Here is a 41,140-nt window from a genome sequence, read left to right on the forward strand (position 1 = left end):
TCACGGCTCATCATCAAGCACGAGAGCGAATGGGCCAACCCGGACAAGTGGAAGCAACTGACCGGCGCCATCGAGGAGAAAACCGGCCCGAAAGCCCAGCATAACGCCGAGCAGCAGCGGATTGAGAAGCTTGTGTGGTGGGAGGCGGTGAAGGCCAAGCTGCCCAGCCTGCCGGACTCGGATGTGTTTCATATTCAGCCGGGGGCGTTGGTGGGGAATTTTCTCAAACCGAATACTCATCCTGTCATTCTTATCAATGGAGAGAAAGTTGAACTTGAATTTCTGATCAGAAAAAACAAGGAAACTATTGATGAGAACGACTACATTGCAGCAGCGCAGGAACTCAACTGCGAAGTCGCTGCCATTAAAGCTGTAGCCGCCTCGGAAACCGGCTCATCTGGAAGCTACTATCATTTCCCTGAGTGGGACGACGTCCCAGCAATTCTGTACGAGCGGCACTATTTTCACCAATTGACTTCCGGAGCATATGACAACTCAAACCCAGACATTTCCAACGCCTCTTCTGGTGGTTACGGCATTTACTCCGCTCAGTACGGTAAATTGTTACGCGCCTATCGTTTAAATAAGAGCGCAGCCCTTAAATCTGCATCTTGGGGGAAATTTCAAATCATGGGCAGAAATCATGGCGCTGCCGGCTACGAAAGCGTTGAAAATTTCGTTGCGGCCATGAGTCAGTCAGAAAAGAACCATCTCATGGCATTCGTTAGCTTCATCAAAGCAGACCCTTTTTTATTAACGGCAATCAGAGCAAAGAACTGGCACAATTTTGCCGTAAGATACAACGGCTCGGCACAATCCGGCTACGACACAAAAATGTCTCAAAACTACAATGCCATCAGCAGCCAAAACTAATATCTTCCTGGCAATTATTACAATAATCGCCATCTCCACCACCAGCGCTCATGCGAGCAACTCCCTTTGCAAGGATGAAGATGAGGTATATTTTTCTTGCAGCACGAAATCAAAAAAACTCATATCACTCTGCAAATCAACATCACAACCTGACTCGACAGAGATCATATCCTATAAATTTGGAACAAAAAGAAGAGTCGAGCTTGAATTCAGCACAACTCAAGAACAATTAAAAGATAGATTTTCACGAAACCACTATTTCCGTTACCTAACGGAATATTTGCGAGTAAATTTCACAAACAATAACTACCAATACAGCTTATTCAAAGATTACGATCAATCTATAGACAAAGCACCTCGTTTCGGAGTTATCGTTTCGAACTTGTCCGATCCATCCGTTGAGCACGAAATATCATGCGCCTCTGTTACTGTTGACAAGCTGCAGGAGTTCGCCAAGCCCCTCCCCTGCAATCCTGACAGCGCCCTTGGTTGTGCGGCGCTCTGACCCGAGGCGTGAGAAGAAGTGGGGCTAAATCGTGGAGGCCAACGCCTTTCTTCAGCAAGGTCGCAATTGGATTCGCAACAACTGCGCCAACACCAATGCCTGGAAACAGCTTGGGCTGCCCAGCGATCCCACCATCCTGCGCGATGGCAAAGGCACCAAGCTCTATGTGGCGCCCTTTCAAGAGGGGCAGGATGCACCGTGCACCGATGTCACCCTGATCGAAACTTTCTCCGAACTGGCCAAACACCCGGAAAACTGCCACACCGAAACTGCACTAGGCGTCGACGGCCAAAAGCGGAACTGGTGGAAAGTGGACGGCGCCGACATGCCGCACACCGACATCAGCGGCTGGGTACGAGAACAGAACCTCGCCGGTGGCCGCGTCACTCGCGAGTTCGCCCAATCGTGGATCGACTTCGATACCGTGGAAGACGAACGCGGCCCCACGCACGCGATGTTCGCCACTACCGAGGCATACGTCGACTACCGAACGGGAGCGGACGTGCCCGAGCCCGCAGCGCTGGCCAAGATCTACCGCACCGCCTTCCCGACCGGCGATGGCCGCCAAGCCACCGATCAACTGCGTGACATCACCGGCGACCCGTGGCGCGCCTTTGCCCTATCACGCCAGATCATCCAGCACGAAAGCGAATGGGCCAACCCCGGGCAAGGGGACAAAGCTGATCCAAGCCATCGAAGAGAAAACCGGCGCAAAGGCCGAACACGAGGCCGAGCAGCAGCGGATTGAGAGGCTTGTGTGGTGGGAGGCGATGAAGGGGTTAAAAAAGTCACCCATCCAATAAATAGTGGATACAAAGGCCTCGCCGAGCGCCAGCAATTTAAAATAGAAATATCAACAATTTTCAATAAATATTTTTCATCCGGCTGCACAAATTATTAACAAAACCCTAGCCTTACTAGCCATTGCCGCCTATCACTCTGCGCAAGCTGAATTCGCTTGCAATGACATCCGCGGCGCACAAAGTCACCAACCACTATCAACGGCAGGAGGAATTATTTGCTTTGTAAAGCAGCACGTATTGGAAAAAAATAACGGCAACCCAGTCGGCACCGATGAGATCAGCTTGTATTTTATACAAAATGGACAAAAGCCAAGGAGAGCGGAAGGCAGAGGACTTCTCTATGAAGAATCCCCAGGCGAAATAGTTGATGCCTTTACTATTCATATCAACCAGGATAACGAAGATAAGATCATCATTATCCAATCCATAGAAATCCGTAACTCTCTTGTTGAGCCAAATTCCTCCGGAAAATTTTATTCCGTCTCTATATTCGATCAATCAGACTCTACCTTGCGCAGGAATGAGAAAATTTCCGAGTGGTTTGGGGATGACTACAGTTGGCTGATCGGTGGAAATAGAACTTACAAGCACCCCTACACAACGCGAAATCTAGTTCCAGAAGCAAAAAAATCACTATTTTCCCCACTAATGAATCAGGAGGCATCCATTCCCGTATCAGTTAAGTACAAAAGTTATTTATACAACAACCCCAACGCTCAAGAAATAACTAAAAAATATCTAGCAAATGAAGATCGCGCCACTGTCGACAAAGCCACTGGCGAGTGGTGCCGAATAAATTACAAAAGTGAGAAACGACCCTTAAAAATGTGGATGACATGTGATGCCATCGACGCAGAAAATCTCAACTAAAATCAGCCCCATCCTCAAAAAAACACTGACATCACCGCTAGCGCCCCAATGATCTCAAAAACTATTTAATTAAAAAATAATAATCAATAGCGTAACTTGACAACGAAAGGCATCATCAATCTACTGGCGATCACCATCCTAACAATCCTCAGCGCGCCGACCCTAGGCGCAGGCGACATCAAAGCATACAGAGGAGACCACGGGATAGCACTAATGATCGAATCCAATGATCATAGAACTTTCATTATCTTTGGCGGAGCGATACCAAACGGCAGCGCCACAGCCGCCGGCTGTCTTGCAAAAATAAAACTAACAAAACACGAAACACCGAATTATTTTGAAGGAAACCTATCCCCGACAAACAACAAAATATCCAACACAGATGAATCAGATATCAAAAACAAGTTAGGCGGACTATACATTCTCAAAAACAAAATCCAGGTCGGAGGCATCGATACATCAGGAATTTGCGCAGACGGCATTGATTTTCACGGAAACTACAACGAACTCAAGACAGAAGACAAGCAATACACCAATACATTTACTTATTTTCTCGATTTAATCAACCAAGACGCTATCAATTCAGCCAAAGAACAAAGAAAGAGCAAGGCAATTGAAGAACTCGAACCATTCATCTTGAACAAACCGAAAAATTGCGACGACGATGCGCAATGCAAAGAAATTTTTGGGTCGGCGAAGAGGAACTACATGGAATTGATCAATTCCCAGAAATAACGCGCCCCACCTCGAACCCAAAGCCCGGCACTCAGACGCGCGAGCTCCGCGAGTCAACGCGGCACAAACCCAATCGACCGACGCTCCCGCAACTCCGGCTTGATGGAATGCTCTTGCCGCAGCTGCGCGAGAAACGCCTCCGGCTCCAGCGCCTCGCCCAACAGTAGCGACTGCTGCTTGACCACCGCAAAATCCCCCGGCGTGAGCATATCGAGCGAGGCCAGAATCTCGCGCCACACCGGCTTGAGCGCATCCGCATTGCCACCCAGCGCCTCGGCAATGAACATCTGCTCGCGCTGTGCCCGCATCAGCGGCCTGAAGCGGATCTTGAACGCAAAGCGCCGCAGCGCCGCCTCATCCAGCCGATCAAACAGGTTGGTCGTGCAGATGAAGATGCCGTCAAAGCGCTCCATGCCCTGCAGCATCTCGTTGACTTCTGACACCTCGTAGTTGCGCACAGCAGCCTGGCGGCTCTGCATGAAGCTGTCGGCTTCGTCGAGCAACAGGAGCGCACGCTCTTCTTCGGCGCGCGAGAACATGGCGGCAATCTGCTGCTCTGTCTCGCCCACGTACTTGCTCATCAGGTCTGACGCACGACGGATCATCAGTGGCACGTCGAGCTGGCTAGCGATGTGCTCGGCCAGTACGGTCTTGCCCGTGCCCGGCGGCCCGAAGAAACACAGCGTGCCGCGCTTACGTGCGCGCAGCGCTTCGATCACGCGCTCCACGGGAAACCGTGTCTCCAGGTTCAGATAGTCGAGCTTGTATTCGGTCACGACACGGTGCGCCGGCACTTCGGGGCGCAAGCCCATGGCCTGATCCGCATGATCGAGCTGGCGCACGATCAACGATTCCGCCGACTCCTCCATCGTCGGCTGCGTCAGACGTGCGAAGCGCGCCGCGGAATCGATCTGCGCAGGCGTGAGTGTCTTGCGCGCGGCCAGCTTGGCCATGAAGGCATCCGACACCTCCAGCCCTTCCAGGTGCTTGCGGATGATGCTCTCGCGCACCGTGGGCGGCGGCACCTTCAGTTCCAGATGGAACTGGAAGCGGCGCAAGTACGCCGGGTCAATCTGCCGAATCGAGTTCGACACCCAGATCACTGGCACCGGGTTCTGCTCCAGTGTCTGGTTGACCCACGCCTTGCCGTTGACGGAGCCGCGCGGCTCTTCATGCCCGAACAGGCTCATCAGCTCGCGCGTCGGGCCGGGGAACACGTCTTCCACTTCGTCAAACAACAGCACAGCGCCAGGCCGCCCCCGCAGGAAGGCCTGCGAGACCTGCAACGAGCGGTAGCGGTCTTTGCCGGAGAGGCTGTTGCCATCTTTGTCGAGGCAATCCACCTCATACAACTCGCAGCCGGCATCGCGCGCCAGCACGCGCGCCAGTTCGGTCTTACCGGTGCCAGGCGCACCGTACAGCAAGATGTTCACGCCCACAGCACGCGTCTGCGAAGCGTTCTCCAGCAAGGCGCTCAGGTAACGGGCATCGGTCTCGACGTGTGGATAGTCGGTTTGCGCCAGCGTGGTCGGCGGCGCGGGGCGCGTGAAGACGGCCATCATCTCCGCCTCGCTCGCGTAATCACCCAGCAGCACATGCAGCAGACGATCGGAGATGCGCATCAAGTCGCCCAGATCGGTCACGCTGTTCTCGGGCAACGGCGGCTCGATCAGGCCAAGTGTTTCCAGCCGCGAACCAGGGCGCAGGGAGCCAGCCACTTCGGCGATGCTCGCGCCTGCCAAACCCGCCAGCAACTGGAAGGCCTCCTGGCTGTGAGCGACCTTGCAATCGACCATCACCGCCCGCAGGTCACGCTTGTACTTCACCAGCGACGCGAACAACAGCAACGCACGCTCATGCGGCGGCAGGCCCAGCACGCGCGCCAGCATGTCGATGTTGCCGACCAGCAGCACGCGCTCGCTGGATAGTCGTTCACCCAGTGCATCGCATGAAGCACCAAACACGGTGAACATGTCCTTGGCGTGATGCTTGACGTACTCGTCGAGGTAGTAGAACAGCGAGCTTTCATCAAAAGCGCTGCTCCACTGGCCATGGCGGTCCATGAAGGTAGGCAGATCCAGCTTGCCGACGGCGCGCCAGCCCGGCATATCAGCACAACGCGCTGCCAGGAAGCGCTGCAAGCGCTGGATGACCGTCACGGGCCAGATCAGCTCCGGGGCGCAGACCGTGAGGATGTCATTGATGTTGGTGCGCAGATTGAAGCGCAGACCCATCGCGCACACGGTACGCAGCGCAAATTGCGCGCACATGGAGTCCAGTGACGACAACAGCGACTGAGGCTGCCTGCCGCCCGTGGGGACGAACGTACCATCGTCGGCGTCGTCCAGGCTGAGGTTGGCTTCATCCATGGTCGCCCCCTATTCACCGCTTCCCCGTTCACGGTTGGCCGGCCGGTCACCGTGTTTGAATGCTTTTTATCCTAGCGTGTTTGCGCTCACTGCGTACCCGGGTCGACCCCCAATGGCCGCAAGTTGCGGGCCCGCAGAGCCCATGGGACCAAAGCGCCTGGGCAGGCAGTTCTCCGCTATCCGTCATCTGGATGTGCAGCCCACCCCACGAAAGACGCGGAAGGAAGTATGGGATTCCTCGCAAATAGGAATCATTATCGTTTATACTTTTTCCTATAGCTGCAATAGGCTGAAACAAAGTCGCACCCCGACTGTCGCAACACTGTTGCATGTTGCGGGCCTAAAATACCTGTCATGCCGTCGGCGACCCCGCCGGCACCAACGCTAGGCACCATGGAACTGCTCCTGAGTCTGCTCATCAGCATCGGGGTTTCGCTGATCGTCTTCGGCAAGCGCTGAAGCCGAGCCTTGTTGAACGGTTGCCCTCCCAACACCCATTGCCGCGCTCCGCCCTACTTTTTCCGCTCTCGATTCCCGGTCGTTGATGATTCACCCTCGTACTCTCAAGATTCTGGTGGTCGTGCTGTTGCTGCACGCGGGCGTGCTGATGCTGATTCAGCTTGGCCTGATCCAGTCGCCACTGAGCAAGGAGGAGCCGCCTGAGCTGCAGGTCAACCTCATCCCCGCCACGCCGCAACCCATCAAGCAGCCGGAGCCGCCCAAGCAGCAGCCGGTCAAGCAGGAGGCGCCCAAGCAGGTGAACATCGTCAAGCCGGTGGCGCAACCCAAGCCAACACCGATGCCGACGCCCAACCTGCCACCGTCAGACAACGCGCCCGTAGCACCAGCCACGCCGCCTGCGCCGCCGGCTCCACCCGCTGAACCTGCGCCCGCGCCTGCTGCCGCACCCAGCGGCCCGATCAGCGTCGGGATCAACGACATCCAGTGCAGCGATCCGCAGCCGGTGTATCCGTCGATGTCGCAAAAGATGGGCGAGGAAGGCCGTGCTATGGTCAAACTCTCCATCGGCACGGCGGGTGAAGTCACCAATGTGGCGCTCACGTCGTCTTCCGGTTCACCGCGTCTGGACCGCGCGGCCACCGAGGCTGCCCGCTCCATCAAGTGCACCCCGTACAAGCAAAACGGCCATGCCGTGCCCGTCGTGGCAAGCAAGCCGTATGTCTTCAAGCTCGATAATTAATCCATTCCGACTCTCGCTTCATCAGGACAACTCAGGAAACCCATCATGCAGGAACTCGGTCTTTCCCATCTCTGGACACAAGGCGATATCGTCGCGCGCGGCACGGCCATTCTGCTGCTGATCATGTCGCTCGCCTCGTGGATCGTCATCCTCACCAAGGCGTGGGACATCGTGCGCCTCAAGTCGATGGCGCAAGGCGCTGAAAAGCGCTTCTGGCACTCCGACGACTTCGATCACGCCATGCAGACGCTCGGCAGCCCCAAGGACAATCCGTTCTACGCACTCGCGCAAACCGGCCGTGAAGCCGCGCAGCACCACCGCGCCAGCCAGCCGCAACTGCATGATGTGATGGACATCTCCGACTGGCTCACGCGCTCGCTCAAGAGCGCGATCGACGAGTCGGTCGGCCAGATGCAATCGGGCCTGGCCGTGCTGGCCTCGGTGGGCTCGACGGCACCGTTCGTCGGCCTGTTCGGTACGGTATGGGGCATCTATCACGCCCTGCTGGGTATCGGCGCATCGGGCGTGCCGGCCATCGACAAGGTCGCCGGCCCCGTGGGCGAATCGCTCATCATGACGGCCTTCGGTCTGGCCGTGGCCATTCCGGCAGTGCTGGGCTACAACGCGCTTACGCGTGGCAACAAGTCCATCATCGCCAAGCTCAACCGCTTCGCGCATGACCTGCACGCCTACTTCGTGACCGGCGCGCGCCTGCGTCCGGGCACCTCGCGTGACGATGCCAGCGTCCGCCTGGCCGCGGTCAAGCAGCAATAATTCAGCCGAATCAGGGAGCCCCCATGGCCTTCGGTACCTTCGACAACGATGACGAGGTGATGAACGAGATCAACATGACGCCGCTGGTCGACGTCATGCTGGTGCTGCTCATCATCTTCATCATCACCATTCCCGTGATCAACCACGCGGTGAAGATCGATCTGCCACGCGCATCGAACAAACCCGACGACGCCAAGCCGCAAAGCGTGAATGTCGAGATTGACGCGCAGGGTCAGGCGTTCTGGAACAACCAGCCGGTGGATGAAGCCACGCTGCAAGCCAACATTGCCCAGGCCGCGCAACAGCAACCGCAGCCGGAGATGCACCTGCGTGCCGATCGCAACGTCCGCTACGAGCGCGTCGCTCAGGTGATGGCGGCCATCCAGCGCGGAGGCCTGGCGCGCATCGGCTTCGTGACAGAGCCTGAGCGCAACTAGGACAGTTGACGCAACATCCGCTACATCGCCTCGAACCCCCGTCCTTGCACGGGGGTTTGTCATTTCTGGCACCCTCCATTTGCATTGGAGCGGCGCTGGCGGTACTTTTGCGGCCATCCCCGCAATCAGAAGGATCCTACATGGCCAGTTCTCCCGCCCCTTCCGACATCGCGCCGCCGCGCACCACCCTCGTTCCACAGGTCGTTGTGCCATCGCTGGTCGTGCTGGTCCTGCTGCTCGTGCTGTGCACCGTACAGCCCGAGCTGGCTGACCGCGCCTTCGGCATCGCACAACGCTGGGTCACGGGGCACTTCGACTGGTTCTACATGCTGGCGGTCACGGGCTTCCTCGTGTTTCTGATCGTCGTGGCGGCCAGCCGCTTCGGCGACATCCGCCTGGGCCCCGATGAGGCCGAACCGGAATTCAGCTTCGTCTCCTGGACGGCGATGCTCTTCGCGGCCGGCATGGGCATCGGGCTGATGTACTTCGGCGTGGGCGAGCCGATGCAGCACTACCTGCAACCGCCGACCGTCGCACCGCAAACCGCCCTTGCCGCGCGCGAAGCGATGCTCTCCACCTTCTTCCACTGGGGCCTGCACGCATGGGCCATCTACGGTGTGATGGGCCTGGCGCTGGCGTACTTCGCTTTCCGCTACAACCTGCCGCTCACCATGCGCTCGGGCCTGTATCCGATCCTGCGTGAGCGCATCAACGGTGTGCTGGGCCACGGGGTGGATGCCTTCGCCCTGATCGGCACGATTGCCGGCATTGCAACCACGCTCGGCTACGGCGTGCTGCAACTCGGCGCGGGCCTGCATCAGGTAGCGGGCTGGCAAACCGATTCCGACACCTTCCGCGTGGGCCTCATTTGCGTGGTGGTGGTACTGGCCGGTGCGTCGGCCGCATCGGGGCTCGGCAACGGCGTGCGCCGGCTCTCGGAGCTGAACCTGACGCTGGCCTTCCTGCTGCTGGCCTTCGTCATCATCGCTGGCCCCACCATCTTCCTGCTGCGGGCCTTTAGCGAGAACGTCGGCAACTACCTGTCGAACCTGGTCAACCTGTCCTTCCGCACCTTTGCCTACACGCCTCCCAACTCGTCCGGCTGGTTCAGCGGCTGGACGATTCTCTACTGGGCATGGTGGGTATCGTGGTCGCCGTTCGTCGGCATGTTCATTGCGCGCATCTCGCGCGGGCGCACGGTGCGGCAATTCGTGATCGGCGTGCTGATCGTGCCGACCGCGTTCAACCTGCTGTGGATGACAGCCTTCGGCAACAGCGCCATCTGGCTCGACACACATCAGGCGGCCGGCGACCTCGCTCGCACCGCTGGCAATGTCGATGCCCTGCTCTTCCACTTCTTCGATTACTTTCCCGGCACTACGGCACTGTCGTGGTTGGCCATCGTGCTGATCGCCGTGTTCTTCGTGACCTCGGCCGATTCCGGCGCGTTCGTGATCGACACGATTGCTTCGCGCGGCGCAGAGCGCTCACCCGTATGGCAGCGACTGTTCTGGGCGGTGGTGCTCGGGGCGACCGCCGCCATCCTGATGTTGGCGGGCGGCCTCAAGGCCTTGCAAGCGATGACACTGGTCGCAGCCCTGCCGGTGGCGATCATCATGGCGCTGCTCTGTTACGGCCTGTGGCGCGGCATGTCGGCTGACCGCGCGCACTACTCGCGCGAACTGGCCCCCGCCACATCCTTCTGGAGCGGTCAGCGCTGGCGCCAGCGTCTTGCGCAGATGGTGAACCCATCCACCGACGCCGATGTGCGCACGTTCCTCGCCAAGCAAGTGCTGCCGGCCATGAACGATGTGGTGAAAGAACTGAGCCGGCGCGGCATCGAGGCGCACGTGCTTGAAGCCGAAGACAGCGTGCGCCTGGTCATTCCCGACCCGTCGGACCGCGATTTCGTCTACGGCGTGCGCAGCGCGAGCAAGGCGCTCCCCGTCGCGACACCAAGCCAGGCAGCGGCCCCCGACCACGCACTCACCCACGAGCCCGTCACCTTCTTCGAAGACGGTCGCGAGGGCTACGACATCGAGTACCTGCGCGGTGAAGAGATCATCGCCGACATCCTGCGCCACTACGAGCGCTACCGCGTCCAACGCACAGACGAGCGCACGACCCTCCTGCGCGAAGCGCCAGGACATACCTGATCCGACACACAACCGGGCCGTGCGCCCGGTTTCTTTTTTAAGGGCTGGCGGGCAGCCATCAGCACATCCTCAGATGCCACTTGTAATGATAACGATTCTCATTTAGACTGCCTGGCATTCGCTGGAACCCTTGCCAGCCAACGCTTTTCCGCCAGCCAGGACCTTCACCATGAATGCTGCCGAACACCAAGATGCAGGACGCACCGTGACCCGTCGTCGCCACGTCATCGTGGCCCGTCAGCGCCCGGCGAGCCTCAATGCCGCACCGGCCACCGCGCCTGCAGCAGCACCAGCCGTTGAAGCCCCCACCGCGACTATCGGTGATACGCGGATCATGACCTCCGAACAATTGTTTGCTGGCCAGGGCGCTGTCGCCATCCGCCACAACGGGGCGATCTACACGCTGCGCGTGACACGCTTCGGCAAGCTGATCCTGACCAAGTAACACGCAACACGTACCGACTTTTGTGGGGACGTCTCTCTCAGGAGACATTCGGCACTAGCCAGCCATCGTCATTTCGCGTTGGCAGACATCAGACCCGTCTGCCGGACGACCGCCAGCCAAGCCGTTCTTTCCCGCCGGCGCCCATCCGGGCGAGCACGCAAAGCAAAAGGGCGCGACCTGCGCCGCGCCCCTCTCCTTCGATTCGCGTCTTCGCGATCGGCAACTCAGCAGATCACGTGCACCGCGGCAATGCCCGCCTTGGCGATCTGCACGTCTTCCGACGACTTCACGCCCGACACACCGACTGCACCGGCGCATACGCCTTCCACCAGCACGGGCACACCGCCTTCGAGCATGCCTTGCAGATGCGGCGCCGACAGGAACGAGATGCGGCCGTTGTTGATGATGTCTTCGTAGACCTTCGATTCACGGCGGCCCAGTGCAGCCGTACGAGCCTTCTCCGGTGCGATGTACGACGAGATGGTCGCGCAGCCGTCCATACGGCGCAGGCCCATCAGGTGGCCGCCATCGTCAACCACGGCAATCGTCACGGCCCACTGGTGCGCGCGTGCTTCCTTCTCGGCGGCATCCAGGATCTTGGTGACATCGTCCTGGCACAGGCAGGGCTTGGTTTTCATGACTCGTTCTCCTTGGTTGTGTTGAAGCAAGTGCGCGAAGGCTGCGTCGAGCGCGCATAGGGCGAAAGTATGCCACTGGCCTGCGTCGCTGCTACAGCGCAATCCTGACTACCTGACGCAAATGAGCCGATACATCTAGTGCCTCCAGTATCGTCGCGTATGCGCCGCGCGCCAGTTCTTCGTGCCGACCTTAGCATGCGCTGCACACACGGAAGATGTGCAAAGAAAAAGCCAGGGAATAGCCCGGGCTTGATGTTGCGATGCGACAGAAGATCCCACCATCTCATTACGGTTCATGATTGCCATAGAGGCACGCGTGAACGGATCCATTGCGCATGCGCAAAGAAAAAGGCTCCCGAAGGAGCCTTCCTGTATCCCGCAGCCTCATTAACGCCAACGCCCCCAGTGACGGCCGTCATACCACCGATAACGCGGCCCCCAACGGTACCAACCTGACACACCGACCACAACTGCCGGAGGCGGGCCATAGTATGCGGGTGCAGGAGCGTAGTACACCGGCCCGGGAGGCGGCGCGTAGTAACCCGGCGGCGGAGGCGGCGGATAATAAACCGGAGCGGGTGCGACATACACCGGTGCCACCGGCACACCAATCCCAATGCCGACGCTTACGTGCGCCGACGCCATCTGCGGCACTGCCAGCACAGCCAGTGCGGCCGCACCTGCAATCAACAGCCCATTACGTCGATCCATTGTCTTCACCTGCTGCTTAAGGCACCGGGTAGAACCGCACCAGCGCCGATTACGGTATCTGTATTGTATTCAGGGCCTTAGACACAGGTGATACGGTGCTAACGATTTGGTAACAGAACGTAACGCCACATGGCTGCGGTAATCCGCGCGACTCAGTTCCACGCAGGGCTGCAGTCGAACTGCCCCGCGGCGATCATTGCTTCTGCATAGGCCCGCGCGGCTTCAAGTGCAGTGCCTGCATTCGAATAGGTATTGACCGACTCGCGCACAGTGGTACGCGGCAACAGGATTTCTCCGTCGCTCACGCGCAGGATGCTCACTTCTGCGCGCCAGGCGTTGGGGGAAATTTCATAGGCGGAGACTTCGATCTTGCAATCGCCTCGGAAGGTCATACGTCCTCCGGTTCGCGTTGAGTTATCGGGTCGCGCGCATCAATGCACGAACAACCACATCAGCAGCAACACGAACGCGGGAAGGCCCAGGAACCATGCAACCAGGTAGGGCACAACCACCTCCTTCATGTTGATGGACATGTAGGAAGTGTAGAGATCGGCGCTTGGCGCGCGTATCGAAGCCTGCCCGCAACGCCCTGTAGGACTGCGCCGAAATCCATGTCGGCCCACTGCCGACGAACCTCCCCCGTGTGGAGGAGCACTCAATGTGCGGTATCGCGCTTGTCGACAACGCCACTTGCTTCGGATACAGCCACCTCTGCCGCTTCTGCGGCAGCGACCTCCAGCCCGACAGATGCCTTGAGAAACTTCACGGCCGCCTCAGCGCCCGGCGGCGCAGCGTCGGCCAAGTTTTCTGCGACGAAGCCCCATTGACGACGCACCTCATCACCATGACGCTGCAGCGCGCGAGTGATGCCGTTCTGCGTCTGCACACCGATCTCGATGAAGTTGCGTGTGTAGCCGGAAACACGCTCTCCGGCGGGTTGCAGAAACCGCGCCTGCGCACCGAACCACTGCCCGGCATCCTGCGCACCTGCCGCCTCGTGCAGACACTGTTCCGTCTCTCCAAAGCCGGCCTTGAGCGCCTGGAGATTGAGCCCAATCAGGCGGTTGACGCCGTCAACCGCTTCTTCCGTAACGGCCAGCCACGCCTCGATTTGCGATCGATGCAGGATGCCGAGTTGCTCCAGAGTCATCATGTCGATTTCTCCCTTGGGGATCGTGAGAATGGTGGATGAATGGATCCGGCGCGTGCCGATATGGCCGGGCGTTTCAGTGTAGCCATCGTGCAAGCCTATTTCTGTGACATCCCCGTTTGTCCTACAGGTCTTTCGGACAACGTCACCTGGGCACGAAAACCACACGCTGTAAGCTGCAACGGTGGCATCGCGCCACTCGTCAATGCCGGTGGGCGACCCCCTGCACCGGCCGACCAACAGAGGGATCGACACCATGAATAAAGACCAAGTGAAGGGCCGTCTGCAAGAAGCGAAAGGCAAGATCAAGGAAGTGGCCGGCAAGGTGACCGGCGATGAAAAGACGCAGGTCAAGGGCAATATCGAAAAGAACATCGGCAAGGCACGCGCCACCATGGGCGATGTTCGTGAAGATGTGAAGAAGACGCTGGACCGTTAGCAACGCGCAAGAATGGGGCGGAACTTCCGCGCCAGCATCCGCGTTCAATGTGTGGGAATCGGCTGACACGGTTTTCAGGCATCGGCCCCTGCACATCATGGCCTGCACGGCCTTTAATGCAGGCATACGAACGATAAAAGGAGTGTGCTATGCGTGCCTTCGTATCCTTGTTACTGGCGGCCGCGTTGGCATCCGTCAGCGGATGCGCGGACATGACGCCCAAGCAGCGCAATACCGCGTTGGGCGCGGCCGCAGGTGGTGTCGCCGGGGCGGCCATCTGGGGCGGCCCGGGCGCAACGCTGGGTGGCGCGGCGCTGGGTGGCGTGATCGGTAACGCCGCCACCAGGTAATCCGCCACATTCGCAGCGGTCGTGCGCTGCAAGGCAGGGGCCAGACAGTGTTGTCTGGCCCTTTTTGCTGCCTGAGCGCAACCAGACCATCGCACATTCCCCTCATACGCATATGCCTACGCAAGCGCATAATCAGCGTTTTGCAACGGAGGCGATGTGCGATACGAGCAACAGGGCTTTGGCGTGAGCAGCACACCGATCCTGAGCGTCGAAGGCTTGCGCAAGCGCTATGGCGATCAAACCGTCGTCGACAACCTGAGCTTTTCCGTACGGCGCGGCCAGTGCTTTGGCTTGCTGGGGCCCAACGGTGCTGGCAAGACCACCACGCTGCGCATGCTGCTCGGCATGACGATGCCCGATGCGGGTGCGCTTCAACTGTGCGGTGAGGCGGTTCCCGAATTTGCGCACCGTGCACGCATGCGCGTGGGTGTGGTGCCGCAGTTCGACAACCTCGACCCCGATTTCACCGTCTCGGAAAACCTGCGCATCTTCGGGCGCTACTTCGGCTTGTCCTCCGCGGCCATCCGCGAGCGCATCCCTGCCCTGCTGGAATTCGCGCGGCTCGAACAGAAGGCCGATGCACCGGTACGCGCGCTTTCCGGCGGCATGAAGCGCCGGCTGACCGTGGCGCGCGCACTCATCAACGACCCAGACATCCTCGTGATGGATGAGCCCACGACCGGGCTCGATCCGCAAGCCCGCCACCTGATCTGGGAGCGCCTGCGTTCACTGCTGGCCGGTGGCAAGACCATCCTGCTGACCACGCACTTCATGGAAGAGGCCGAGCGCCTGTGCGATGAGCTGTGCGTGATCGACAACGGCCGCAAGATCGCGCAAGGCAAACCGCACGAACTCATCGCACGCGAGATCGGCTGCGATGTGGTGGAAGTCTACGGCGACGATCTCTCCGCCCTGCGCACGTTGCTCGAACCCCTTGCCGAGCGCGTGGAAACCAGCGGCGAGACCCTCTTCTGCTACGCACGCGATCCACAACCACTGGTAGCCGCCCTGCGCGCGCAGACCGAAACGCACACCATGCCCGGCCTGCGCTACCTGCACCGCCCCGCCAACCTTGAAGACGTGTTCCTGCGTCTGACGGGCCGCGAGATGCGTGATTGATGCGGCGTGACAAATGCGACGCGATTGAACGAGCCGACCCATGTCCAACGAAGCCACCCTGATCGCAGCCCCACGACAGGCGTATCCGCAATCGCTGCGGCCGCTCAATTTCCGGAACTGGCAGACCATCTGGCTGCGTAACTTCATGGTCTGGCGCAAGCTCGCCATCCCCTCGCTCGCCGGCAATCTGGCCGATCCGATGATCTACCTGTTCGGTCTCGGGCTCGGCCTGGGCCTGCTGGTCGGGCATATCGACGGAGTGTCGTACATCGCGTTCCTGGCCGCCGGCACGGTGGCTTCCAGCACGATGATGTCGGCGAGCTTCGAGGCGATGTACTCGGCGTTCTCGCGCATGCACGTGCAGCGTACGTGGGAGGCCATCCTTTATGCGCCGCTCACCCTGGGTGACGTGGTGCTCGGTGAGCTGATCTGGGCGGCCAGCAAGTCCGTGCTCTCGGGTCTGGCGATCATGCTGGTGGCGGGCGTTCTCGGCTATGCATCGATGCCGCAGGCGTTGCTCGCGTTGCCGGTCATCGTGCTCACGGGTTTTACGTTCGCCTGCCTGGCGATGAACATGACGGCGCTCGCGCCCAACTACGATTTCTTCATGTTCTACCAGACGCTGGTGATCACGCCGATGATGCTGCTCTCGGGCGTGTTCTTTCCGCTGTCGCAACTGCCGGCGCCCGTACGCGCGATCACGAACGTGCTGCCGCTGCCGCACGCGGTCGAGCTGATCCGCCCGCTGATGCTGGGCCGCACACCTGACAACGTTCTGCTGCACCTGGGTGTACTGCTGCTCTATGCCGCTGTCGCACTCGTGCTGTGCCTGTGGCTGCTGCGCCGTCGCATGCTCAAGTGACGCGGTCAACCAAGCGCCCAGCAAAAGAAAAGCCCGTCTCAAAGACGGGCTTTTCTTTTGCTGCGGGTGTTGCTGATCCGCTTACTCGTTCACTGCCGAACGCTGCAGATGCAATTGCGTGCGCGGATCGTCGTTCTGCGCATTCTCGCGATCCGCAATGGCGGCCGAACTGTTACGTGCGGTCTCAAGCCGATCGAGATACGCCTCGTCGATGTCGCCCGTCACGTACTTGCCGTCAAAGCACGACGCGTCGAAATCCTTGAGCGCCGGGTTGACGTCGCGCACGGCACGCTTCATGTCCTCCACGTCCTGGTACACGAGTTGGTCTGCACCGATGATCTTGGCGATCTCTTCGTGCGTGCGGCCGTAGGCCACCAATTCGCCGCGCGTCGGCATGTCGATGCCATACACGTTCGGGAACTTCACCGGCGGCGCAGCCGAAGCAAAGATCACCTTCTTCGCGCCCGCGTCACGTGCCATCTGCACGATCTCCGACGACGTCGTGCCGCGCACGATGGAGTCGTCGACGATCAGCACGTTCTTGCCCTTGAACTCGATCGCCATGGCGTTGAGCTTCTGGCGCACCGACTTCTTGCGCACCGCCTGACCCGGCATGATGAAGGTGCGGCCCACGTAGCGGTTCTTGAAAAAGCCCTCGCGGTACGGCACGCCCAGGTGGTTGGCGACCTGCATGGCGGCCGGGCGCGACGAATCCGGAATCGGCATCACCACGTCAATCTTGTCGGTCACTTCGCGCTTGATCTTCTCGGCCAGGTAGTCGCCCATGCGCAGGCGTGCGTCGTACACCGACACGCCATCCATGCGCGAGTCCGGACGCGCCAGATACACGTATTCGAAGATGCACGGCGAGAGCACCGGGTTCTCGGCACATTGCTTGGTGTGCAGCTTGCCTTCGAGGTCGATGAAGATGGCTTCGCCGGGCGCCACGTCGCGCTCGAACTTGAAGCCGATGCCTTCCAGCGCCACGGATTCGGAGGCGACCATGTATTCGATCTTGCCGTCCGGCGTTTCCTGGCTACCCAATGCCAGCGGGCGGATGCCGAACGGGTCTCGCACCGCCAGGACGCCATAGCCGGAGATCTCCGCGGCGATGGCGTACGAGCCGCGCACGCGGCGATGCAAGCCTTCCACGGCCGTAAAGATGGAATCGCGGTCCAGCGGAATGTCGTTGCTGGCGCGCTGCAGTTCATCAGCCAGTACGTTCAGCAGCACTTCGGAGTCGGACTGCGTGTTGATGTGACGGCGATCGCGCCGGAACATCTCTTCACGCAACTGATCGGAGTTCGTCAGGTTGCCGTTGTGTGCCAGCACGATGCCGAACGGCGCGTTGACGTAGAACGGCTGGGCCTCTTCCTCGCTGGACGAGCCAGCGGTCGGATAACGCACCTGGCCGATGCCGCTCGTGCCCGGCAGACCACGCATGTTGCGCGTGCGGAACACGTCACGCACCATGCCATTGGCCTTGTGCATATGGAAGGTGTTGCCAGCCGCAGTGGCAATGCCAGCCGCGTCCTGCCCCCGGTGTTGCAGAAGCAGCAGACTGTCATAGATCAGCTGATTGACGGGCGTGGAGGAAACCACGCCAACGATACCGCACATGTCGATCTCCAGCGAGAGCGTATTGGTGGCGCCTGCACCCGTTGCCGGCGCCGAAAAAGCTTCCCAGATCGTCTAGCTGGTGGCCAGACGCTCCGGATCAATAGTGAACATACTTCGCGACGTCAGGCGGCAACAGTGGCTTGGCTGCCCGCGCAGCTTCCTCCGCATACGGCCGGCTGATCGCGTCGCGCCAGAACGGTTGCTCAGGCAGGCTGGTAAAGCCTGCCACCGTCATCAGCACGAGGATGATCACGCCACCGCGTGCCAGCCCGAAGACCATCCCCAGGCCGCGATCCGCCGGCTTGAGCCCGGCGCTCGCCAGTGCCGCCGAGAGCAGCGCCCCCACCAACGACGTCGCAATCACCGTCACGATAAACAGTAGGACGAAACCGAGAATGGTGCGCGCCACCGGTCCACCCGGCAGCGACTCTGGCATCCAGCCTGCGGCCACACCCGAAAACGTATACGCCACCCACGCGGCAAACAGCCATCCAAGCAACGCCAGCACTTCGCGAATCAGCCCGCGAAACAACCCGATCAGCGCAGACGTGACGACGATAAACAGCACGCCATAGTCAAAGAAAGTCGGTTGCATCGGACAGCGGCTTGGATTGACTTGGACTACAGGTGGTGTGGCAGGTCAGTGAATCTGGCGAGTGCACGTAATCCAGCATCGTTATTGCTGAACGAGCTTGGGGGTCAGGCCGATCTGCTCGGCGCGCTTCTGCGCGGCTTCCGCTGCAGCACGATCGCTGAATGGGCCTGCACGCAGCAGCGCCAGATCCCCTTTTTCAGGCACCTTCTTGTGTTCGATGTAGCCGGGAATCTTCTCGGCCTTGAGCTTGCTCAGCCAATTGCGCGCGCGGTCTTCAGAGGCAAACGCACCAATCAGCAGGACGAACTTGTTGCCGCTGGCATCCGTGCTGGGCGCGGTGGCTTGTGGCACAGGCTGGGCCGGTTTGGCAGCCGGCTTGGAATCGGGGGGCGGCGTCAGGCTGGCGACCGTCTTGGGCGGTGTCGGCTTGGCCGACGGCGTGTTCTGCACAGGTGCCGGCGTGGGCGGGTTGACTGTCGGTGTATCAGCAGAAGCAACCACCTCTTCGCCCTGATCCAACGCTTGCGGTTGGTCTGCCGACGAGCCCGGTGCACGCGGTGCAGAACGACGGCTCGCTACCTTGGGTTCATCGGTAGACGCCTTGGCGCCCCGGTCGATCGGTTGATCCTGAATCTGCACAGCCACTGCATCGGTCACAGGGCGCGGCTTGGCGTCAAACACCAGCGGCAATACCACCACAGCGGCCCCCACCAGCACCACCGCGCCGATCAATCGGCGACGGGCGCGCTGCTTTTGCGGGAGTTCGGGGTCGAGACCATCGTCGTCATCGTCCATACGGCGAGAGGCGCGGCTACGGGAATTCGACGATGCGCGGGACGAGGTGCGCGATTCATGGACCGCATCGCGGGCCACATCGGCGGCACTGCCAGCGGCGCCGCGTGAGCGTTCGCCTTCAGCGTTCTTGCGGGAGGAGAAGATGGAAAACAGTCCCATGGATTGCGCTCGGTTTGGCTCTCAGACGATGCATGCGAGGGCAGCGCCGACGCCCGGGTCGTCCTGTGACCCGGCGCTGCCCAATGTTGGCAATGCGCTTGACTAGTGCGCGCGGTTCTTGCGCTCCGCAAGCACACCAGCAACGGTGAAGAACGATCCGAAGACCACGATTCTATCATCCTCAGTCGCACGCTCCATGGCGTTGCGATAGGCTGTGGCGGGATCGCTGAATGTGCTCACGCTCGACTCCTTGCCTGCTTGGAAGCCGGCATCCGTCAGTGCCTGCTCCAGGCGCGCGGCGCTGGCTGCACGCGGCGTCGGCAGATCGGTCAAGCACCAATGATCGACCTTATCGAGCATGTGGCCGAGTACCCCGGCGATGTCCTTGTCCTGCATGGCGCCGAACACCGCGTAGGTGTAGCGGAAGAAACCCATGTTTTCGAGGTTCTGGCCGAGCGCCGCCGCTGCGTGCGGGTTATGCGCCACATCCAGGATCACTGCTGGGCGACCAGCCATGACCTGGAAACGACCGGGCAATGCCACCTGCGACAGCCCCAAACGCACGTCCTGCGCGGAGATAGGCAACCGGTCGCGCACCGACTCCAGCGCAGCCAGCGCCGCCGAGGCATTCAGCAACTGATTCGCACCGCGCAGCGCCGGATAGCCCAGGCTCGGCCAGCGCCGCCCGCGCCCGCTGAAACCCCACTGCTGCTTGTCGCCCTGGAAGTTGAAATCGCGGCCAATCAGCCAGAGGTCTGTGCCAATGGCCTCGGCTTGCTTGACCAGGGAGATGGGCGGCACCGGATCGGAGCAGATCGCCGGCTTGCCCGGGCGGAAGATCCCGGCCTTCTCAAAGCCGATCGCCTCGCGCGTGTCACCCAGGTAGGCCATGTGGTCCAGGTCGACGCTGGTGATGATGGCGCAATCCGTGTCGATGATATTGACCGCGTCCAGCCGCCCACCCAGGCCAACTTCGAGAATGACCGCATCGAGCCCTGCGTTGGCAAACAAATGCATGATCGCCAGCGTGGTGAACTCGAAGTACGTCAGGCTGACCGGCTCGCCGCGGTCGTCACTCAGGCTGCAGCGCGCGCGCTCAACCGCTTCGAAATGCGGCAGCAGCATCGCGTCGGTGGCGATCTCGCCGTTCACGCGGGCACGTTCATTAAAGTCGATCAGGTGCGGCGACGTGTGGCAACCAACCTTGTAACCGGCGGCCAGTAGAATCGCCTCCAGCATCGAGCAGGTCGAGCCTTTGCCATTGGTCCCGCCAACCGTGAAGACGACGGATTTGAACTCCAGACCCAACGCGTCACGCACGCGGCTGACGCGGGCGAGGCCCATGTCGATGCCGACCGGGTGTGCAGTTTCCAGGTGGGCGAGCCAATCGGGAAGGTTGTCGAATGTAGGCATGCGAACGGTGTGTGGCACGGCTTTGTGGAAACCTGCCGCGCAAAAACAAGAAGCGCGGACTCTCGCCCGCGCCTCGGTTCAACAGATGTGGTGCATCAGGCCAGTGCGTCGACCGGTTGCTTTTGCAAGAGCGCCAAAAGTTCGGCGATCTCGCGGCGCATGTTGCGGCGGTCGACGATCATGTCGATGGCACCCTTCTGCAACAGGAACTCGGCACGCTGGAAGCCTTCCGGCAGCTTTTCGCGCACGGTCTGCTCGATCACGCGCGGGCCGGCAAAGCCAATCATCGCTTTGGGCTCGGCAATCACCACATCACCCATGAAGGCGAAGCTGGCGGACACACCACCCGTGGTCGGATCGGTCAGCACACTGATGAACGGCAGCTTGGCCTCGGCCAGCTTCTGGATCATCGCAGTGGTCTTGGCCATCTGCATCAGCGACAGCAGGCTCTCCTGCATGCGCGCGCCGCCCGAAGCCGTCACGCAAATGAACGGCACCTTCTGCTCCAGCGCCATCTGCGCACCACGCGCGAAGCGCTCACCCACTACCGAGCCCATCGAGCCGGTCATGAACTCGAACTCGAAGCAGGCCACCACCACCGGCAACGCATGAATGGCACCGCCCAGCACGACCATTGCATCGGTCTCGCCGGAGTTTTCCATGGCGGCCTTGATGCGGTCGGGGTATTTCTTGCTGTCCTTGAACTTGAGCGGATCGACCGGGAGGATCTCCTGGCCCAACTCAAAACGACCTTCGGCGTCCAGCAGTGCATCCAGGCGGGCACGTGCGCCGATGCGCATGTGGTGATCGCACTTCGGGCAGACGTGCAGATTGGCTTCGACGTCGGTACGGTACAGCACCGACTCGCAGGCCGGGCATTTGACCCACAGGCCTTCCGGAATGCCCTTGCGTTGCGACGGGTCGGTCTGTTGGATCTTGGGCGGAAGCAGTTTGTCCAGCCAGCTCATGCGTGCTCCTTGAATGCGCTCGCGCGAAGAATGTGACTCAGGCATCCAGCGCCTGGCGAATCTCCGCGATGAAATCAGTCAAGTATTGTACCGCTTGTTCGCGGGGTGCCTCTTCAAGCAATTGCACAATGCGGGATCCAATGACCACCGCGTCGGCCACACCGCTGATTGCACGTGCCGTTTCCGCATCACGGATGCCAAAACCGACCCCTACCGGCAGCCGCGCGTGCTGGCGAATCTGCGGGATGCGCGCCGCCACGGCGTCCAGATCGATGGTGGCCGCGCCGGTCACGCCCTTGAGAGAGACATAGTAGATGTAGCCGCTGGCCACGCGGGCGATTTGCGCAATGCGCGCCTCGGTGGACGTGGGTGCCAGCAGGAAGATCGGATCGATACCGGCTTGGCGCATGGTCTTGGCAAAACCCTCGCACTCCTCGGGCGGGTAATCGACCACCAGCACGCCATCCACACCGGCCTCGGATGCGGCCTTTGCGAAGGCGTCAACACCCATGCGCTCGATGGGGTTGGCGTAGCCCATCAGCACCACGGGCGTGGTCGTGTCGGTGGTGCGGAATGCACGCACGTACTCCAGCACGGTGCGCAGGCCGACCTTCTTCGCCAATGCGCGTTCAGAGGCGCGTTGGATGACCGGGCCATCGGCCATCGGGTCGGAAAACGGCACGCCGAGTTCGATGACGTTGGCGCCGCCCTTGACCAGGGCGTGCATCAGGTCGACGGTCATCTCGGGGTACGGATCGCCCGCCGTGATGAACGGAATCAGGCCCTTGCGGCCCTGCGCGGACAGTTGCGAAAAGGTTTGAGCGATGCGGGACATAGGGGGATCAGTGTGTCAGGCGACCTTGATGATGTCGGGCGCCTCGGATTCAGTCGATTGGGCAGAAGGCGCTGCCGCGTGCACGGCAGCCACGCGTTCGCGCGCGACGTGGCAATAGTCGGCATTGATCTCGAAGCCGGCAAAACGGCGGCCAAGTCTTGCACATGCCGCAGCTGTGGTGCCACTGCCCAGGAACGGGTCCAGCACGAGGCCGCCCGGCGGGCAGCTCGCCAGGATCATGCGCTCGACCAATTCCAGCGGCTTCTGCGTCGGGTGTTCGGCGCGCTCGGGGTCTTGCCGGTGCAGACGCGACACACTCCACACGTCCTTCGGGTTGTAGCCGACTTCCAGCCACTTCTTACCCTCGAAACGCTTGCGGCTGCGCGCTTTCTTGGTCTCCGCATCGTACGGAATGCGTACGGCGTCGACGTCGAAGTAGTAGTCGCGCGAAGCAGCAAAGAAGCCGATGTTGTCGTGCACCGACGAGAACTTGCGCGTGCTGCCGCCCATGCTGGGCACGCGGCGATCCCAGATGATCTCGTTGATCATCATGAGTCGCTGCTTGAGCATCACGAACAGTTCCGGCGCGTATTGCCACGTGCAGAACACGTACAGCGAACCGTTGCGCGCCAGCTTCGGCACCAGCGCGTCGATCCAGCGTTCCGACCAGGCCAGGTAGGCATCGCCCGACAGCTTGTCGGAGTCGTTGCCGTAGTCCTTGCCCAGCCCGTATGGCGGATCAGCGATGACGAGGTCCACGCTGCCGTCAGCCAGATGCCCGACCCCGGTGATGCAGTCCTCGTTGAAGATGCCGTCGATGGCGCGCTCGGTCATGCGGGTGCCAGTGCCTTTAGAGTTTGATGCCGGAGAATTCGGCGACGGTATGCATGTCCTTGTCGCCACGACCCGACAGGTTCACCAGCAGGATCTTGTCCTTGGGCAGCGTCGGTGCCAGCTTGCAGGCATACGCCAGCGCGTGGCTCGATTCCAGCGCCGGGATGATGCCCTCCATGCGGCACAGGTCGTGGAAGGACTGCAGCGCTTCCTTGTCGGTGATACCGACGTACTCCGCGCGGCCGGCGTCCTTCAGCCAGGAGTGCTCAGGTCCAACGCCCGGGTAATCCAAACCCGCCGAGATCGAATGCGTCTCGATGATCTGGCCGTCGTCATCCTGCAGCAGGTACGTGCGGTTACCGTGCAGCACACCCGGCGAACCACCCGTGAGCGACGCCGCATGGCGGCCCGTCTCGATGCCCTCACCCGCTGCTTCCACGCCGATCAGCTTCACGTCGGCATGGTCGATGTACGGATAGAAAATGCCCATGGCGTTGGAACCGCCGCCCACGCAGGCGATCACGGCGTCCGGCTGACGGCCGATCATCTCGGGCATCTGCACCTTGCATTCCTCGCCGATCACGGCCTGGAAGTCGCGCACCATCATCGGATAGGGGTGCGGGCCCGCCACCGTGCCGATGATGTAGAAGGTGTCGGCCACGTTGGTGACCCAGTCGCGCATCGCCTCGTTCAGCGCGTCCTTGAGCGTGCGGGAGCCGGACTCTACCGGCACCACCGTCGCGCCCAGCAGCTTCATGCGATAGACGTTGGCGGCTTGGCGGCGCACGTCTTCGCTGCCCATGTAGACGACGCACTCCATGCCGTAACGCGCAGCGATGGTGGCCGTGGCCACGCCATGCTGGCCAGCGCCTGTTTCGGCAATCACGCGCGGCTTGCCCATGCGGCGTGCCAGCAGCGCCTGGCCGATGACGTTATTCACCTTGTGCGCGCCGGTGTGGTTCAGGTCTTCACGCTTGAGGTAGATCTGCGCGCCGCCGCAGTGCTCGGTCAGGCGGCGGGCATGGTAGATGGGCGACGGACGGCCGACGAAGTGCTTCAGCTCGTACTCGTATTCCTTGATGAATTCGGGATCGTGCTGGTAGCGCGCATAGGCGTCGCGCAACTCATCCAGCGCGTGGGACAGCGTTTCCGCAACGAAGGTGCCGCCGTAAGGGCCGAAATGGCCGTGGGCGTCGGGCAGGTTGTACATGGCAATCTCTCGAGGCATCCGCCAGGTCGGTCGGGAGACCCATTGGCGGAGAAAGTCAGGAAGGTGCGAACCGCAAGGTAGCCAGCAAGCCCTACCGGCCAGATTGGCTCAGGCTTGCACCGATGCGCCCAGGGCAGCATCGGCCTCGCGGACCGCACGCACGAATGCGGTCATGCGGGCGTGATCTTTCACGCCCCGTGCGGCCTCGATCCCGCTGCTGACATCCACAGCGTAGGGCCGCACGCGCTCAATCGCGCCAGCGACGTTTTGCGCGCTCAACCCACCACTCAAAACGAGCCGAGGAGCGGCGCTTGTTGGCAGCACGGATGGCGATTGCGGGAGCCATTGTGGGGGAATCAGGGTCCAGTCGAAGACGTGGCCGCCACCGCCATATCCCTCAACAAATGCGTCGAGCAGCAGGCCTTGGGCAGCGGCAAACCGATCGGCGAATTCTACCAAATCGGCCCCCGGCTGAACACGCAGAGCGCGCAACCACGGCAGCCCTACCTTCCCGGCGATCTCGGCACATTGCTCGGGGGTTTCGTCACCATGGAACTGAAGTAGCGTAAGCGGCACCTGGTCGAGCACACGGGCAATGTCGTCCGCGCTGGCGTTGACGAACAGTCCCGTCACGGTGACAAAGGGACCGGCACGACGGGCCAACTCGGCGGCATGCTCCGTCGCAACGTAACGCGGGCTGGGCGGGTAGAACACCAGCCCGATGGCATCAGCCCCCAGCGCGACAGCATGATCAACGTCGGCCGACTGGGTCAGGCCACAGAGCTTGATGCGGGTTCGGTGCAGCGACATGGCAAGAATGGGATTCACAGGCCGGCGTGCTCGTCGAACACGCCTCGGAACAGGCTGGCCGTAGTGGGAGACGCCGGCAACGAGAAGGCGTCAGGATAGCCGACCTCAGCCAGATACAGGCCATCAGGCATGAACGTGGGCGCAGCTGCCAAGCGGCTACGGGCAGCCAGTACATCAGCCATCCACAATGCAGGCTGGCGGCCCCGGCCGATCGCCACCAGGCAGCCCATGATGTTACGCACCATGTGATGCAGGAAGGCGCTCCCTCGAATGCGCACGAACACCCACTCGCCCTCGCCGCGCACCTCCATCGAATACATCGTCTTGACCGGTGACTTGGCCTGGCATTCCGCGGCACGGAAGGAGGAAAAATCGTGCTCGCCGACCAGTACCTGCGCGGCTTCGTGCATGGCAGCGACATCAAGCGACTTGCCAGGCGGCAGCATGACGTAGCCAGCCTTGCTGTCGAGCAGCGGTGCCCGTGTCGGCCCGAAGGTCAACGCGTAGTAGTACGTGCGGCGATGAGCGGAAAAGCGGGCGTGGAAGTCTTCCGGCATCTCCTGCGCCCAGCGCACAGCCACGCTCGATGGCAGGAAGGCGTTGGTGCCACGCACCCACGAGAACGGATCGCGTACGAGGTCGGTGTCGAGGTGCACAACCTGCCCCAGCGCGTGCACGCCAGCGTCGGTGCGGCCAGCGACGGTTGTCTGCAGTGGCACGCCGGCAAACTGGCGCAATGCTGCCTCCAGCATGTCTTGCACAGTGTTGCCGTGTGGCTGCGATTGCCACCCCGAAAACGCGGCACCGTCGTACTGGATGCCGAGCGCGATACGCGTCATGCCTTGTGAATCCTCGTGCGGAAAGAAAAACGCCGGCAGGATACCACCCTGCCGGCGCTGATGAAGCTTGAGCTTGACTACGTTATGTCGACTGGCGATCAGCCGATCTGACGCATCAGGGCCTGTGCCTCGGCGTGGAACGAGGGATCGCCCAGGTCCAGCACCTCCTGCAGCAGCTCGCGCGCACCTTCCTTGTCGCCGATCTCGATGTAGGCCTTGGCCAGATCAAACTTGATCTGCAGATCGCGCACGCCATCGGCCCCATGCTCACCGGACAGCGTGTGCGGCAGGTTGGTGTCCAGGCGGATGGCCGATTGCGGCTCATCGTTGGCGACATGTTCGTGCTCGGCGTGATGCGGCTCGGCATCGAAGTGCATCGGCGCCTGCGACAGATCCGTCGGCTGGGCCCAGGCCGGCAGGCTTTCTTCAGCCATGGCAGCCGGAGCAACCGGTGCGGCCTCGGTTGCCGGCGGCGTCGGATTCAGATCCAGCGACAGGTCCGACAGGTCCATGTGCATCGGCGGCGCAGCCACCGGTTGGTAGGCCTCACCAGCATGTGCGTTGAACTGCGGCAGATCGGCCTCCGGCTCAGCGTGCGGCTTGAACACCTCAGCAGCCTCAGCCGATGCAGTGATCGGGTCACCAGCGGCCGGCGCCGGGAACGACTCCAGCGGCAAGTCCAGATCCGCCAGTTGCGGAGCCTTGGTCGACGGCGCGGAGGGGTCCAGATCCGGGGACAGCGTGGTCCAGTCGTCGCCGCGGCGCGTGGTTTCACCCGTCACGGTCGGCTTGAAGGCTTCCGCAGCAGCTACCGCACCCACGCCGGCCAGGGCGGCAGCTGCGGCACCTCCGTGGCTGTGTTCAGCGTGCACCTCAGCCGTCGGATGCGGCGTATCACCCTGCACCGTCAGGTATAGCGGATTAGCGGGATCAAACTTGCGGCCCATCGCAGCTGCCTCAGCCCATTCCGGCGAAGCAGCGCCGACTTGTGCCAGCATCTCTTCTGCAATGGTCTGAAAGCCGTGTGCGTCCTGACGATTTGCGTAAATTTCCATCAACTTCAAACGAATAGCTTGGCGATCCGGATGTTGTTCCAGCGCCTCGCGCAAAATTTCCTCGGCCTGCACATCGCGGCCGTAAGCGATATAGACATCCGCTTCAGCAATCGGATCGACTTCGTTGCTCTCGTTGCTGCCGCCAATGCGGAAATCCGCACCGAACACGCTGTGCTGCGAGGTATCAACGCTTTGGCCGCCGGCCGCACCGAACAGCGAGTTAGCGCCCGCCATCACGGTACTTTCCTGCGACAACAGGCTGTCCTGGAAGCCATGCGCCTGCTCAGGCTTCTGCTGGCGACGGCGATACACTGCCAAACCGCCCAGCAGAGCCACCACCACCGCACCCAGGCCCAGGGCCATCGGGTTGCCCAATACGGACGAGAGGAACGATTCTTCTGCGATCGGTGCCGGCGGTGCCACCACGACCGGTGCCTTTTTCGGTGCAGCAGCCGGAGCCGATGCAGCGGCAACCGGTGCGCTGGCCGCTGCCTGCGGACCCGAAGCCGCAGCCACCGGTGCAGACGCTGCCTCCGGAGCAGATGCGGCTGCGGCTGTTGCCGAGGCAGCCGGTGTTGCAGGTGCGGCCTCTGCTGGAGCGGCAGCAGCCGGTTGGGCGGCTTGTTGAGCCGGTGTCGGCGAGGACGCTGCCGCCGCCGGAGCCGGTGCGTTGGCAGCCGCTACAGCAGGTGCCGCCGTTGCCGGCGCAGCGCCCGCAGCCGGCTTGGCCGCACTGGCAGCCTTTGCCAGTTCGGCGTTCTTCAGTTCCACCAGGCGTTGCATGTCGGAGAGGTTCTTCTCCAGCTGGGCAACGCGCGATTCCATGTCCTTGAGCGCACGCTCCTTGGCGACGAGTTCTTCGTCACGCGCAGCAGCGTTGGCTTTGCCGGTGCGATCGGCCTTAGAAAGGCGCAGCTCATCACGACCGCCGGCAGCCGGCGTCGCCTGGTCCTGCACGCGTGCCGATACGCTGCCGCTTTGCTGGCGGGCGGAATCGGTATCAGTGGCGGCGTTGGCTTCAGCGGCGGTTGCCAGGCGATTGCGATAGCCGGCAAAACCGGAAGTCTGTGCGACTACCTCGCGACGGGCTTCACGCGGGGAAACCTTCTGTGCCTCCGCCTGCGACGGCACCTTCAGCACCGAACCGGTACGCAGACGGTTGATGTTGCCGCCGATGAACGCGTTGGGATTGTTGCGGTACATCGCCAACAGCATCTGGTCGAGCGACACAGCGTCTTGGCCTTGCGAGGCGGTTGAGGCAATGTCGTAGAGGCTGTCGCCACGCTGCACGGTATACGAACCGCCCGGCGTAGCATCCGGCGCCGAAGCGGCGGGCGCGGCCTGCTGCTGGCGCGCAGCCTGGCGAGTTGCGGTGCGCGGCTGACGCGCTGGGGCCGTTGACGCAGGCGCTGGGGCTGCAGCTTGCGGCTGAGCGGTGGACGCCGCCGCAGGCTCAACGGCGCCTGGCGTCGTGGCCTGCACCACCGGCGTCGGAGCAAAATTCTGTGCGGTATTGCTGGAGCCCACCGGGTCCAGCAGGAAAGTATAGGCGCGCGAAACGTGGCCGCTTGCCCAATTCAGGTCAACCAGCACATCAACAAACGGTTCGGCGACGGGCTGGGTGGAGCGCAGGCGCACCACATAGTTGCCATTCGACTGGCGCTCCAGCGATGCACGCAGGGAGGAGACAATCGGGTTGTAGCTCAGGCCGGCGCGCGAATAGGCATCCGGAGCAGCCAGCTTTGCAACCAGGTTTTGCGCCTCTTCGGGCGTCACACCGGTCAGATCGATATCGGCCTGCAGCGGCTGGCCAAGGCTCGAACGCACGTGCAGCGCACCGAAACCGGCTGCATGCGCCGCGGGCTGGATCAGCAGCAGGCTTGCCGCAGCAATAGCGACAGCCGACCAGCTAGGACTGCGATGGGACGATTCTCTCCGGCGGTATTGGCTCACCCTCACCTTCGACTCCGTTATCTTTTAATGTGCAAACGAACTTAACATCAACGAGTTAGCGCAGCAAGTTCACTCAAAAGGTGAAAAGCTGAGGTATCGAACCGCCGTCGATTTTTATCAAAACGACACAATTGACGAGATTCTGAAGCATTCGGCGTACCCCCCGGAATGCGAATGCTTCGACGTGGCACCAACCCTTCCCCGTGCCTGTCCACCCCACGAATGGGTGGCCGGCTTTCTTGCCGCAATTCTGGCCGCTATTGTGTACCAACGTTACAGCCCGTGGGCACCCAGATGGCACAACGCCGCGCAGGCTGCGCGGCGTTGGTGGAAAAAGCGCACTTTCTGTTGTCAGGCCGCAACGACAATCATCGCGGCCGACCCAACAACGAATGCAAAGCCGGCATCACTTGCCCAGCAGGATGCGCAGCGTGCGGCGCAGCGGTTCGGCAGCCCCCCACAAGAGCTGGTCGCCGATCACGAAGGCGCTGACGTATTCCGGCCCCATGTTCAACTTGCGCACTCGACCCACACCGATCTGCAGGCCGCCGGTGATAGACGCCGGGGTCAGTTCCTTTTCGGTGATACTGCGGTCGTTCGGGACCCACTTCACCCACGGGTTGCCCGAGCGGATGATCTGCTCGATCTCTTCGAGCGGCAGGTCGCGCTTGAGCTTGAGCGTCAGACCGAGGCTGTGGCAACGCATCGCGCCGATGCGCACGCACAGGCCATCCACAGGGACCGGCTGAGCATTGCCCAGGATCTTGTTGACCTCGGCCTGGCCCTTCCACTCTTCCTTCGACTGGCCATTGTCAAGCTGCTTGTCGATCCAGGGGATCAGGCCACCAGCCAGCGGCGCCGGGAAGAACTCGGTCGGCACGTCTTCGCGAATGGTCTTGGCAACCTTGCGATCGATATCCAGGATGGCAGACGCCGGGTTGGCCAGTTCGTCAGCCACGGCGTTGTGGATCACGCCCATGCCCTTGAGCAGTTCGCGCATGTGGTTGGCGCCACCGCCCGAAGCCGCTTGGTAGGTCATCGAACTGACCCACTCGACCAGTCCTTCGCGGAACAGACCGCCCACGCCCATCAGCAGGATGGAATTCGTGCAGTTGCCGCCGATGAAGTTCTTGGTGCCCGCAGCCACCGCGTTCTTGATGAGCGACAGGTTGACCGGGTCCAGCACGATCACGGCATCGTCTTCCATGCGCAGGGTCGACGCGGCGTCGATCCAGTAGCCGTTCCAGCCGGCAGCGCGCAGCTTCGGGAAAACTTCGGTGGTGTAGTCACCGCCCTGGCACGTGATGATCGTGTCGCAAGCCTTCAGCGCTTCGATGTCGTTGGCGTCGGCCAGGGGCGCATCCGTCTTGGCGAATGCGGGCGCGCGGCCGCCGGCGTTGCTGGTGCTGAAAAACACCGTATCGATCAGGTCGAAATCCTTTTCTTCCTGCATGCGCTGCATCAGCACACTGCCGACCATGCCGCGCCAACCGACGAGACCTACCTTCATGATGTGGAACCCTTAGTGATTTTCCCCGCCTCGTGCGCCCGGCGGTGACCGCGCGGGGAAGGCGAACGGACACGACCGGACGATCTACGAGATCGTTTTTTTGGTAATGGTTTTGGTGGTCGTGCGAATCTCGACAGTCGCAATGCGTGCGCGTGCGGCAGCGCCCGTGGCAGCGATTGCCAGGGTGCCCAGAATGCCAAAGAGAAGCGCGGTCGAGATCATTCGTAAAAATATACACGAATTAGCAGATACACAATGCACTGCAACATGTGTCCGCCGAAAAAAACACAGTTGCGGCGCGTCAAGTGACGACGCCGCAACGTACCTTGCGACTTACAGGGCAGCCAGCACGGCTTCACCCATCTCCACTGTGCCGACCTGCTTGCAGCCCGGCGTCAGAATATCGCCAGTGCGATAGCCCTGGGCCAGCACCTTCTTGACGGCGTTCTCGATGCGATCGGCCTGCTCGGCCTTGCCCAGCGAGTAGCGCAGCATCATCGCCGCCGACAGGATCGTCGCCAGCGGGTTGGCAATGCCCTTGCCCGCGATGTCCGGCGCCGAACCGTGCGACGGCTCGTACAGGCCCTTGTTGTTCGCATCCAGCGACGCCGACGGCAGCATGCCGATCGAACCCGTCAGCATGGCAGCCTCGTCCGAGAGGATGTCGCCGAACATGTTGCCGGTGACGATCACGTCGAAGTTCTTCGGTGCCTTGACGAGCTGCATGGCGGCGTTGTCGACGTACATGTGCGACAGCTCGACGTCCGGATACTCCTTGTGCACATCGGTGACGATGTCCTTCCAGAACTGGAAGGTCTCCAGCACGTTGGCCTTGTCGACGCTGCACAGCTTCTTGCCGCGCTTGGCAGCGGCCTGGAAAGCGACGTGCGCGATGCGGCGGATTTCCGGCTCGCTGTAGCGCATGGTGTCGAAGCCTTCACGCGCGCCGGCAAACAGGCCGTCCGGCGCTGCACGCACACCGCGCGGTTGACCAAAGTAGATGTCGCCCGTCAGTTCACGCACGATCAGGATGTCGAGGCCGCCTACGATCTCGGGCTTCAGGCTCGATGCGCCGGCCAGTTCCGAATAGCAGATCGCCGGGCGGAAATTGGCGAACAGCTGCAGATGCTTGCGCAGGCCGAGGATGGCCTGCTCGGGGCGCAGCTCGCGCGCCAGCGTGTCGTACTTCCAATCGCCCACGGCGCCGAACAGGATGGCGTCCGCCTCCTTGGCAAGCTTGAGCGTGTCTTCCGGCAGCGGATGGCCCTTGGCCTCATAGCCGGCGCCACCCACGGGCGCGAATTCCATCTCGAACGACTCGCCCAGCGCGTTCAGCACCTTGACGGCCTCGGCCACGATTTCCTTGCCAATGCCGTCACCCGGCAACACTGCGATCTTGGTCATGCGCTTTCCTTGTGTCCTTCCTTGATGTTCTGTGTCAGCTCAGCCGACGAGCTTGTGCGCGAGCCACGGCATCTTGGCCAGGCGCTGCGCTTCGTACGCCTTGATCTGATCGGCATAACGCAGGGTCAGGCCGATGTCGTCGAAGCCGTTGAGCAGGCAATACTTGCGGAAGGCCGTAATGTCGAACGGATACGCCGTGCCGCCCGGCGTGACGACGACCTGTTTGTCCAGATCCACCGTCAACTGATAGCCGGGGAATGCCAGCGTCTCATTGAACAGGTGATCGACTTGCGACTCCGTCAGCACGATCGGCAGCAGGCCGTTCTTGAAGCAGTTGTTGAAGAAGATGTCGGCAAAGCTCGGCGCGATGATGGCGCGGAAGCCATACTGCTGCAGCGCCCACGGTGCGTGCTCACGCGAGCTGCCGCAGCCGAAGTTCTTGCGCGCCAGCAGAATCGAGGCGCCTTGATAGCGCGGCTGGTTCAGCACGAAATCCGGGTTCAGCGGACGCTTGCTGTTGTCTTGGCCGGGCTCGCCCACATCCTTGTAGCGCCATTCGTCGAACAGGTTCGGACCAAAGCCCGTGCGCTTGATCGACTTGAGGAATTGCTTCGGGATGATGGCGTCGGTGTCGACGTTCTCGCGGTCGAGCGGCGCCACGAGGCCGGTGTGGATGGTAAATTGTTCCATGATTGCTCTCTCTATCCTGCCGCTCAAGCGAGCTTGCGCACGTCGACGAAGTGGCCTTCCAGCGCGGCCGCAGCGGCCATCGCCGGGCTCACCAAGTGGGTGCGACCACCCGCGCCCTGACGGCCTTCGAAGTTGCGATTGGACGTGGATGCGCAACGCTCGCCTGGGTCGAGGCGGTCGGCATTCATCGCCAGACACATCGAGCAGCCCGGTTCGCGCCATTCAAAGCCGGCTGCCTTGAAGATCTTGTCGAGCCCTTCGCGCTCGGCCTGCTCCTTCACAAGGCCGGAGCCCGGTACGACCATCGCCAGCTTCACGTTCGAGGCGATGCGCTTGCCCAGCTTCTGCACAACCCAAGCAGCAGCGCGCATGTCTTCGATGCGGCTGTTGGTGCACGAGCCGATGAACACCTTGTCGATGCTGATATCGCTGATAGCGACGTTCGGCTGCAGGCCCATGTATTCGAGCGCGCGCTCCATGGCGTTGCGCTTGTTCGGGTCTTTTTCCTTCTCGGGATCCGGCACGCGGTCTTCAATGCTGACCACCATTTCCGGCGACGTGCCCCAGCTCACCTGCGGGCGAATGTCTTCTGCGCGCAGCTCGACCACGCGGTCGAAGTGGGCGCCCTCGTCGGAGTGCAGCGTGCGCCAGTAGGTGACGGCCTGCTCCCACTCCACACCTTGCGGCGCAAACGGGCGGCCCTTGATGTATTCGAGCGTGACGTCATCCACGGCGACCATGCCAGCGCGTGCGCCGCCTTCGATCGCCATGTTGCACACCGTCATGCGCCCTTCCATCGACAGCGCGCGAATGGCCGACCCGCCGAATTCCATGGCGTAACCGGTGCCGCCCGCCGTACCGATCTTGCCGATGATGGCGAGCACGATGTCCTTGGCAGTGCAGCCGCGCGGCAACGTCCCTTCCACCTTCACGAGCATGTTCTTGCTCTTCTTCGCGAGCAGCGTTTGCGTGGCCAGCACGTGCTCGACTTCCGACGTGCCGATGCCGTGCGCCAGCGCGCCGAATGCACCGTGCGTGCTGGTATGCGAGTCACCGCAGACCACCGTCATGCCCGGCAGCGTCGCGCCCTGTTCCGGCCCGATCACGTGCACGATGCCCTGACGCTTGTCGTTCATCTTGAATTGCGTGATGCCATAGCTGTCGCAGTTGGCATCGAGCGTGTCGACCTGCAGCTTGGAAACCGGGTCGGCAATGCCGTGCGAACGATCGGTGGTCGGCACGTTGTGGTCCGACACAGCCAGGTTGGCGCTGATGCGCCACACCGGACGCTGCGCAATCTTCAGGCCTTCGAACGCCTGCGGGCTCGTCACTTCGTGCAGCAGTTGGCGATCGATGTAGAGCACGGTCGTGCCGTCATCTTCGGTATGAACGACGTGATCGTCCCAGAGTTTGTCGTAGAGCGTCTTGGCCATGATGCGATCCGTGCACAACGCGCTCCGATTTGAGCGTCGAGGCGGTTGCGCGAGCAGTTTCGTGGGGAGTGATCGATTATGCCACCCAGTGCATTGCACACCGGACGTGACTGGCGAAAGGGGGTTTCGTCATTTCGCGAAAGCTCGCCCGGACAATCTTCGGGCGACAAAAAACCCCGCCGGTTTCCCGGGCGGGGTTCTTGTGATGCAAAAAGACTGGCTTAGCGCTTGTCGATCGACGGCACTTCGCGCGTGGCGGCGCCGTTGAACAGCTGACGCGGACGGCCGATCTTGTATTCCGGATCGGTGATCATCTCTTCCCACTGCGAGATCCAGCCCACCGAACGGGCCAGCGCGAAGATGCAGGTGAACATCGACGACGGGATGCCCAGCGCGCGCTGCACGATACCCGAGTAAAAGTCGACGTTCGGGTACAGCTTGCGGCTGACGAAGTACTCATCTTCCAGCGCGATCTTTTCCAGCTCCATGGCGAGCTTGAACAGCGGGTCGTTGTGCAGGCCCAGCTCGTTCAGCACTTCATGGCAGGTTTCGCGCATCAGCTTGGCGCGCGGGTCATAGTTCTTGTACACACGGTGGCCAAAGCCCATCAGGCGCACGCCGCTGTTCTTGTCCTTGACCTGCTTGATGAACTCCGGAACCTTGTCCACCGAGCCGATCTCTTCCAGCATGTTCAGTGCGGCTTCGTTCGCACCACCGTGCGCCGGGCCCCACAGGCAGGCGATACCGGCAGCAATGGCAGCGATCGGGTTCGTGCCCGACGAACCCGCCAGACGCACCGTCGAGGTCGAAGCGTTTTGCTCGTGATCAGCGTGCAGGATGAAGATGCGGTCCAGCGCGCGCTCCAGCACCGGATTCACCTTGTAGTCTTCACACGGCGTGGCAAACATCATGCGCATGAAGTTGCCGGTGTACGACAGGTTGTTCTGCGGATAGATCAGCGGCTGGCCGATGTTGTACTTGTATGCCATGGCCACCAGCGTCGGCAGCTTGGCGATCAGGCGAATCTGCGAGATTTCGCGCTCACGCGGGTCATTGATGTTGGCAGCGTCCGGGTAGAACGCGCTCATCGCACCCACTAGGCCCGTCAGCACGGCCATCGGGTGAGCGTCACGGCGGAAACCGCGCAGGAAGAACTGCATCTGCTCATGCACCATGGTGTGATTCGTCACCACATGGTTGAACTCTTCCTTCTGCTTGGCGTTGGGCAGTTCGCCCTTCAGCAGCAGGTAGCAGATTTCCATGAAATCGCACTTGCTAGCCAGATCGTCGATGGCGTAGCCGCGGTACAGCAACTCACCCTTATCGCCGTCGATGTAGGTGATCTTGGAATTGCACGACGCAGTCGACATGAAGCCGGGGTCGTACGTGAACTTACCCGTCTGACCGTACAGCTTGCGGATGTCGATCACGTCGGGCCCGACCGTGCCCTTGTAGATCGGCAGCTCAACGCTGGGCGAGCCATCGGAAAACGATAGGGTGGCTTTCACTTCGGACGGCGTCATGTCGGTTTCCTTTCTGCTGTTTATGAAAATGAATACGGGAGACTCCCGCCAGACGGATCGCACTGTGCCGTGGGGGGCGGCTTGACCGATTCGTCTTGCGGCAACCTCTCGTGCGCCGGTGTCAGACCGAACGCAGCAAGGTCAGGACGTGCTGGATTTGCGGCACGTCGAGTTCGCCCTCCGGCTCCTTGCGTGCAAGCAGGAGATCCATCAGGTCGTTGTCAGGCAGATCAAACAACTGCGAGAGTGCGGCAACGTCATCATCTGACAGTTCGGTCTCATAGCGGTTGAAGAAGCGCTCGACGATGATATCGTTCTCCAGCAAACCACGTCGGGCACGCCAGCGCAGACGCGCGCGCTTGTGCGGATCGGATTGGTGAGAGAACGTTGGGGTATTCACAGCGGTCATGCTTCTCAAAAGACGCGTCGCCGGAAAACCGCTCCGGCGACGCTGGGTGCCTTGCGATTTACACCGCGCGGCGCACCATCAGTTCCTTGATCTTACCGATGGCCTTGGTCGGGTTCAGACCCTTCGGACACACATCGACGCAGTTCATGATGGTGTGGCAGCGGAACAGGCGATACGGGTCCTCGAGGTTGTCGAGGCGCGCGCTGGTCGCTTGGTCGCGGCTATCGGCGATGAAGCGGTAGGCCTGCAGCAGGCCGGCCGGGCCGACGAACTTGTCCGGGTTCCACCAGAACGACGGGCACGACGTCGAGCAGCTCGCGCACAGAATGCACTCGTACAGACCGTCCAGCTCTTCACGCTCTTCCGGCGACTGCAGACGCTCCTTTTCGGGCGGCGGCTCGTCGTTGATCAGGAACGGCTTGATCGAGTGGTACTGGTTGAAGAAGTGCGTCATATCGACGATCAGGTCGCGCACCACGGGCAGCCCCGGCAGCGGACGCAGCACGATCTTCTCGGGCAGTTCACGCATGTTGGTCAGGCAGGCCAGACCATTCTTGCCGTTGATGTTCATGGCGTCGGAGCCGCACACACCTTCGCGGCACGAACGACGGAACGCAATTGACTCATCCAGCTTTTTCAGCTTGACCAGCGCGTCGAGCAGCATACGCTCGTGACCGTCGAGTTCAACCTCGTAGGTCTGCATGCGGGGCGCTGCGTCCTTGTCCGGATCGTAGCGATAGACTTCAAAAATACGCTTCATTTTTGTGGGTCCTTCCGGTTAGAACGTACGGGCCTTGGGCGGCACGCTTTCCACCGTCAACGGCTTCATCGTCACGGGCTTGTATTCCAGGCGGTTGCCTTCGCTGTAGAACAGCGTGTGCTTGAGCCAGTTTTCGTCGTCGCGGTTCGGGAAATCGCTGTGGGCGTGTGCGCCGCGCGATTCCTTACGGGCAGCAGCCGACACCATCGTGGCCTTGGCCACTTCCACCAGATTGGCCACTTCCAGCGCTTCGACGCGCGCGGTGTTGAACACCTTGGACTTGTCCTTCAGGTGGATGTTGGCGCCACGCTCAGCCACTTCCATGATGCGCTGGACGCCTTCGTCCATCAGGGCTTGTGTACGGAACACGCCGGCGTGCGACTGCATGTTGCGGCGGATGTCGTTGGCAACGTCCTGTGCGTACTCGCCCGAGCTCGACGAATCCAGCTTGGCCAGGCGCGACAGCGCACGGTCTGCAGCGTCTGCCGGCAGCGGCTTGTGCTCGCGGTTCTTCAGGTTCTGCGCAACGATGTGGTTACCTGCCGAACGACCGAACACCACCAGATCCAGCAGCGAGTTCGTGCCCAAACGGTTGGCGCCGTGCACCGACACGCAAGAGCATTCGCCGATCGCGTAGAAGCCGTTGATGACTTCGTTCGGATTGCCGTTCTTCGGTGCCACAACCTGACCGTGATAGTTGGTCGGGATACCGCCCATCTGGTAGTGGATGGTCGGCACAACCGGAATCGGTTCCTTGATGGCGTCCACGTTAGCGAACTTCAGGCCAATTTCGCGAATGGACGGCAGACGCTTCATGATGGTCTCGGCACCGACGTGCGTCAGGTCGAGCAATACGTAGTCGCCGTTCGGGCCACAGCCGCGGCCTTCCTTGATTTCCTGGTCCATCGAGCGCGACACGAAGTCACGCGGTGCCAGATCCTTTAGCGTCGGAGCGTAACGCTCCATGAAGCGCTCGCCATCCTTGTTACGCAGGATGCCGCCTTCGCCACGCACGCCTTCGGTGATCAGCACGCCCGCGCCGGCTACGCCGGTCGGGTGGAACTGCCAGAATTCCATGTCTTCCAGCGGCACGCCAGCGCGCGCTGCCATGCCCAGACCGTCACCCGTGTTGATGAAGGCGTTGGTGGAAGCGGCGTAAATACGGCCAGCACCGCCTGTGGCGAACAGTGTCGTCTTGGCTTCGAGGATGTAGACCTCGCCAGTTTCCATTTCCAGCGCGGTTACGCCCAGCACGTCGCCATCCTGGTCGCGGATCAGATCCAGCGCCATCCATTCGACGAAGAAGTGGGTCTTGGCACGCACGTTACGCTGATACAGCGTGTGCAGCAGCGCGTGGCCGGTACGGTCGGCAGCAGCGCAAGCACGTTGCACCGGCTTCTCGCCGTAGTTCGACGTGTGACCGCCGAACGGACGCTGGTAGATGGTGCCATCCGCGTTGCGGTCGAACGGCATGCCAAAGTGTTCCAACTCATAGACCACGTTCGGCGCCTGGCGGCACATGAACTCGATCGCATCCTGGTCGCCGAGCCAGTCGGAACCCTTGATGGTGTCGTAGAAGTGATAGTGCCAGTTGTCTTCGCTCATGTTGCCCAGCGAAGCACCGATACCGCCCTGCGCCGCCACGGTGTGCGAGCGGGTGGGGAAAACCTTCGAGAGCACGGCCACCGAGAGGCCGGCTTCTGCGAGTTGCAGCGATGCGCGCATGCCCGCGCCGCCTGCACCGACGATCACGACGTCGAACTTGCGACGCGGCAGACCCGTCTTGACTGCGACCATGACTTAAACCCTCCAGAGAATCTGAGCTGCGTAGCCCGCACAACCGACGAGCCACAGAATCGTCAACACTTGCAGCGTCAAACGCACTGCCACGGGTTTCACGTAGTCCATCCAGATGTCACGCACACCAATCCAGGCGTGATACGTGAGCGACAGGAAGGCCACGAACGTCAGCAGCTTCATCCACTGGTTGGCGAACAGGCCAGCCCAGCTTTGATACGACGTGTCTTTCGAGAGCAGGAACGCCGCCAGCAGCACAACGGTGTAGACCGCCATGACCACGGCGGTGACGCGTTGCGCGAGGAAATCCTTCAGGCCGTAGTGCGCGCCAACGACAAGGCGCTTGGGACCAATATTGTTATTTGCCATCAGGAGCTCCTCAGAACAGGCCGAACAGCTTGGCGCCGAACACGACGGTCAGCAGCAGGCTGACGATCAGCACGCTCACGGCCGACTTGGCCGAAGTGGCCTTGTCGATGCCGACATGCAAATCGAGGAGCAGATAGCGGATGCCGGCACAGAAGTGGTGCAGGTAAGCCCAGATCAGCGCGAGGACGACCACCTTGGCGAAGCCGCTAGACAGAAGCGCCGTGAATTTGGCGAAACTGATTTCCGACGTGAGACTTTGCTCGAGCAAATACAACACGAACGGAAGAAGAAGGAACATCAGTGCACCGCTGGCACGATGCAGGATGGATACCTTACCGGCCCAGGGCAAGCGGTAGCGGGCGAGATCGCCCAAACCGATGTTCCTGAATTCCGGTCTGGCTTTCTTGACGGCTTCTGCCATGTCAGACCCCATTGGCTAATCAACTAACAAAACTGCTTTGCACAAATCCGCACGATTCTATCGCGCTTTTGTTGCGCAGCGCACCAATAATTCCACTCGGCGCGCTCCACTTTTGTGCTTCCTGCCCTCGCCTGCCAGTGGCGTGATGCGCGGGCGATTATCCTTTGTACACAGCCCTCGTGACGCGCAATACGCCGTTGCGCGCCCCACAAATCAATACGCCGCCGGCCTGCAGAAGCAGTCCCGACGGCGCGTCGTCAACTCAGCTCGTTCTGGTAGTAGTGCCGCGTCGTGACGTACAGGCCACGGCGTAGCTCCACCGGCTTATCGCCGAACGTATGCGACACACGCTCCACCGACAGCAGCGGCGATCCGGCTTGCACCGACAGCAGCTCGCCCGTGGCCGCATCGGCCGCCACGGCACGAATGCGCTCGGTCGCGCGCAACATGCGCACGCCAAATTCCGCCTCGAAGAACGCGTACATCGGCCCCTTCCATTCGGTCAGCTTTTCAGCCGTCAACCCCTTGAAGCTTGCGCCCGGCAGCCAGATCTCTTCAAACACGGTCGGCTCGCTGGAGAAGAACAGCACGCGGCGGATCTGCACAACGCTGTCGCCAGCCTTGAGATCGAGCAGACGGGCAATCTCGGCGGGTGCGCGCATGCGCTTGCACTCCAGCACGCGACTGCTCGGGTAGTGCTGCTCGCCCTGCTCCGGCATCAAACGCAGGAAGCGGAACTGCACACCCTCTTCATAATGCGTGGTGACGAACGTACCCTTGCCCTGCCGGCGCGCCACCAGGTTCTCGGCAGCCAGCTCGTCGATCGCCTTGCGCACGGTGCCCTGGCTCACCTTGTAGCGGGCGGCCAATTCCATTTCGCTGGGGATCATTTCGCCCGGCTTCCATTCACCGGCTTGCAGGCTCTGCAGGATCAGCGTCTTGATCTGCTGATACAGCGGGCTGAACGTGGGCGATCCAGCCCCAGCGCCCGCAGACGCGGGCTGCGTGCCAGCCTCGCCGCCATTGGATGGCGGCACGACGGCGGATTGAGGGCTGGATGTACTCGACATAACTGGCGATTTCACCACAAAAGCCTCAAACGCGTCCAGCCCGTTTATAGAATGTCTTATGTCTTATATAAGACAGAAGATTAATTGACTTTCGAACGAGGCCAGCCCTACACTCGCGCCTGTTCCGGACGACGGGCTTCGCACTTGCGTCGGCAGGCCTCAAGATCCATCGCAAGGGTGTTTCCACTTCGTCATGCGGACGCAGTAAACTGCGAGGCTCTTGCCTAATCC

At 61.3% G+C, this 41,140-nt stretch carries 41 protein-coding genes; 14 read left to right on the forward strand and 27 right to left on the reverse strand.

The features are described from left to right. The 5 genes from JHD73_RS10530 to JHD73_RS10550 all read left to right on the forward strand — a co-directional run. Positions 1 to 873, forward strand: an 873-nt coding sequence (locus JHD73_RS10530; RefSeq protein WP_199030239.1) for an N-acetylmuramidase family protein, incomplete at its 5' end; no start/stop codon positions are given. Next, a complete protein-coding gene (locus JHD73_RS10535) occupies positions 851 to 1,378 on the forward strand; it encodes a hypothetical protein (RefSeq protein ID WP_199030240.1) in 528 nt (175 codons plus the stop codon). The genes JHD73_RS10530 and JHD73_RS10535, both read left to right, overlap by 23 nt. Before the next feature lie 31 nt (positions 1,379 to 1,409). Then, positions 1,410 to 2,126, forward strand: a complete 717-nt coding sequence (locus JHD73_RS10540; RefSeq protein WP_199030241.1) for a hypothetical protein — start codon at positions 1,410 to 1,412, stop codon at positions 2,124 to 2,126. 292 nt (positions 2,127 to 2,418) lie between these two features. Beyond that, positions 2,419 to 3,051 (forward strand): hypothetical protein, encoded by a 633-nt coding sequence (locus JHD73_RS10545; RefSeq protein ID WP_199030242.1) that lies wholly within the window; start codon positions 2,419 to 2,421, stop codon positions 3,049 to 3,051. 96 nt (positions 3,052 to 3,147) lie between these two features. Continuing rightward, positions 3,148 to 3,786 (forward strand): hypothetical protein, encoded by a 639-nt coding sequence (locus JHD73_RS10550; RefSeq protein WP_199030243.1) that lies wholly within the window; start codon positions 3,148 to 3,150, stop codon positions 3,784 to 3,786. A 53-nt stretch (positions 3,787 to 3,839) separates the two neighbouring features. Here JHD73_RS10550 and JHD73_RS10555 read toward each other — a convergent pair whose 3' ends face one another. Then, positions 3,840 to 6,155: an AAA family ATPase gene (locus JHD73_RS10555; RefSeq protein WP_199030244.1), complete on the reverse strand. Its 2,316-nt coding sequence runs from the start codon at positions 6,153 to 6,155 to the stop codon at positions 3,840 to 3,842. A gap of 544 nt (positions 6,156 to 6,699) precedes the next feature. Between JHD73_RS10555 and JHD73_RS10560 the strand changes: the two genes are divergently transcribed. The 5 genes from JHD73_RS10560 to hemP all read left to right on the forward strand — a co-directional run bounded on the left by JHD73_RS10560 (position 6,700) and on the right by hemP (position 11,168). Continuing rightward, entirely contained in the window at positions 6,700 to 7,356 is a 657-nt protein-coding gene (locus JHD73_RS10560; protein ID WP_199030245.1) for an energy transducer TonB, read from the forward strand. Between the two features lie 45 nt (positions 7,357 to 7,401). Beyond that, on the forward strand, positions 7,402 to 8,130 hold the full coding sequence (locus tag JHD73_RS10565; RefSeq protein WP_199030246.1) for a MotA/TolQ/ExbB proton channel family protein: 729 nt from the start codon (positions 7,402 to 7,404) through the stop codon (positions 8,128 to 8,130). Between the two features lie 23 nt (positions 8,131 to 8,153). Continuing rightward, complete coding sequence (locus JHD73_RS10570) at positions 8,154 to 8,567, forward strand: biopolymer transporter ExbD (protein ID WP_199030247.1); 414 nt, start codon at positions 8,154 to 8,156, stop codon at positions 8,565 to 8,567. 140 nt (positions 8,568 to 8,707) lie between these two features. Next, complete coding sequence (locus tag JHD73_RS10575; RefSeq protein ID WP_199030248.1) at positions 8,708 to 10,723, forward strand: BCCT family transporter; 2,016 nt, start codon at positions 8,708 to 8,710, stop codon at positions 10,721 to 10,723. A 169-nt stretch (positions 10,724 to 10,892) separates the two neighbouring features. Further along, the gene (gene hemP, locus JHD73_RS10580; protein WP_199030249.1) at positions 10,893 to 11,168 is read left to right on the forward strand and encodes a hemin uptake protein HemP; all 276 of its coding nucleotides are present in this window, start codon (positions 10,893 to 10,895) and stop codon (positions 11,166 to 11,168) included. Between the two features lie 224 nt (positions 11,169 to 11,392). Here the strand turns inward: hemP and JHD73_RS10585 are convergent, their stop codons facing one another. The 4 genes from JHD73_RS10585 to JHD73_RS10600 all read right to left on the reverse strand — a co-directional run bounded on the left by JHD73_RS10585 (position 11,393) and on the right by JHD73_RS10600 (position 13,670). Beyond that, positions 11,393 to 11,806 carry a heme-binding protein gene (locus JHD73_RS10585; protein ID WP_199030250.1) on the reverse strand — a complete coding sequence of 138 codons (414 nt, stop codon included), beginning with the start codon at positions 11,804 to 11,806 and terminating at the stop codon, positions 11,393 to 11,395. Between the two features lie 387 nt (positions 11,807 to 12,193). Continuing rightward, a complete protein-coding gene (locus JHD73_RS10590) occupies positions 12,194 to 12,517 on the reverse strand; it encodes a hypothetical protein (protein WP_199030251.1) in 324 nt (107 codons plus the stop codon). A gap of 152 nt (positions 12,518 to 12,669) precedes the next feature. Continuing rightward, positions 12,670 to 12,909 carry a hypothetical protein gene (locus tag JHD73_RS10595; protein ID WP_199030252.1) on the reverse strand — a complete coding sequence of 80 codons (240 nt, stop codon included), beginning with the start codon at positions 12,907 to 12,909 and terminating at the stop codon, positions 12,670 to 12,672. A 263-nt stretch (positions 12,910 to 13,172) separates the two neighbouring features. Further along, positions 13,173 to 13,670 (reverse strand): phasin family protein, encoded by a 498-nt coding sequence (locus JHD73_RS10600; protein ID WP_199030274.1) that lies wholly within the window; start codon positions 13,668 to 13,670, stop codon positions 13,173 to 13,175. A gap of 253 nt (positions 13,671 to 13,923) precedes the next feature. On the opposite strand from JHD73_RS10600, the gene JHD73_RS10605 reads away from it, so the two are divergent. The 4 genes from JHD73_RS10605 (at position 13,924) to JHD73_RS10620 (ending at position 16,437) form a co-directional block, all read left to right on the forward strand. Next, complete coding sequence (locus JHD73_RS10605; RefSeq protein WP_048932735.1) at positions 13,924 to 14,106, forward strand: CsbD family protein; 183 nt, start codon at positions 13,924 to 13,926, stop codon at positions 14,104 to 14,106. A gap of 149 nt (positions 14,107 to 14,255) precedes the next feature. After that, positions 14,256 to 14,456, forward strand: a complete 201-nt coding sequence (locus tag JHD73_RS10610) for a glycine zipper 2TM domain-containing protein (RefSeq protein ID WP_199030253.1) — start codon at positions 14,256 to 14,258, stop codon at positions 14,454 to 14,456. A gap of 156 nt (positions 14,457 to 14,612) precedes the next feature. After that, positions 14,613 to 15,575, forward strand: coding sequence for a nodulation factor ABC transporter ATP-binding protein NodI (gene nodI, locus JHD73_RS10615; protein WP_199030254.1), 963 nt, complete (start codon positions 14,613 to 14,615; stop codon positions 15,573 to 15,575). 40 nt (positions 15,576 to 15,615) lie between these two features. Next, positions 15,616 to 16,437, forward strand: a complete 822-nt coding sequence (locus tag JHD73_RS10620) for an ABC transporter permease (protein WP_199030255.1) — start codon at positions 15,616 to 15,618, stop codon at positions 16,435 to 16,437. Between the two features lie 81 nt (positions 16,438 to 16,518). Here JHD73_RS10620 and purF read toward each other — a convergent pair whose 3' ends face one another. From purF to JHD73_RS10730, 22 genes are all read right to left on the reverse strand, one after another. After that, positions 16,519 to 18,057: an amidophosphoribosyltransferase gene (purF, locus tag JHD73_RS10625; RefSeq protein WP_199030256.1), complete on the reverse strand. Its 1,539-nt coding sequence runs from the start codon at positions 18,055 to 18,057 to the stop codon at positions 16,519 to 16,521. A 97-nt stretch (positions 18,058 to 18,154) separates the two neighbouring features. Then, entirely contained in the window at positions 18,155 to 18,652 is a 498-nt protein-coding gene (locus JHD73_RS10630; protein WP_021194903.1) for a CvpA family protein, read from the reverse strand. A gap of 81 nt (positions 18,653 to 18,733) precedes the next feature. Next, positions 18,734 to 19,606 (reverse strand): SPOR domain-containing protein, encoded by an 873-nt coding sequence (locus JHD73_RS10635; RefSeq protein ID WP_199030257.1) that lies wholly within the window; start codon positions 19,604 to 19,606, stop codon positions 18,734 to 18,736. A 102-nt stretch (positions 19,607 to 19,708) separates the two neighbouring features. Next, positions 19,709 to 21,019 (reverse strand): bifunctional tetrahydrofolate synthase/dihydrofolate synthase, encoded by a 1,311-nt coding sequence (gene folC / locus JHD73_RS10640; protein WP_199030258.1) that lies wholly within the window; start codon positions 21,017 to 21,019, stop codon positions 19,709 to 19,711. Between the two features lie 95 nt (positions 21,020 to 21,114). Further along, positions 21,115 to 21,987, reverse strand: a complete 873-nt coding sequence (accD, locus tag JHD73_RS10645; RefSeq protein ID WP_199030259.1) for an acetyl-CoA carboxylase, carboxyltransferase subunit beta — start codon at positions 21,985 to 21,987, stop codon at positions 21,115 to 21,117. Between the two features lie 37 nt (positions 21,988 to 22,024). Further along, positions 22,025 to 22,822 carry a tryptophan synthase subunit alpha gene (gene trpA, locus JHD73_RS10650; protein ID WP_199030260.1) on the reverse strand — a complete coding sequence of 266 codons (798 nt, stop codon included), beginning with the start codon at positions 22,820 to 22,822 and terminating at the stop codon, positions 22,025 to 22,027. A 15-nt stretch (positions 22,823 to 22,837) separates the two neighbouring features. Then, positions 22,838 to 23,656 (reverse strand): site-specific DNA-methyltransferase, encoded by an 819-nt coding sequence (locus JHD73_RS10655; protein ID WP_199030261.1) that lies wholly within the window; start codon positions 23,654 to 23,656, stop codon positions 22,838 to 22,840. A gap of 16 nt (positions 23,657 to 23,672) precedes the next feature. Beyond that, entirely contained in the window at positions 23,673 to 24,866 is a 1,194-nt protein-coding gene (gene trpB, locus JHD73_RS10660) for a tryptophan synthase subunit beta (RefSeq protein WP_199030262.1), read from the reverse strand. A gap of 108 nt (positions 24,867 to 24,974) precedes the next feature. Continuing rightward, entirely contained in the window at positions 24,975 to 25,676 is a 702-nt protein-coding gene (locus JHD73_RS10665; RefSeq protein WP_199030275.1) for a phosphoribosylanthranilate isomerase, read from the reverse strand. A gap of 14 nt (positions 25,677 to 25,690) precedes the next feature. Further along, on the reverse strand, positions 25,691 to 26,515 hold the full coding sequence (truA, locus tag JHD73_RS10670) for a tRNA pseudouridine(38-40) synthase TruA (protein ID WP_199030263.1): 825 nt from the start codon (positions 26,513 to 26,515) through the stop codon (positions 25,691 to 25,693). Positions 26,516 to 26,613: 98 nt separating this feature from the next. After that, positions 26,614 to 29,529 carry a FimV/HubP family polar landmark-like protein TapV gene (tapV, locus tag JHD73_RS10675; RefSeq protein WP_199030264.1) on the reverse strand — a complete coding sequence of 972 codons (2,916 nt, stop codon included), beginning with the start codon at positions 29,527 to 29,529 and terminating at the stop codon, positions 26,614 to 26,616. 400 nt (positions 29,530 to 29,929) lie between these two features. Beyond that, positions 29,930 to 31,033: an aspartate-semialdehyde dehydrogenase gene (gene asd, locus JHD73_RS10680; RefSeq protein WP_199030265.1), complete on the reverse strand. Its 1,104-nt coding sequence runs from the start codon at positions 31,031 to 31,033 to the stop codon at positions 29,930 to 29,932. Between the two features lie 333 nt (positions 31,034 to 31,366). Further along, positions 31,367 to 32,437, reverse strand: coding sequence for a 3-isopropylmalate dehydrogenase (leuB, locus tag JHD73_RS10685; RefSeq protein ID WP_199030266.1), 1,071 nt, complete (start codon positions 32,435 to 32,437; stop codon positions 31,367 to 31,369). A 39-nt stretch (positions 32,438 to 32,476) separates the two neighbouring features. Then, on the reverse strand, positions 32,477 to 33,127 hold the full coding sequence (gene leuD / locus JHD73_RS10690; RefSeq protein ID WP_199030267.1) for a 3-isopropylmalate dehydratase small subunit: 651 nt from the start codon (positions 33,125 to 33,127) through the stop codon (positions 32,477 to 32,479). Between the two features lie 23 nt (positions 33,128 to 33,150). Further along, on the reverse strand, positions 33,151 to 34,560 hold the full coding sequence (leuC, locus tag JHD73_RS10695) for a 3-isopropylmalate dehydratase large subunit (RefSeq protein WP_199030268.1): 1,410 nt from the start codon (positions 34,558 to 34,560) through the stop codon (positions 33,151 to 33,153). A gap of 221 nt (positions 34,561 to 34,781) precedes the next feature. Next, on the reverse strand, positions 34,782 to 36,083 hold the full coding sequence (gltA, locus tag JHD73_RS10700) for a citrate synthase (protein WP_039599688.1): 1,302 nt from the start codon (positions 36,081 to 36,083) through the stop codon (positions 34,782 to 34,784). A 121-nt stretch (positions 36,084 to 36,204) separates the two neighbouring features. Next, a complete protein-coding gene (locus JHD73_RS10705) occupies positions 36,205 to 36,492 on the reverse strand; it encodes a succinate dehydrogenase assembly factor 2 (protein WP_199030269.1) in 288 nt (95 codons plus the stop codon). Positions 36,493 to 36,550: 58 nt separating this feature from the next. After that, entirely contained in the window at positions 36,551 to 37,252 is a 702-nt protein-coding gene (locus tag JHD73_RS10710; RefSeq protein WP_199030270.1) for a succinate dehydrogenase iron-sulfur subunit, read from the reverse strand. An 18-nt stretch (positions 37,253 to 37,270) separates the two neighbouring features. Next, on the reverse strand, positions 37,271 to 39,049 hold the full coding sequence (gene sdhA, locus JHD73_RS10715) for a succinate dehydrogenase flavoprotein subunit (protein ID WP_199030271.1): 1,779 nt from the start codon (positions 39,047 to 39,049) through the stop codon (positions 37,271 to 37,273). A 3-nt stretch (positions 39,050 to 39,052) separates the two neighbouring features. After that, a complete protein-coding gene (sdhD, locus tag JHD73_RS10720) occupies positions 39,053 to 39,418 on the reverse strand; it encodes a succinate dehydrogenase, hydrophobic membrane anchor protein (protein ID WP_048932753.1) in 366 nt (121 codons plus the stop codon). 10 nt (positions 39,419 to 39,428) lie between these two features. Continuing rightward, complete coding sequence (sdhC, locus tag JHD73_RS10725) at positions 39,429 to 39,839, reverse strand: succinate dehydrogenase, cytochrome b556 subunit (RefSeq protein ID WP_199030272.1); 411 nt, start codon at positions 39,837 to 39,839, stop codon at positions 39,429 to 39,431. Positions 39,840 to 40,096: 257 nt separating this feature from the next. Further along, positions 40,097 to 40,909 (reverse strand): GntR family transcriptional regulator, encoded by an 813-nt coding sequence (locus tag JHD73_RS10730; RefSeq protein ID WP_199030273.1) that lies wholly within the window; start codon positions 40,907 to 40,909, stop codon positions 40,097 to 40,099. Positions 40,910 to 41,140 lie beyond the last annotated feature (231 nt).

The sequence above is a fragment of the Ralstonia sp. ASV6 genome, assembly GCF_016429285.1.
Lineage (GTDB): Bacteria > Pseudomonadota > Gammaproteobacteria > Burkholderiales > Burkholderiaceae > Ralstonia > Ralstonia flaminis.

Excerpts from the sequence above, each read along its gene's own strand:
- JHD73_RS10665 (WP_199030275.1), bottom strand. The coding sequence starts at position 25,676 with ATGTCGCTGCACCGAACCCGCATCAAGCTCTGTGGCCTGACCCAGTCG.
- JHD73_RS10535 (WP_199030240.1), top strand. The coding sequence starts at position 851 with ATGCCATCAGCAGCCAAAACTAATATCTTCCTGGCAATTATTACAATA.
- trpB (WP_199030262.1), bottom strand. The coding sequence starts at position 24,866 with ATGTACAACCTGCCCGACGCCCACGGCCATTTCGGCCCTTACGGCGGC.
- sdhC (WP_199030272.1), bottom strand. The coding sequence starts at position 39,839 with ATGGCAGAAGCCGTCAAGAAAGCCAGACCGGAATTCAGGAACATCGGT.
- JHD73_RS10570 (WP_199030247.1), top strand. The coding sequence starts at position 8,154 with ATGGCCTTCGGTACCTTCGACAACGATGACGAGGTGATGAACGAGATC.
- JHD73_RS10635 (WP_199030257.1), bottom strand. The coding sequence starts at position 19,606 with ATGGGACTGTTTTCCATCTTCTCCTCCCGCAAGAACGCTGAAGGCGAA.
- JHD73_RS10585 (WP_199030250.1), bottom strand. The coding sequence starts at position 11,806 with ATGAAAACCAAGCCCTGCCTGTGCCAGGACGATGTCACCAAGATCCTG.
- trpA (WP_199030260.1), bottom strand. The coding sequence starts at position 22,822 with ATGTCCCGCATCGCTCAAACCTTTTCGCAACTGTCCGCGCAGGGCCGC.
- JHD73_RS10590 (WP_199030251.1), bottom strand. The coding sequence starts at position 12,517 with ATGGATCGACGTAATGGGCTGTTGATTGCAGGTGCGGCCGCACTGGCT.
- JHD73_RS10560 (WP_199030245.1), top strand. The coding sequence starts at position 6,700 with ATGATTCACCCTCGTACTCTCAAGATTCTGGTGGTCGTGCTGTTGCTG.
- JHD73_RS10630 (WP_021194903.1), bottom strand. The coding sequence starts at position 18,652 with ATGCAACCGACTTTCTTTGACTATGGCGTGCTGTTTATCGTCGTCACG.
- sdhA (WP_199030271.1), bottom strand. The coding sequence starts at position 39,049 with ATGGTCGCAGTCAAGACGGGTCTGCCGCGTCGCAAGTTCGACGTCGTG.
- JHD73_RS10575 (WP_199030248.1), top strand. The coding sequence starts at position 8,708 with ATGGCCAGTTCTCCCGCCCCTTCCGACATCGCGCCGCCGCGCACCACC.
- leuD (WP_199030267.1), bottom strand. The coding sequence starts at position 33,127 with ATGGAACAATTTACCATCCACACCGGCCTCGTGGCGCCGCTCGACCGC.
- JHD73_RS10605 (WP_048932735.1), top strand. The coding sequence starts at position 13,924 with ATGAATAAAGACCAAGTGAAGGGCCGTCTGCAAGAAGCGAAAGGCAAG.
- purF (WP_199030256.1), bottom strand. The coding sequence starts at position 18,057 with ATGTGCGGTATCGTTGGCGTGGTTTCCTCCACGCCCGTCAATCAGCTG.
- leuC (WP_199030268.1), bottom strand. The coding sequence starts at position 34,560 with ATGGCCAAGACGCTCTACGACAAACTCTGGGACGATCACGTCGTTCAT.
- JHD73_RS10710 (WP_199030270.1), bottom strand. The coding sequence starts at position 37,252 with ATGAAGCGTATTTTTGAAGTCTATCGCTACGATCCGGACAAGGACGCA.
- JHD73_RS10610 (WP_199030253.1), top strand. The coding sequence starts at position 14,256 with ATGCGTGCCTTCGTATCCTTGTTACTGGCGGCCGCGTTGGCATCCGTC.
- JHD73_RS10595 (WP_199030252.1), bottom strand. The coding sequence starts at position 12,909 with ATGACCTTCCGAGGCGATTGCAAGATCGAAGTCTCCGCCTATGAAATT.
- truA (WP_199030263.1), bottom strand. The coding sequence starts at position 26,515 with ATGACGCGTATCGCGCTCGGCATCCAGTACGACGGTGCCGCGTTTTCG.
- folC (WP_199030258.1), bottom strand. The coding sequence starts at position 21,019 with ATGCCTACATTCGACAACCTTCCCGATTGGCTCGCCCACCTGGAAACT.
- JHD73_RS10655 (WP_199030261.1), bottom strand. The coding sequence starts at position 23,656 with ATGACCGAGCGCGCCATCGACGGCATCTTCAACGAGGACTGCATCACC.
- asd (WP_199030265.1), bottom strand. The coding sequence starts at position 31,033 with ATGAAGGTAGGTCTCGTCGGTTGGCGCGGCATGGTCGGCAGTGTGCTG.
- JHD73_RS10620 (WP_199030255.1), top strand. The coding sequence starts at position 15,616 with ATGTCCAACGAAGCCACCCTGATCGCAGCCCCACGACAGGCGTATCCG.
- JHD73_RS10730 (WP_199030273.1), bottom strand. The coding sequence starts at position 40,909 with ATGTCGAGTACATCCAGCCCTCAATCCGCCGTCGTGCCGCCATCCAAT.
- JHD73_RS10565 (WP_199030246.1), top strand. The coding sequence starts at position 7,402 with ATGCAGGAACTCGGTCTTTCCCATCTCTGGACACAAGGCGATATCGTC.
- JHD73_RS10555 (WP_199030244.1), bottom strand. The coding sequence starts at position 6,155 with ATGGATGAAGCCAACCTCAGCCTGGACGACGCCGACGATGGTACGTTC.
- sdhD (WP_048932753.1), bottom strand. The coding sequence starts at position 39,418 with ATGGCAAATAACAATATTGGTCCCAAGCGCCTTGTCGTTGGCGCGCAC.
- hemP (WP_199030249.1), top strand. The coding sequence starts at position 10,893 with ATGAATGCTGCCGAACACCAAGATGCAGGACGCACCGTGACCCGTCGT.
- accD (WP_199030259.1), bottom strand. The coding sequence starts at position 21,987 with ATGAGCTGGCTGGACAAACTGCTTCCGCCCAAGATCCAACAGACCGAC.
- leuB (WP_199030266.1), bottom strand. The coding sequence starts at position 32,437 with ATGACCAAGATCGCAGTGTTGCCGGGTGACGGCATTGGCAAGGAAATC.
- JHD73_RS10705 (WP_199030269.1), bottom strand. The coding sequence starts at position 36,492 with ATGACCGCTGTGAATACCCCAACGTTCTCTCACCAATCCGATCCGCAC.
- gltA (WP_039599688.1), bottom strand. The coding sequence starts at position 36,083 with ATGACGCCGTCCGAAGTGAAAGCCACCCTATCGTTTTCCGATGGCTCG.
- JHD73_RS10600 (WP_199030274.1), bottom strand. The coding sequence starts at position 13,670 with ATGATGACTCTGGAGCAACTCGGCATCCTGCATCGATCGCAAATCGAG.